The 57244-nt window shown below is 66.4% G+C and carries 48 protein-coding genes (2 of these 48 running past the window's edge); 25 read left to right on the top strand and 23 right to left on the bottom strand.

Going from position 1 to position 57244, the window contains the following annotated elements; translation table 11 throughout:
* A protein-coding gene (uvrD, locus tag AC1ZV1_RS29660) for a DNA helicase II (protein WP_484294867.1) crosses the window boundary here: on the bottom strand, positions 1-1304 show its 5' portion. The gene continues 877 nt to the left of window position 1, outside the view; the window shows 1304 of its 2181 coding nt (coding positions 1-1304); the start codon lies at positions 1302-1304; its stop codon lies beyond the left edge, outside the window.
* 177 nt (positions 1305-1481) lie between these two features.
* Here uvrD and AC1ZV1_RS29655 point away from each other — a divergent pair, with 177 nt between their 5' ends.
* Positions 1482-4325 carry an EAL domain-containing protein gene (locus AC1ZV1_RS29655; RefSeq protein ID WP_484294866.1) on the top strand — a complete coding sequence of 948 codons (2844 nt, stop codon included), beginning with the start codon at positions 1482-1484 and terminating at the stop codon, positions 4323-4325.
* Between the two features lie 37 nt (positions 4326-4362).
* Here the strand turns inward: AC1ZV1_RS29655 and AC1ZV1_RS29650 are convergent, their stop codons facing one another.
* Positions 4363-4674, bottom strand: a complete 312-nt coding sequence (locus AC1ZV1_RS29650) for a c-type cytochrome (RefSeq protein ID WP_484294865.1) — start codon at positions 4672-4674, stop codon at positions 4363-4365.
* Between the two features lie 200 nt (positions 4675-4874).
* On the opposite strand from AC1ZV1_RS29650, the gene AC1ZV1_RS29645 reads away from it, so the two are divergent.
* The 6 genes from AC1ZV1_RS29645 (at position 4875) to AC1ZV1_RS29620 (ending at position 10509) form a co-directional block, all read left to right on the top strand.
* Entirely contained in the window at positions 4875-5672 is a 798-nt protein-coding gene (locus AC1ZV1_RS29645; protein WP_484294864.1) for an AAA family ATPase, read from the top strand.
* A complete protein-coding gene (locus tag AC1ZV1_RS29640) occupies positions 5656-6249 on the top strand; it encodes a cytochrome c oxidase subunit 3 (protein ID WP_484294863.1) in 594 nt (197 codons plus the stop codon). Before AC1ZV1_RS29645 ends, AC1ZV1_RS29640 begins: the two co-directional genes overlap by 17 nt.
* Positions 6246-6494 carry a cytochrome C oxidase subunit IV family protein gene (locus AC1ZV1_RS29635; RefSeq protein WP_484294862.1) on the top strand — a complete coding sequence of 83 codons (249 nt, stop codon included), beginning with the start codon at positions 6246-6248 and terminating at the stop codon, positions 6492-6494. The genes AC1ZV1_RS29640 and AC1ZV1_RS29635 overlap by 4 nt, the downstream gene beginning before the upstream one ends.
* A 113-nt stretch (positions 6495-6607) precedes the next feature.
* On the top strand, positions 6608-7048 hold the full coding sequence (locus AC1ZV1_RS29630; RefSeq protein ID WP_413350404.1) for a c-type cytochrome: 441 nt from the start codon (positions 6608-6610) through the stop codon (positions 7046-7048).
* Positions 7048-8475, top strand: coding sequence for a cbb3-type cytochrome c oxidase subunit I (locus tag AC1ZV1_RS29625; RefSeq protein WP_484297671.1), 1428 nt, complete (start codon positions 7048-7050; stop codon positions 8473-8475). The genes AC1ZV1_RS29630 and AC1ZV1_RS29625 overlap by 1 nt, the downstream gene beginning before the upstream one ends.
* Before the next feature lie 186 nt (positions 8476-8661).
* Positions 8662-10509, top strand: a complete 1848-nt coding sequence (locus AC1ZV1_RS29620; protein ID WP_484294861.1) for a nitric oxide reductase activation protein NorD — start codon at positions 8662-8664, stop codon at positions 10507-10509.
* 145 nt (positions 10510-10654) lie between these two features.
* On the opposite strand, the gene AC1ZV1_RS29615 is transcribed toward AC1ZV1_RS29620, so the two are convergent.
* From AC1ZV1_RS29615 to nirK, 6 genes are all read right to left on the bottom strand, one after another.
* Positions 10655-10837 carry a protein DnrP gene (locus AC1ZV1_RS29615; RefSeq protein ID WP_484294860.1) on the bottom strand — a complete coding sequence of 61 codons (183 nt, stop codon included), beginning with the start codon at positions 10835-10837 and terminating at the stop codon, positions 10655-10657.
* Between the two features lie 3 nt (positions 10838-10840).
* Positions 10841-11524, bottom strand: a complete 684-nt coding sequence (locus AC1ZV1_RS29610; protein ID WP_484294859.1) for a Crp/Fnr family transcriptional regulator — start codon at positions 11522-11524, stop codon at positions 10841-10843.
* 108 nt (positions 11525-11632) lie between these two features.
* Positions 11633-12304 (bottom strand): iron-sulfur cluster repair protein YtfE, encoded by a 672-nt coding sequence (ytfE, locus tag AC1ZV1_RS29605; RefSeq protein WP_484294858.1) that lies wholly within the window; start codon positions 12302-12304, stop codon positions 11633-11635.
* Between the two features lie 111 nt (positions 12305-12415).
* Positions 12416-13144 (bottom strand): Crp/Fnr family transcriptional regulator, encoded by a 729-nt coding sequence (locus AC1ZV1_RS29600; protein WP_484294857.1) that lies wholly within the window; start codon positions 13142-13144, stop codon positions 12416-12418.
* A gap of 66 nt (positions 13145-13210) precedes the next feature.
* Complete coding sequence (locus AC1ZV1_RS29595) at positions 13211-14023, bottom strand: SUMF1/EgtB/PvdO family nonheme iron enzyme (protein WP_484294856.1); 813 nt, start codon at positions 14021-14023, stop codon at positions 13211-13213.
* A 73-nt stretch (positions 14024-14096) separates the two neighbouring features.
* Positions 14097-15119, bottom strand: a complete 1023-nt coding sequence (nirK, locus tag AC1ZV1_RS29590) for a copper-containing nitrite reductase (RefSeq protein ID WP_484297670.1) — start codon at positions 15117-15119, stop codon at positions 14097-14099.
* A gap of 372 nt (positions 15120-15491) precedes the next feature.
* Here nirK and AC1ZV1_RS29585 point away from each other — a divergent pair, with 372 nt between their 5' ends.
* Together AC1ZV1_RS29585 and AC1ZV1_RS29580 are read left to right on the top strand one after the other, a co-directional pair.
* Positions 15492-17669 (top strand): PA5441 family protein, encoded by a 2178-nt coding sequence (locus AC1ZV1_RS29585; RefSeq protein ID WP_484294855.1) that lies wholly within the window; start codon positions 15492-15494, stop codon positions 17667-17669.
* A gap of 5 nt (positions 17670-17674) precedes the next feature.
* The gene (locus AC1ZV1_RS29580; RefSeq protein WP_484294854.1) at positions 17675-18382 is read left to right on the top strand and encodes a DUF3142 domain-containing protein; all 708 of its coding nucleotides are present in this window, start codon (positions 17675-17677) and stop codon (positions 18380-18382) included.
* Between the two features lie 19 nt (positions 18383-18401).
* Here AC1ZV1_RS29580 and trhP read toward each other — a convergent pair whose 3' ends face one another.
* The gene (gene trhP, locus AC1ZV1_RS29575) at positions 18402-19805 is read right to left on the bottom strand and encodes a prephenate-dependent tRNA uridine(34) hydroxylase TrhP (RefSeq protein ID WP_484294853.1); all 1404 of its coding nucleotides are present in this window, start codon (positions 19803-19805) and stop codon (positions 18402-18404) included.
* A 107-nt stretch (positions 19806-19912) separates the two neighbouring features.
* Entirely contained in the window at positions 19913-21388 is a 1476-nt protein-coding gene (zwf, locus tag AC1ZV1_RS29570; RefSeq protein ID WP_484294852.1) for a glucose-6-phosphate dehydrogenase, read from the bottom strand.
* Between the two features lie 91 nt (positions 21389-21479).
* On the opposite strand from zwf, the gene hexR reads away from it, so the two are divergent.
* Together hexR and AC1ZV1_RS29560 are read left to right on the top strand one after the other, a co-directional pair.
* Positions 21480-22364: a transcriptional regulator HexR gene (hexR, locus tag AC1ZV1_RS29565; RefSeq protein WP_259758179.1), complete on the top strand. Its 885-nt coding sequence runs from the start codon at positions 21480-21482 to the stop codon at positions 22362-22364.
* Between the two features lie 127 nt (positions 22365-22491).
* On the top strand, positions 22492-22707 hold the full coding sequence (locus AC1ZV1_RS29560) for a PA3496 family putative envelope integrity protein (protein WP_484294851.1): 216 nt from the start codon (positions 22492-22494) through the stop codon (positions 22705-22707).
* Here AC1ZV1_RS29560 and AC1ZV1_RS29555 read toward each other — a convergent pair.
* Entirely contained in the window at positions 22661-23596 is a 936-nt protein-coding gene (locus tag AC1ZV1_RS29555) for a LysR family transcriptional regulator (RefSeq protein WP_484294850.1), read from the bottom strand. The genes AC1ZV1_RS29560 and AC1ZV1_RS29555 overlap by 47 nt on opposite strands.
* Before the next feature lie 228 nt (positions 23597-23824).
* Between AC1ZV1_RS29555 and AC1ZV1_RS29550 the strand changes: the two genes are divergently transcribed.
* The 3 genes from AC1ZV1_RS29550 (at position 23825) to AC1ZV1_RS29540 (ending at position 27871) form a co-directional block, all read left to right on the top strand.
* Positions 23825-25240 (top strand): acetyl-CoA carboxylase biotin carboxylase subunit, encoded by a 1416-nt coding sequence (locus AC1ZV1_RS29550; protein ID WP_484294849.1) that lies wholly within the window; start codon positions 23825-23827, stop codon positions 25238-25240.
* Positions 25241-25251: 11 nt separating this feature from the next.
* Complete coding sequence (gene oadA / locus AC1ZV1_RS29545) at positions 25252-27066, top strand: sodium-extruding oxaloacetate decarboxylase subunit alpha (protein WP_484294848.1); 1815 nt, start codon at positions 25252-25254, stop codon at positions 27064-27066.
* Positions 27067-27295: 229 nt separating this feature from the next.
* The gene (locus AC1ZV1_RS29540; RefSeq protein ID WP_484294847.1) at positions 27296-27871 is read left to right on the top strand and encodes a c-type cytochrome; all 576 of its coding nucleotides are present in this window, start codon (positions 27296-27298) and stop codon (positions 27869-27871) included.
* 72 nt (positions 27872-27943) lie between these two features.
* Here the strand turns inward: AC1ZV1_RS29540 and AC1ZV1_RS29535 are convergent, their stop codons facing one another.
* Complete coding sequence (locus tag AC1ZV1_RS29535; RefSeq protein WP_484294846.1) at positions 27944-30916, bottom strand: autotransporter outer membrane beta-barrel domain-containing protein; 2973 nt, start codon at positions 30914-30916, stop codon at positions 27944-27946.
* Positions 30917-31079: 163 nt separating this feature from the next.
* On the opposite strand from AC1ZV1_RS29535, the gene AC1ZV1_RS29530 reads away from it, so the two are divergent.
* A complete protein-coding gene (locus tag AC1ZV1_RS29530; RefSeq protein WP_017521529.1) occupies positions 31080-31421 on the top strand; it encodes a zinc ribbon domain-containing protein YjdM in 342 nt (113 codons plus the stop codon).
* Between the two features lie 189 nt (positions 31422-31610).
* On the opposite strand, the gene AC1ZV1_RS29525 is transcribed toward AC1ZV1_RS29530, so the two are convergent.
* The 3 genes from AC1ZV1_RS29525 to AC1ZV1_RS29515 form a co-directional block, all read right to left on the bottom strand.
* Entirely contained in the window at positions 31611-32450 is an 840-nt protein-coding gene (locus AC1ZV1_RS29525; RefSeq protein ID WP_484294845.1) for an acyl-CoA thioesterase, read from the bottom strand.
* 78 nt (positions 32451-32528) lie between these two features.
* The gene (locus tag AC1ZV1_RS29520; protein ID WP_484294844.1) at positions 32529-33557 is read right to left on the bottom strand and encodes a DUF5924 family protein; all 1029 of its coding nucleotides are present in this window, start codon (positions 33555-33557) and stop codon (positions 32529-32531) included.
* Between the two features lie 113 nt (positions 33558-33670).
* Positions 33671-34579, bottom strand: a complete 909-nt coding sequence (locus AC1ZV1_RS29515; protein WP_413349444.1) for a LysR substrate-binding domain-containing protein — start codon at positions 34577-34579, stop codon at positions 33671-33673.
* A 204-nt stretch (positions 34580-34783) separates the two neighbouring features.
* Here AC1ZV1_RS29515 and AC1ZV1_RS29510 point away from each other — a divergent pair, with 204 nt between their 5' ends.
* The 6 genes from AC1ZV1_RS29510 (at position 34784) to AC1ZV1_RS29485 (ending at position 42782) form a co-directional block, all read left to right on the top strand.
* Positions 34784-35581 (top strand): carbon-nitrogen hydrolase family protein, encoded by a 798-nt coding sequence (locus AC1ZV1_RS29510; protein ID WP_484294843.1) that lies wholly within the window; start codon positions 34784-34786, stop codon positions 35579-35581.
* 182 nt (positions 35582-35763) lie between these two features.
* Positions 35764-37257 carry an aldehyde dehydrogenase gene (locus AC1ZV1_RS29505; protein WP_484294842.1) on the top strand — a complete coding sequence of 498 codons (1494 nt, stop codon included), beginning with the start codon at positions 35764-35766 and terminating at the stop codon, positions 37255-37257.
* Positions 37258-37429: 172 nt separating this feature from the next.
* Positions 37430-38812, top strand: a complete 1383-nt coding sequence (locus AC1ZV1_RS29500) for an aspartate aminotransferase family protein (RefSeq protein ID WP_484294841.1) — start codon at positions 37430-37432, stop codon at positions 38810-38812.
* 356 nt (positions 38813-39168) lie between these two features.
* Positions 39169-40215 carry an ABC transporter substrate-binding protein gene (locus tag AC1ZV1_RS29495; protein ID WP_484294840.1) on the top strand — a complete coding sequence of 349 codons (1047 nt, stop codon included), beginning with the start codon at positions 39169-39171 and terminating at the stop codon, positions 40213-40215.
* 66 nt (positions 40216-40281) lie between these two features.
* Positions 40282-41673, top strand: a complete 1392-nt coding sequence (locus tag AC1ZV1_RS29490; protein ID WP_045214047.1) for a purine-cytosine permease family protein — start codon at positions 40282-40284, stop codon at positions 41671-41673.
* Positions 41670-42782, top strand: a complete 1113-nt coding sequence (locus AC1ZV1_RS29485) for a class II histone deacetylase (RefSeq protein WP_484294839.1) — start codon at positions 41670-41672, stop codon at positions 42780-42782. The genes AC1ZV1_RS29490 and AC1ZV1_RS29485 overlap by 4 nt, the downstream gene beginning before the upstream one ends.
* Before the next feature lie 296 nt (positions 42783-43078).
* Here the strand turns inward: AC1ZV1_RS29485 and fdhA are convergent, their stop codons facing one another.
* From fdhA to glyA, 7 genes are all read right to left on the bottom strand, one after another.
* On the bottom strand, positions 43079-44278 hold the full coding sequence (gene fdhA / locus AC1ZV1_RS29480; protein ID WP_017521542.1) for a formaldehyde dehydrogenase, glutathione-independent: 1200 nt from the start codon (positions 44276-44278) through the stop codon (positions 43079-43081).
* 381 nt (positions 44279-44659) lie between these two features.
* The gene (locus AC1ZV1_RS29475) at positions 44660-45517 is read right to left on the bottom strand and encodes a formyltetrahydrofolate deformylase (RefSeq protein ID WP_015479628.1); all 858 of its coding nucleotides are present in this window, start codon (positions 45515-45517) and stop codon (positions 44660-44662) included.
* A 55-nt stretch (positions 45518-45572) separates the two neighbouring features.
* Positions 45573-46208 carry a sarcosine oxidase subunit gamma gene (locus AC1ZV1_RS29470; protein WP_484294838.1) on the bottom strand — a complete coding sequence of 212 codons (636 nt, stop codon included), beginning with the start codon at positions 46206-46208 and terminating at the stop codon, positions 45573-45575.
* Positions 46209-46384: 176 nt separating this feature from the next.
* Entirely contained in the window at positions 46385-49405 is a 3021-nt protein-coding gene (locus AC1ZV1_RS29465) for a sarcosine oxidase subunit alpha (RefSeq protein ID WP_484294837.1), read from the bottom strand.
* Entirely contained in the window at positions 49405-49734 is a 330-nt protein-coding gene (locus AC1ZV1_RS29460; RefSeq protein WP_484294836.1) for a sarcosine oxidase subunit delta, read from the bottom strand. Before AC1ZV1_RS29460 ends, AC1ZV1_RS29465 begins: the two co-directional genes overlap by 1 nt.
* 13 nt (positions 49735-49747) lie before the next feature.
* The gene (locus tag AC1ZV1_RS29455) at positions 49748-50998 is read right to left on the bottom strand and encodes a sarcosine oxidase subunit beta (protein ID WP_401091535.1); all 1251 of its coding nucleotides are present in this window, start codon (positions 50996-50998) and stop codon (positions 49748-49750) included.
* A 114-nt stretch (positions 50999-51112) separates the two neighbouring features.
* Positions 51113-52366, bottom strand: a complete 1254-nt coding sequence (gene glyA, locus AC1ZV1_RS29450; protein ID WP_484294835.1) for a serine hydroxymethyltransferase — start codon at positions 52364-52366, stop codon at positions 51113-51115.
* Positions 52367-52605: 239 nt separating this feature from the next.
* Here glyA and AC1ZV1_RS29445 point away from each other — a divergent pair, with 239 nt between their 5' ends.
* The 3 genes from AC1ZV1_RS29445 (at position 52606) to AC1ZV1_RS29435 (ending at position 55026) form a co-directional block, all read left to right on the top strand.
* Positions 52606-53133 (top strand): hypothetical protein, encoded by a 528-nt coding sequence (locus AC1ZV1_RS29445; RefSeq protein WP_484294834.1) that lies wholly within the window; start codon positions 52606-52608, stop codon positions 53131-53133.
* 65 nt (positions 53134-53198) lie between these two features.
* Entirely contained in the window at positions 53199-53876 is a 678-nt protein-coding gene (locus tag AC1ZV1_RS29440) for a hypothetical protein (RefSeq protein ID WP_484294833.1), read from the top strand.
* Positions 53877-53982: 106 nt separating this feature from the next.
* Complete coding sequence (locus AC1ZV1_RS29435) at positions 53983-55026, top strand: threonine aldolase family protein (protein ID WP_484294832.1); 1044 nt, start codon at positions 53983-53985, stop codon at positions 55024-55026.
* A 242-nt stretch (positions 55027-55268) separates the two neighbouring features.
* Here the strand turns inward: AC1ZV1_RS29435 and AC1ZV1_RS29430 are convergent, their stop codons facing one another.
* Entirely contained in the window at positions 55269-55586 is a 318-nt protein-coding gene (locus AC1ZV1_RS29430; RefSeq protein WP_484294831.1) for a heavy metal-binding domain-containing protein, read from the bottom strand.
* 912 nt (positions 55587-56498) lie between these two features.
* On the opposite strand from AC1ZV1_RS29430, the gene fusA reads away from it, so the two are divergent.
* Positions 56499-57244 carry the start of an elongation factor G gene (fusA, locus tag AC1ZV1_RS29425; protein WP_484294830.1) on the top strand. Its footprint extends 1303 nt past the window's final position, so only the first 746 of its 2049 coding nucleotides appear in the window; the start codon lies at positions 56499-56501; its stop codon lies beyond the right edge, outside the window.

Here is a 57244-nt window from a genome sequence, read left to right as displayed (position 1 = left end):
AGGCGCGCGGCGTTGCGGATCGCTTCGACGGTCTTCTCGCCGATGCCGCGCGGCGGCACGTTGATCACCCGTTCCAGCGCGGCGTCGTCGTCGCGCAGACGGATCAGGCGCAGGTAGGCCAGGGCGTTCTTGATCTCGGCGCGCTCGAAGAAGCGCTGGCCGCCGTAGATGCGGTAGGGGATCTTCTCGCGCAGCAACGCCTCTTCCAGCACGCGGGACTGGGCGTTGGAGCGGTACAGAATGGCGATTTCGCTGCGCTTCAAGCCGTCCTTGCGCAGGGCGTCTTCGATGGTCTCGACGATATAGCGCGCCTCGTCGTGCTCGTTGAAGCCGGAATACAGGGTGATCGGGTCGCCGTCGACGCCGTCGGTCCACAGTTCCTTCCCCAGGCGCCCGCTGTTGTTGGCGATCAGCGCGTTGGCGGCTTTCAGGATGGTGCCGGTGGAGCGGTAGTTCTGCTCCAGGCGGATGTCCTCGGTGCCGGCGAAGTCATCGCCGAACTGCTGGATATTCTCGATCTTCGCGCCACGCCAACCGTAGATCGACTGGTCGTCGTCGCCCACCACCATCAGGCTCTCGCCGCCTTTGCCGAGGAAGCGCAGCCAGGCGTACTGCACGGCGTTGGTGTCCTGGAACTCGTCCACCAGGATGTGGCGGAAGCGCCGCTGGTAGTGCTCCAGCAGGCTCGGACGGTCGCGCCAGAGGTCCAGCGAGCGCAGCAGCAGCTCGGCGAAGTCGACCACGCCGGCGCGGGCGCAGGCCTCTTCATAGGCCTGGTAGACGCTGACCATGGTCGCCAGGTACAGGTCGCCGCCGGTCTGGATGTTCTGCGGGCGGTTGCCCTCGTCCTTCTGGCCGTTGATGAACCACTGCGCCTGGCGCGGCGGCCAGCGCTGCTCGTCGAGGCCCAGTTCGCGCACCACGCGTTTGACCAGGCGCAGCTGGTCGTCGCTGTCGAGGATCTGGAAGTTTTCCGGCAGTCCGGCTTCCTGCCAGTGCGCGCGCAGCAGGCGGTGCGCCAGGCCGTGGAAGGTGCCGACCCACATGCCGGCCGGGTTGATCCCCAGCAACTGCTCGATCCGCGCGCGCATCTCGGCCGCGGCCTTGTTGGTGAAGGTCACGGCCAGGATGCTGTGCGGCGAGGCGTTCTCGACCTGGATCAGCCAGGCGATACGGTGCACCAGCACGCGGGTCTTGCCGGACCCGGCGCCAGCGAGCACACGCTGGCGCCCCAGCGGCGCGGCCACGGCCTGGCGCTGCGGGTCATTGAGGGAGTTGAGCAGGTAGGAGATGTCATCGTTCATGGGACGGCATTCTACCGACGGGCGGTTTTCCCCGGCAAACCGGGCCGCCGTCCGGCGTCTTCCCGACGAAAGTTGGGAGGGCAGCCGGCCAATTGCCATCTGTGATGCTTGGGTGGGGCAACCTCCTCGGGTATGCTCCGCCGACGCCTAGGCCAGAAACCTACAAGAAAAACGCCTATGACCGCTTATGTAGAGCCTTCGGCGATCCCGGTGAGCCATGCCGAGATCCGCCAGCAGTACGCTCACGAAATTGCCGTCGAACGCACGCGCCTCCTCTATCAGGGCTCGCGGGTGCCGACCCTGCTCATGCTGCTCGATGGGCTGGCCTGTACCGGGTTGCTATGGGACTACGTGCAGCCGGGGCTGCTCGCCGGCTGGCTGATCTGGCTGGTGCTGCTGGCCGTGCTCCGCCTGATCCAGGTCTCCGCCTTCAATGCCGCTTCCGCCGAGCGCCAGGCCAGCCCGCACTGGCAGCGTACCTTCCTGTTCGGCGCTGGCGCCTCGGGCCTGACCCTGGCCTTTGCCGCCATTGCTCTGGTGCCGCCGGATGCCTTCCTCCAGCAATCCCTGGTGTTTGGCCTGATCGCCGCGGCGATTCTGTCCGCCAGCGTTGCCTACGCGGTGAGCCTGCCGGCTTTCCTCACCTTCGCCTTGCCCTGCCTGTTCCCGTCGATTACCTATCTATTGATCAGCGATAACCCGCTGCAGCAAGGCTGGGGCGTGCTTGGGGTGATCCTGCTGGCGGCTTTGCTGGTGGTGGCCTGGCAGATTCACCGGGTGGTCCATGTCGGCCTGCTGCGGCGTTTCCAGGCCCAGGCGCTGGTCGCGCACCTGGAGCGTGCCAAGGCGCAGACCGAGGCGCTGAACCAGGATCTGGAGCGTGAAGTCGAGCAGCGCCGCCGCGCCGAGCGCGAACTCTGCCGTGCGCGCGACGCCCTGCAGGAACGAGTGGAGGCGGGCAGTGCCAAGCTCAGCCATACCGAAGCGCGGCTGGCCCTGGCGCTGGAGGCCAGCGAACTGGGCCTGTGGGATTGGAACCTGCTGACCGACGAAGTGCACCACTCGCACCTGGAAGAAATCTTCGGGATTACCCAGGATGCCGTGAAGAGCGTGCGCAATGACCTGCGCCCGCGCCTGCACCCCGACGACCTGCCATTGCTGCGTCGCGCGCTGGTCGAGCACCTCAAGGGCCGCACCGATGGTTACCGCATCGAATACCGCGTTCGCCATGCCGATGGCCACTGGGTCTGGGTGGAGGACCGCGGCCGGGTGATGGAGCGCGACGGTCGTGGGCAGGTGACGCGGATGGTCGGCACCCGCGCGGATATCTCCACGCGCAAACTGCGCGAGGAAGAGCAGCGTCTGGCGGCCACGGTATTCGAGGCCGCCAGCGAGGGCATCATCATCCTCGACCCGGACTACCGCCTGATCGCCATCAACGAAGCCTTCACCTCGCTCACCGGCTACCGCCGCGACGAGTTGCTCGGGCACAACGTCGCACGACTGATGGGGTCGGCGGAAAGCCTGCGCCGCTATCAGTCGATCCGTACCGAGCTCGAGCGCCAGGGCACCTGGCAGGGCGAGTTGATCGAGACGCGCAAGAATGGCGAGCTCTACCCCCAGTGGCTGCAACTGAACGTGGTGCGCGACGGCCGCGGGCAGGTCGCCCACGTGGTCGGCTTCTTCGCCGACCTCACCGCCCGCCGCGACGCCGAGGAGCGCCTGCGCTACCTGTCGCACTACGACGAACTCACCGGGCTGGCCAATCGCACGCTGTTCAAGGAGCGCCTGCACGAGGCCAGCCAGCGCGCGCGCCAGGAAGGCCGCACGGCGGCGCTGCTGCTGATTGATCTGGACCGCTTCAAGCTGCTCAACGACAGCCTTGGCCATGAAGTCGCCGACCAGCTGCTGCGGCAGATGTCGCGACGCATGACCCAGACCGTGCCCGAGGCCGATACCATCGCCCGCCTGTCTGGCGACGAGTTCGCCGTGCTGATCGACTCCTACGCCAGCCTCGCCGCGCTGGCCCGGCTGTCCAGCCGCCTGCTGGCCAAGCTGCGCACGCCGATGACCGTGGGCGGCCATGAGCTGGTGGTCAGCGCCTCGGTGGGCATCAGCCTGCTGCCGGACAACGCCTGGGAAATCTCCGCGCTGATGAGCCAGGCGAACATGGCCATGCAGCATGCCAAGCACCTGGGCGGCAACACCTTCCAGTTCTTCACCGACAACCTGCAGGCCTGCACTCTGGAGCGCCTGCAGCTGGAAACACGACTGCGCAAGGCCATCGACGAGGGCCAGCTCGATGTGCATTACCAGCCCAAGCTGAACCTCGCCAACGAGCGCCTGGACAGCGCCGAGGCGCTGGTGCGCTGGTGCCATCCGGACATGGGCATGGTGCCGCCCGGCGACTTCATCGGCCTGGCCGAAGAGACCGGGCTGATCGGCGCCATCGGCGAATTCGTCCTGCGCCGCGCCTGCCAGCAGGCTCGCGCCTGGCAGCGGCAGGGACGCGAGCTGCGGGTCTCGGTCAACCTCTCGGTACACCAGTTGCGCACCGGCAACCTGGTCGACCTGGTGCGCGCCGTGCTGGAGGAGACCGGTCTGCCGTCACACCTGCTGGAGCTGGAACTGACCGAAAGCCAACTGCTGGACAACGTCGAGAGCGTCACCGCGACCTTCCGCCAGCTGCGCGAGATGGGCGTGAAGCTGGCGATCGACGACTTCGGCACCGGCTATTCCTCGCTCAGCTACCTGAAGCGCTTCCCGGTGGACTACGTGAAGATCGACCAGACGTTCATTCGCGACCTGTCCGAGCGCGGCGAAGACGCAGCCATCACCCGCGCGATCATCGCCATGGCGCACAGCCTGGAGTTGAAGGTGGTAGCCGAAGGCGTCGAGCACGCCGAGCAATTGCGCTTCCTGCGTGCCCACGGTTGCGATGAGATCCAGGGCTACCTGATCAGCCAGCCGGTGCCGGCGGATGCCTGCCTGGCGCTGCTGGAGAGGAGCGACCGACTCTGAGCGTGCCGGTCGCGTCGAGTGGAGTGGTTCGCGGGGATTACTTCAGGGTGACGATCCACTCGGCGAGCGTCTTGGCCTCGTCCGGGCTGACGGCGTTCGCCGGCATCGGGATCGGACCCCAGACACCCTTGCTGCCGGTCGTGATGCTGTTGCTGATGTGCGTAACGCCGTCGCCCTGCGCCCCGTATTTTGCCGCGACTTCCTTGAAGGCCGGGCCGACCACCGTCTTGTTGACGGCGTGACAGGCCACGCAGGCCTTGGCCTTGAACAGCTCCTCGCCGCTGCTGGCCATCGCGGTGCCTTGTACCAGCAAGCCGCCGAACAGCAGGGCAACCAGGGCTTTGTTCATGAACGTCTCTCCTCACAGGCTGGGCGCTTCGAGGCGCCGGTCGTTTTCGCCGGCTTCCCGCCCGGCTTCTGGGGCGATTCTAGGAGCGGCCCGAGTGGCCTTGGCTTGATGGCAATCAAGAACTCCTCTCGGCGCGCTTGAGGGAGGAGGCCTGGCTGATTAGCGTGCCCGGCGACACTGACTGCAGAGGCCTCCTCGCCATGAACGCCCCCGCCCAGCCCCTCGAGCCGCTCTTCTACCAGCCCTCCGGTAACGAGGTCGCGTTGTTCACCCAGGCCTCCGCGCAGGGCATGCCGGTACTGGTCAAGGGCCCGACCGGTTGCGGCAAGACCCGCTTCGTCCAGCACATGGCGCAACGCCTGAACCTGCCGCTGTACACCGTGGCCTGTCACGACGACCTGTCGGCGGCGGACCTGGTCGGTCGCCACCTGATCGGCAGCGATGGCACCTGGTGGCAAGACGGTCCGCTGACCCGCGCGGTACGCGAGGGCGGCATCTGCTACCTGGACGAGGTGGTGGAAGCGCGCCAGGACACCGTCGTGGTGCTGCACCCACTGGCGGACGATCGGCGCGAACTGTTCATCGAGCGCACCGGCGAATCCCTGGTGGCGCCGCCGGGCTTCATGCTGGTGGTGTCCTACAACCCCGGCTACCAGAACCTGCTCAAGGGCATGAAGCCCAGCACCCGCCAGCGCTTCGTCGCCCTGCGTTTCGACTACCCGACGGCGGACGTCGAAGCCGGCATCATCGCCCGCGAGGCCGGTGCTTCTTCCGAGCTGGCGCAGCGCCTGGCGCAACTGGGCGTGGCCCTGCGCCGCCTGGGGCGCCAGGAGCTGGAGGAAGTCTGCTCGACGCGCCTGCTGGTGCTTACCGCGCGCCTGCTGCAGGCCGGCATGGCGCCGCGCGATGCGTGCCGCGCCGGGCTCGCCGAACCGCTGTCGGACGACGAGGCGACGGTTGCCGCGCTGATGGACCTGGTCGATGTCCATTTCGCCTGAGGCGACGCTCGATGCCCGGCGCCTGCCGGGCGACCTGGCGATGTGGTTCTTCATCCTCGCCGAGCTGACCGTCTTTGCCATCCTCATCATCGTCTTCGCCGTGGCCCAGCATCTGGACGGGGAAGGCTTCCGTGCCGGCCGTGCGCAGCTCGATCTGTCCACCGCCCTGGCGCTGACCCTGACCCTGCTCACCGCCGGCTTCTGCGCGGCGCTGGCGGTGGAGTTGGTGCGCCATGGCCGGCAGCGCCGCGCGGCCGCGCTGCTGGGCGTGGCGGTGCTGCTCGGGCTGGCGCACGTCTTGCTGAAGTCCGGCGAGTACCACCACCTCGCCGTGCGCGGGCTGGACCTGGAATACAGCACCTTCTTCACCCTGTTCTGGCTGATCACCGGCTTCCACTTTCTTCATGTGCTGCTGGGGTTGGTGATCCTCGCCTGGATGACGCTGCGCTGCCTGCGCGGCGCCTACCGCAGCGATAGCCTGGGCGGGCTGGAGTCCGGTGCGTTGTACTGGCACATGGTCGACCTGGTCTGGGTGGTGCTGTTCCCGCTGGTCTACGTGCTGGCGCCCGGCGCATGAAGGCGCTGTTGCTCGCCTGGCTGGCGATGCTGCCGATGTCGGTGGCGTCGGTGTGGCTGGGGCACCGCGCACCCGACCTACTGCTGCCGGTGGCGCTGATCCTCCTGCTCGGACTGGGCAAGGCCTGGCTCATCGCGCTGCGCTTCATGGAGCTCAATCACGGTCCGCGGCTATGGCAGTCGCTGCTGCTTGGCTGGCCGCTGGTGGTCACTGGCGTGATTCTGGTTCTGCACGCAAACCACTGATTTGCCTTTTAAAAAATACCTGACTGAAAGCATTGGTCTTTCTTGATTGTCATCAAGCGAGAGGCACCAGGTCGCTTTTTACAATGCCCCCGACCGTGACCTAGGAGGGCCCCATGTCAGAGACATTCACAAAGGGAATGGCAAGGAACATCTACCTGGGAGGAGGCGTTTTCTTCTTCCTGGTGTTCCTCGCCCTGACCTATCACACCGAAACCACCTTCCCCAAGCGCACCAACCAGAGTGAGCTCACCGAGTCGGTGGTGCGCGGCAAGCTGGTGTGGGAGCAGAACAACTGCGTGGGGTGCCACTCGATCCTCGGCGAAGGCGCCTATTTCGCGCCGGAGCTGGGCAATGTCGCCATCCGCCGTGGCGGTGATGCGGCCTTCGGCTCCTTCCTCGCGGCCTGGATGAAGATGCAGCCGCTGGGCGTCCCCGGCCGCCGGCAGATGCCGCAGTTCCACCTGAGCGACCAGGAGGTCACCGACCTCGCGGCGTTCCTGCTGTGGACATCGAAGATCGACACCAACCAATGGCCGCCGAACAAGGAGGGTTGATCATGAACCCGGGCAATCCCTATCTGAAATTTGCTTCGCAGGCGGTGGCCAAGCCGTACTTCGTGTTCGCCCTGATGCTCTTCGTCGGGCAGATCGTCTTCGGGCTGATCATGGGCGTGCAGTACGTGGTCGGTGACTTCCTGTTCCCGGCGATCCCCTTCAACGTCGCGCGGATGGTGCACACCAACCTGCTGATCGTCTGGCTGTTGTTCGCCTTCATGGGCGCGGCCTACTACCTGATCCCCGAAGAGGCCGACCGCGAGCTGTACAGCCCGAAACTGGCCATCGTGCTGTTCTGGGTATTCGCCATTGCCGGCGTGCTGACCATCCTGGGCTACCTGCTGGTGCCTTACGCGGGCCTGGCGAAGCTGACCCACAACGAGCTGCTGCCGACCATGGGCCGGGAATTCCTCGAGCAGCCGACGATCACCAAGATGGGCATCGTGGTGGTGGCGCTGGGCTTCCTCTTCAACATCGGCATGACCCTGCTCAAGGGCCGCAAGACCGCCGTCAGCGTGGTGATGATGACCGGCCTGGTCGGTCTCGCGGTGTTCTTCCTGTTCTCCTTCTACAACCCGGAAAACCTCGCTCGCGACAAGTACTACTGGTGGTGGGTCGTGCACCTGTGGGTGGAAGGCGTGTGGGAGCTGATCATGGGCGCGATGCTGGCCTTCGTGCTGATCAAGATCACCGGCGTCGACCGTGAGGTCGTGGAGAAGTGGCTGTACGTGATCATCGCCATGGCCCTGATCACCGGCATCATCGGTACGGGTCACCACTTCTTCTGGATCGGCGCACCGCAGGTCTGGCTGTGGCTGGGCTCGATCTTCTCGGCGCTGGAACCGCTGCCGTTCTTCGCCATGGTGCTGTTCGCCTTCAACATGGTGAACCGTCGCCGCCGCGAACACCCGAACAAGGCCGCCGCGCTCTGGGCACTGGGGACCACCGTGACGGCCTTCCTCGGTGCCGGCGTGTGGGGCTTCCTGCACACCCTGGCGCCGGTGAACTACTACACCCACGGTTCGCAGCTCACCGCGGCCCACGGCCACCTGGCCTTCTACGGTGCCTACGCGATGATCGTCATGACCATGATCAGCTACGCCATGCCGCGCCTGCGGGGTATCGGCGAAGCGCCGGACGCCCGGGCGCAGAGCCTGGAGATCTGGGGTTTCTGGCTGATGACCCTCTCCATGCTGCTGATCACCCTGATGCTCACCGCTGCCGGCATCGTCCAGGTCTGGCTGCAACGTATGCCGGCCGATGGCGCCGCCATGCCGTTCATGGCCACGGTCGACCAGTTGAAGATCTTCTTCTGGCTGCGCCTGTACTCCGGTGTCGGCTTCTTCATCGGGCTGATCTGCTACCTGCTGAGCTTCCGCCAGCGCGGCCGCGTGGCCGTTACCTCCGGCGCGGCCCAGGTGAGCTGACCGATACCGTCCAACCGGGCCCGTCCGCTTTGTGGCGGGCCTTTTTGACGTTTACTGAGCCTGTCGGATGACTGCGAGATGACCGGCTGTGCTTTTAGCTCCCTCTCCCTTCAGGGAGAGGGGACTGGGTCGGTGTTCTGTTGGAACGCCGAGCCCTGTTCCTTCTCTCTGCGCTCCGGAGGCGCCATGACCATCCACCTCGAAATCGAAGAAGGCTTCGGCCGCGCCTGGCACCGCTTCATCACCCGCCGCGCCAGCCCGGAGTTCGAAGAGGCGGCGGTGACCCTGGATGACATGCGCCGCAGCCTGCTGCTGCTGTTCCGCGGCACCGGCGGCGAAGCCGGGGTCGGTGTGGAGGCGGCCAGCGCCCGCGAACTGCTGGTGCGCCGCAGCCTGCTGCAGCAAGTGGCCGGCACCTGCCAGCAATTGCCGGTGGCCTGGTTCGACGGTGATTTCCTGCGCCTGCCCGCACAGTTGGCCGTGTTCCCCGACGCCGACCTCAACCGTGAGCTCTATCGCTGGCTGGCGCTGCTGGCCGCGCACAGCCAGCCGATGCGCCACTGGGCGCTGGATAACCAGGCCTGGACCCGCGCCGTGCTGCAGCGCTACCCGTTGCTGCGCCCGCGCTACCGCCGGCTGGTGGAAGCGTTGCTCAGTCTGCGTCCTGATGCGGGTGACCTGCCGCCCGCCGAAGCGGAGCTGGAGCTAGCGCTGCAACGGGCACTGCGTGATCCGGGCAGCGTCGAGCGCCTGCCGCGCAGTGAAAAGGCGCCCTGGCCGGTGCCGCTGTGGCTCTACCCGCCGCAGCGGCTCGCTGCGCCGCAGCATACCGACCTGATCGACGGCGACGAGCAGGGTCGCTCCGCCCACCGCGAGGCCAAGAGCCTGGCACGCAAGTGTGCCGAGCGGGTCGAGCAGGACCCCGGCCGCGGCGGCCTGCTGCTGTTCCGCCTGGAGAACCTGTTCAGCTGGTCCGAGCACATCGAACTGGACCGCGCCGGCGATGACAGCGAGGACCTGGATGCGGCCAAGGTCGCCGATGACCTCAATCACCTGAGTCTGTCGCGGCAACGACAGAAGAAGGGCGGCGGGCTGAAGCTCGACCTCGATCTGCCGGCTGCCGACTTCGATGACGTGCCGCTGGGCGAGGGCATTCGCCTGCCGGAGTGGGACTACCGTCGCCAGCAACTGATCGATGATCACGTCTGCCTGCAGCCGATGCTGCTCCGCGACGCCGTACCGGCGCCGTTGCCCGATGCCCTGGCGCCGATAGCGCGTCGCCTGCGCCGGCAGTTCGAGAGCCTGCGCCAGCAGCCGCAGTGGCTGCGCCGGCAACCCCAGGGCACGGAACTGGATCTGGAAGCCTGGCTGGATTTCAGCGTCGAACGCCGCCTGGGTGCCTGCAGCGAACCGGGCCTGTTCCTGGAGCGCCGGCAGACCCGCCGCGACCTGGCCTGCCTGCTGCTGGCGGACCTGTCGATGTCCACCGATGCGCACATCGACAACGACCACCGGGTGATCGACCTGATCAGCGACAGCCTGCTGCTGTTCGGCGAGGCGTTGCAGGCCGTGGGCGATCGTTTCGCGCTGTATGGCTTCTCCTCGCTGCGCCGCCAGCAGGTGCGCCTGACCCAGCTGAAGACCTTCGACGAGCGCCATAACGACACGGTGCGCGGGCGCATCCGCGCGTTGCGTCCGGGCTACTACACGCGCATGGGCGCGGCGATCCGGCGGGCCACGCAGTTGTTGCTGGAGCGCAAGGAGCGCCAGCGGGTGCTGCTGATCCTCACCGATGGCAAGCCCAATGACCTGGATCTGTATGAGGGACGCTACGGCGTCGAGGACACCCGCCAGGCCGTGCTGGAAGCCCGGCGAGCCGGGCTGGTGCCGTTCTGCATCACCATCGACCGCGAGGCGGCGGACTACCTGCCGCACCTGTTCGGCAGCCAGGGCTACCTGCTGATCAATGACCCGGCGCAACTGCCGGTGCAGTTGCCGCAGCTGTATCGGCAGCTCACTCGTCGCCAGGGGTAATACCGGTAGGAGCGCGCCAGGCGCGCGATCGCGGCCGTGGCCCGCTCCTACAGGATTGAAACCACTTGTCAGCCAAAGGGATCAGGCACGTAGGATGGGTGGAGCTTGCGATACCCATCCTACGAAGATCAGTCGGGTGCAGGGCTCAACGTGGCAACCAGACCATCATCACTGCGCAGAACACCGCGAGGATGACGCAGTACCCGGCAAAGCGCCGCAGTCGGCGCTCCTTCGCCCGCTCCTGGTCCACCGGCAGGGGCATCCCGCACTGCGGGCAATCCGCAGCGTCCTCGGGACTTTCGTGCTGGCAGTACAGGCACTGGCGCATGGCTTACTCGAACTGTTCCAGGCGCCCGACATCGAGCACCTGCACGGTGCGGCCGTTGAGGTCGATGATCTTCTCGTCGATCAGCCGCCGCAGCACTCGGGAGAAGGTCTCCGGCTGGATCGACAGGTGCCCGGCCACCAGTTGCTTGGCCATCGGCAGCTCGAAGCGATGGTCGTCGCCGCCCTGACGGTTGAGCTGGGTGATCAGGTAGCGCACCACGCGGTGGGTGGAGTTCTTCAGCGACAACGTCTCGATCTCGTTGATCCGCCGGTGCAGGCGCACGCAGAGGGTGGCGAGCAGCGAGAAGGGCAGCTGCGGGTTGCTGTGCAGCAGCTCCATGTAGGTGCGGTTGGCGAAGCGATAGACCTGCGTGGGCTCCAACGCCTGGGCCGAGGCCACATAGTCGGAGGTGTCCATCAGCATCATGGCTTCGGCGAAGGTCTGCCGGCTGCCGACGACTTCCAGCACCTTCTCCTGGCCCTCCGGCGTCAGGCGGTAGATCTTCACCGCGCCGGAAATCACGAAATAAAAGGCGTGGGCCGGCTCGCCCTGGAGGAACAGCTTGTCGCCCTTTTCCAGGTTGAGCAGCGTACTGGTGGCAAGCAGCTGCTCCAGCTGTGCTTCGTTGAGCACGTTGAACAGGTGGTGGCCGCACAGAATCTGGTGGTGGACGCGATGCGCGAGCATGGCGGAGCGCTCCTGGGCGGGGACAATCCCGCCAGTATGCGCGATGCCGTTCGGCAGCGAGGTGAGACAAGCTGTCACTGGTCGCCCTCCTGGCTCCCGGTCCGGCACTCAGGCCGGGTGATTGGCACCCAGGAACAGCAGGTTGTTCTCCAGGTGAATGTGCTGCATCAGGTCGCGGCGCAGTTCTTCCAGGCCGCTGTAGAGGCGGCGCCAGCTGTTGCAGCCATCCGCCGGGACGGTGAGGTCGTCGGTCAGGTCGGCCAGCACGGCGAGGGATTGCGAGTGTTCGTCGTGCTCATGACGCATCACGCCGATCGGTCCCTGCACGTGGGTCAGCGGAATGCCCTGGCGCAGCCAGGGGAACAGCACGCTTTCTTCCTTGCACATGTGCCACTCCAGTTCTTCCTGGATTTTCTTCAGGTGCGCGGTCAGCCCGGCGGGGCATTGCGGGTGCGCGGCGTGGGTCTTCTCCACGCGCTCGGCCAGTGGGATCAGTGCGGGCAGTTGTTCGCGGTGAACCCGGTGGTAGCGATCGAGGATGTGGTCGATCAGTTGGTCGTTGCTGGTCAGGCGCCAGTCGGTCTGGTCGTTGGTGGTCGGCAGCGCCTGCAGTTCGGCGGCGATGCGCTGGGCGTCCAGGCCCTGCTCGCTGGCGGCCTCGCGCAGGCTACGCTGGCCGGCGCAGCAGAAGTCGAGCTGGTAGTCGTGGAACAGCGCTGAGCTGCCGGGCAGGCTGAAGGCCAGGTCGCTCAGGGTACGTTCGGTGAGGGTGTCGGTCATGGCGGGCCTCGGGTGGAGTGGGGCACGGCGGCCGCAGTCGTCGTGGCAGTCAATCTTGGGACGGTGGCGGCCAGTCTAGGGAAGGCTGTGCGCCGCGCTCCTTGATTGCAGTCAAGCGGGCTCGAGCGTCGCTTCCCGCTCGTCGCCGCCGGCGACTCGCATCAGTTGCTGCGGGTTGCACACCAGCAGTTTCTGCCGTCCCCCGATCACGAGGCCGCGGTCTTCCCAGGCGCTGAGGATGCGCGAGACGGTGTGCAGGGTGGTGCCGGTCATCTCGGCAATGTCCTGGCGGGTGACCGGGAAATCGATGCGGATGCCTTCCGCCTCCGGTCGCCCGGACTGCTGCACCAGGCGCAGCACGGCATGGGCGACGCGGCGCTCGACTTCCTCGGTGGCCAGCTCGCAGAAGCGCACGTGTGCTTCCTGCAGGCGCACGCCGATGGCCTGCACGGTGTTCAGAGCGAAGCCGGGATGGCGGGCGAGCAGCGGTTCCCACTGCGAGGTGGGCCAGGACAGCACCAGGCTTTCCTGGCTGGCGGTGGCGGTCGCGGGGTAGTCGCAGCGGCCAAGGGCTCGGACGAAGCCGAACAGGTCGCCCGGGTTGACCACGCGAACCAGCACGCGCTGGCCGTCGCCGGTGAGCTGGGTGGCTTTCAGGCGGCCGTGCACCAGCAGGTAGAAACTGCTCGCCGGCGCACCCTGCTCGAACACGGCCACGCCGCTGTTCAGGCGCAGGATGCTGGCCTGGCGGAGGATATCGTCCTGTTCCTCGCGGCTGCTGTTGGCAAAGGGCGGCAAGCGGCCCAGCCAGGCGCGGTTGAGGGAGAGATTGGCGGTCACGTCAATGATTCCCGTAGGTTCCGCCGCAGCATAACGGTTATGTGCCGCGGCGAAACTTGAGGGGAATCAAGGGATGTCCCTGACCAGACGGAAGCCGAGGTTGTCCGGCGGCTGCCCGGCGCTGCAGCCGCCGCCGCGGGCATCGCGGACGAAATCGTTGATCGCTGCGCGGTGGCGTCCTTCGGCGATGCGGATCGAGCAGTACTCCGCGCGTTGAGTCTGCCTGCCCTGGGCGTCGAGATTGACCCGTTGGTGGCAGCTCTGGGTCCATTCCCAGACATTGCCGCCGAGGTCGGCCACGCCGTATTCGTTCAGCCCGTGGTGGCCGCGCGCCTGGGGCTGTGCCGAGGCGCTGGTGCGGGTTTCCGCTTCCAGGCGGTAGCGCGCCAGCCAGCGGCGGGCGGGGTTGCTGCCATCGTCGTCGTCGATGCGCAGGGCATCGTCGGCCCAGCGCGAGCCGGCGAAGAAGGCCCACTCGCGGTCGGTCGGTAGCCGCCATCGCTGGCCAGTGCGTCTGGACAGCCAGTCGGCGTAGAGCTGAGCGTCCAGCAGGCTGGCGCCGGTCACCGGCAGGTCCTCGCGCGGAGCGCTGTTGTCCAGTGCCAGGCAATCGCCCTCGGCGACGCAACGGGCATATTCGCCCTGGCTGACCTGGAATTTCATGACGGCGAAGGCCGGCGCGAGGTGCTCACGCCGGGAGGGTGGATCCACCGCCTGCTTTTCCAGCCAGTAGTCGCCGGCCGGGCGGAAGTCGAAGTCCCGCGGCTTGAGGGTCACGGTTTGCGGCGCGAGTTCCGGTTCGTAGTGTGGCCGCAGCAGGAGGAAGGTCCCGCCCAGCAGCAGCGCGACGGGGACGCCGATCAGGAAGGTCTTGCGCATGGTCTGCCCAGTCAGTCGGTCGCCGGTAGCGTGTATCGGGAAAGGGCCGGCCCCGCTGGGCCGGCCGTGGGCCTTACTTGATGGCAGCCGGTGGCTGGACCTGGCTCATCAGGTCGGAGTTCCACTTGCCCTCGACCTGGATGTGCGCCGCGGCGCCCAGCAGGACAGCCTCGATGAGGTTGTGGTTGAGGTAGGTGTACAGGCCCGGTTGCAGGAAGGTGTACAGCGCCGCACCCGCCGCCCCGCCCGGGATGAACCAGGTTTCCAGGTCCTCCTCCGGCGGGTTCTTGAACTTGCCGGTGGCCCAGACATGGTCGCCGTGGCCGCCGATCAGGTGCGGACGGGTATCGCGGTTGGCCTGGGAGTGGATCAGCAGCACGGTCTCGCCGACGCTGGCGGTGAGGGCGTTCTTGCCGGTCAGGGCGCCGACCTTGCCGTTGAACACGATGTGGCTGGGAATCAGCCCCTTCATGACTTCCTGCATGTCGTTGTAGCTTTCCATCGGCGTGCCATAGCGCTTGAACTTGCCGTCCTTGTCGCGCGGGACGTAGTAGTCCTGTTCGCCGATGTAATACGCCTTGTCGTACTTCAGTGCCTTGCCTTCGCGGTCCTTCAGGCCGTCACGCGGCAGCACCATGATTGCGCCGTTCATGCCTGAGACCACGTGCCACGGGATCATCGCGCCGCCCGGGGCGCAGTGGTAGACGAACACGCCGGGGCGGGTCGCACGGAAGCGCAGCTTCACTTCCTCGCCGGGCTGGATGAGGGTCAGCGCACCGCCACCCAGGGCGCCGGTGGAGGCATGGAAGTCGATGTTGTGGGTCAGGGTGTTGGTCGCCGGGTTGACCAGGGTGAGTTCCAGGTAGTCGTCCTGGTGCACCACCATCATCGGCCCGGGTACGGAGCCGTTGAAGGTCATGGCGTGGATCTCGGTGCCGTCGTCGTCGATGACCAGCGTCTTCTCCTGAATCACCATGCGGAACTGGACGACCTTGGGCTTGCCCCTGGCGCGCTGTTCGTGAGCATGGACGAAGGGTGGCGTGACCAGCTCGACCTGGACGTGTTCCAGCTTCGAGAGGTCCGCGGCCGGACCCATGTTCTTCGGCGCTGCTTCCCCGTCAGCCACTGCCTTGCCGCTGGCCAGCATGGTCCCGGTAACGCCCAGGACCACGGCGCCGGCCAGCAGAGTGCGGCGGGAAAGCGAAATCTCTTCCTGATCAAGCATGGGTAACTCTCCGTAATCGACGAACTGTCGTTAGGTGAAGAAATACCCGGTCGGCAGATTCCTTCTTTGAGCCGGAACAAAGAAGAAACCAGCTGGACAATGTGTCGCAGGCTCCGTTATGCGGTAGATCGCGTTTACAGTCTTGTCCCCATGCAGACGGGCAAGACCGGTCGTGGCGAGGTAAGATTCTTCCTGCTCTGATTTCCGGCCCGGTGAGCGGGCTCCAACGGACAAGGATCATTCATGCGTCTGTACGGACTGACCCTGCTGGCCCTGATCACTGGCTGCCTAGGCGTGCAGGAAGCGCGCGCGAGCAGCGACGACTCCTGCTACCCGAGCTGGAACCTCAAGCGCGACTCGCTGGACGTGTGCAACAGCCTGCCGTTCCTGAGCCCGGGCAACGACAGCCGGGTCAACCTGCAGCTGCTGCTGGCCGACGCCGGCCGGGCGAGCATCCCCAACCGTGCGCTGACCGACGACGAGCAACAGCTGGGCTACGGCCAGGTGCCGTTCCCGCTGGCGCGCTGGCTCGACGGCGCCGCACCCGGTGATTCGAGCGACAGCGCCAGTGCTGCCAGCACTGCGCCGCTGGCCGATCTTGCCGCGCGCATCGGCTTGCCGGCGGATGCCGTGCAGTCCTCCGCCGACAGCTTCGCCAGCGGCGAAGGCAGCCGCTGCCGCAGCAACAACGCGGTCACCGCCCAGGACTTCCTCAGCCAACTGTTGCTGGCCGACAGCCTTACCGCTGGCGAGCGCCAGGGCCTGGCCCGTGCGCGCCTGACCCTGCTGGGCGCCTGCCAGTGGGACGAGACCCAGCTCAGCGTGCTGCTGCCCAATGACCTGCAGAGTGCCCCGGCCAAGGCCTATCGCACCTACCTCAAGGGCGCTGCGGACTTCTACAGCGGTCGCTTCGCCGAGGCGCTGAAATCCTTCCGCGCCCTGCAGGACAGCGACCAGGCCTGGCTGAAGGAAGCCTCGCGCTACATGGTTGCCCGCGGCCTGCTCAACCAGGCGCAGCAGAACGCCTTCGATGAAATGGGCTACCCGGACCTGCGCAAGGTCGACAAGAAGATCCTCGCCCAGGCCGAAACCGCGCTGGGCGATTACCTCAAGGCGTATCCCCAGGGCCAGTACAGCGCTTCGGCCAAGGGGCTGACACGCCGCGTCTATTGGCTGATGAGCGACGAAGCCCGGTTGGCCGGCGAGTATGCCGAGCTGTTCGGCCGCGACGATGCCGACGATCTTGCCCAACTGGTGCAGGAAGTGGACAACAAGCTGCTGGTCACCGCCCATCCGGCGGACGTGCGCGACGCGCGCCTGCTGGCCGTGCTCGACCTGATGCAGATGCGCCACCACGACGCCAACGAGCCCCGTGCCCTGGACGCCGCCGGCCTGGCAGCGCAGAAGGACCTCTTCGCGAAGTACCCCGGCCTGCACGACTACCTGACGGCGGCCTACCTGCTGTACGTCGAGGAAAACCCCACCGAGGCGCTGAAGTCCCTGCCCGATGACGTGCCGGCCAAGCTCGACTACCTGGCTTTCAGCCAGCAGACCCTGCGTGGCTTCGCCCTGGAGGCCGGCAACGACTGGATCGGCGCCGAGAAGCTCTGGCTGCGCCTGTTGCCGCTCGCCGAGCAGCCGCTGCAGCGCGAGCAGCTGGAGCTGGCGCTGGCCTTCAACTACGAACGCAGCGACCGCCTGGTGAAGGTCTTCGCCGAAGGCTCGCCGGTACACACGCCGATCATCCGCGAGATCCTCCTGCGCCACGTCGCCGGTCCCGACCTGCTCCGCCAGCAGGCGAAATCCACCAGCATCTCGGTGGAGGAGCGCGACACCGCGCTGTTCGCCCTGCTCTACAAGGACCTGCTGCACGGCCAGTACCAGGCCTACATCGACGACCTCGCCTTGCTGCCCACCGACGGCAGCGGCAAGCCGCTGGGCGCGAGCATCGGCTACCTCTACGGCAGCATGCCGCTGTCGCTGTTCCAGTGGCCGGGCGGCAAGAACGACACCGGCTACGAATGCCCGGCCATCGTCGACGTCGCCCGCGATCTGCTGCAGGACCCGCAGCCGCCCAAGGCGCTGAACTGCCTGGGCGAGTTCATCCTGCGCAACGGCCTGGATGGCTTCCCGCTGGACACCCAGCCCAGCGAACGTGAGCTCGGCGGCGGCGAGTCGCTGTTCCCCGGCACGCCCTACTCGCGGATGGACGGCTACCTCAAGGTCATCGCCGACAAGCAGGCCGTGGAAGAAGACCGCGCCTACGCGCTGTTCCGCGCCATCAACTGCTATGCGCCCAGCGGTTTCAACGGCTGTGGCAGCCAGGACATCTCCCCGGCGCAGCGCAAGCAGTGGTTCCGTACCCTCAAGGGCCAGTACTCCGCCACGCCCTGGGCAAAGTCCCTGAAGTACTACTGGTAAGCCCCGTGCGGCGCGCCGTGGCACTGGTGCTGGCGCTGCTCGCGGGCAACGCCTCGGCAGCCGGGGTGGACGCGGCCGAGCACGATGCCTTCTGGCTCTGGAGCGGCGTCGCCGCGCAGCCGGTACTGGCCCAGGCGCGCACCCTGTACGTGCTGCAAGGGCAGGTCAGCGCGCCGCGCCACAGGGATGGCCGCGCCCGCCTGATCGCCCAGGGCATCGCCATCCCGCGGCTGAAGCAGGGCGAGGTCTGGGTGGTCTACCGTGCCCACACCCTGCGCTGGAACGAGGACATCTACCGCACCCTGCTGTCCCAGCTGCGCCGCTGGCGCGCCGCCGGCAATCCGGTGGTGGGCGTGCAGATCGACTTCGACGCGCGCACGCGCTACCTGAACGAGTACGTCGACTTTCTCCAGGACCTGCGCACGCGCCTGCCCGACGGTTGCAGGCTGAGCATCACCGGGCTGATGGACTGGGGCAGCAACGCCGCGCCGGAGACCATCAACCGTCTGGCCGGCGTGGTGGACGAAGTGGTGGTACAGACCTACCAGGGTCGCCACACCATCCCCAACTATCAGGCCTACCTGCCACGCGTGGCGCGGCTGCAGCTACCGTTCCGCATCGGACTGGCGCAGTACGGCGAATGGCAGGCCCCCGGCTATCTGGCGAAGAGCCGGTGGTTCAGGGGATATGTGGTATTCCTGCAGAATCCATGATCCCGGTGCGGGGCGCGAATCAGCGTCCGCCACACCCACCCTCGCTGCAATTGCCCCCGCAACGGCCGGCAACGGAAGGCTCTCGTGCATCGCGGGTGGAGCCACCCTTCAGGTTGCGCATCAGCAGGGCGTACTGCAGGTCCAGTTCCTCGGGCAGGGGCAGATAAACCACATGCCCATCGCCGGGTGCGACGCCGATGGATTCGCCGCGGTTGTTCTCCAGCGCGTGCAGGCGGAAGGTGCGGTTGCCGGCCGGGGTCATCAGCTCGACGCTGTCGCCGACCTCGAAGCGGTTCTTCACCCGCACCTCGGCCAGGCCGTTGCGGCGCTCGCCGGTGAACTCGCCGACGAACTGCTGGCGCTCGGACAGCGAGTGGCCGTACTGGTAGTTCTGGTACTCGTCGTGCACGTGGCGGCGCAGGAAGCCCTCGGTGTAGCCGCGGTGGGCGAGGGACTCCAGGGTGTCCATCAGGCCGAGGTCGAACGCGCGTCCGGCGACGGCATCGTCGATGGCCTTGCGGTAGGCCTGGGCGGTACGCGCGACATAGTAGTGAGACTTGGTTCTGCCTTCGATCTTCAGCGAATGCACGCCCATCTGCGTCAAACGCTGCACGTGCTGGATGGCACGCAGGTCCTTGGAGTTCATGATGTAGGTGCCGTGCTCATCCTCGAAGGCCTCCATCAGTTCGCCGGGGCGGTTGCCTTCTTCGAGCAGGACGATTTCCTTCGTCGGCGCGCCGATGCCCAGCGTCGGCTCGACGGTGGGCATTGCGTGGCCCAGTTCGTCCTCGCGGGCGGCGTGGGCCTGGTACTCCCAGCGGCAGGCGTTGGTGCAGGTGCCCTGGTTGGGGTCGCGGCGGTTGATGTAGCCCGATAGCAGGCAGCGCCCGGAGTAGGCCATGCACAGCGCGCCGTGGACGAAGACTTCCAGTTCCATGCCGGGGACTCGCTCGCGGATCTCGCCGATCTCCTCCAGCGACAGCTCGCGGGACAGGATCACCCGCTTGAGCCCCTGCTGGCGCCAGAACTCCACGCTGGCCCAGTTCACGGCGTTGGCCTGCACCGAGAGGTGGATATCAACGTCCGGGAAGTGCTGACGAACCAGCATGATCAGGCCGGGATCGGACATGATCAGCGCATCCGGACCCAGGGCAATGACCGACTCGACATCCTGCAGGAAGGTCTTCAGCTTGGCGTTGTGCGGGGCGATGTTGACCACCACGTACAGGCGCTTGCCCTGGGCGTGGGCCTCGTTGATGCCGGTGGCGAGGTTGGCGTGGTCGAACTCGTTGTTGCGCACCCGCAGGCTGTAGCGCGGCTGGCCGGCGTAGACGGCGTCGGCGCCATAGGCGAAAGCATGGCGCAGGCTCTTCAGCGAGCCGGCGGGGCAGAGCAGTTCGGGGGAAAACGACGTGGGGGACATGGCGGCGTAGCGGGTCGTGGGAAAAAGGCCGCCACTCTAGGAAATCCGGGGCTTGCGCGTGCTGAGCGAGGTCAACGGAGTGCTGCTTTTCGTAGGTCAGACCTGAATCACTCCAACCAGCGCCGCCCCTGCAACTCCAGCAGCGTCTGCGCCTGTTCCGGTCCATTGCTGCCGGCGGGATAGGGGCGCGGGCTCAGGTAGTGCTCGTGCCAGCCCTTGATGATCGGGTCGACCCAGCGCCAGGCTGCCTCCACCTCGTCGCGGCGCATGAACAGCGTCGAATCGCCCTCGATCACGTCCAGTAGCAGCCGCTCATAGGCGTCCCAGCGACGCTTGTTGCTGCTGAACGCCTGGGCGAGATTGAGGTCCAGCTCCACCGGCTCCAGTTGCATGCCCTTGCCCGGCGCCTTGGCCATCAGCTGCACGCTGATGCGCTCCTCCGGCTGCAGTCTTATCCGCAGGCGATTCGCCGTGCCAGCGCCGCTGCCGATCAGGCTGTTGGGGACCGGTTTGAACTGGATGACGATCTCCGAGCACTTCTTCGCCATGCGCTTGCCGGTGCGCAGGTAGAACGGCACGCCCGCCCAGCGCCAGTTGTCGATCTCCGCCTGAACGGCGACGAAGGTCTCTGTATCGCTGTCGTTGTCGACGTTTTTCTCGAACCAGTAGGCCGGTACCTCCTGCCCCCCGATGTGCCCGGCGGTGTACTGGCCGCGCACGGTCTTGTCCTGCACGTCCTGCCCGGAAATCGTCTTGAGTGCCTGGAGGATCTTCACCTTCTCGTTGCGCACCGCCTCGGCGTCGAAGCGCACCGGCGCCTCCATGGTCACCAGGCAGAGCAGTTGCAGCAGGTGGTTCTGCACCATGTCGCGCATGGCCCCCGCATGGTCGTAGTAGCTGCCGCGGTTTTCCACGCCGAGGGTTTCGCTGACGGTGATCTGCACATGGTCGATGTGCCCGTTGCGCCACACCGGCTCAAACAGGGTGTTGGCGAAGCGCAGGGCCATCAGGTTCTGCACCGTTTCCTTGCCCAGGTAGTGGTCGATGCGGAACACCCGCGACTCGTCGAACACCTCGCCGATCGCCTGGTTGATCGCCACCGCCGACTCCAGCGAATGACCCAGCGGCTTCTCCAGCACGATGCGCGCCAGCGGTCCTGCCAGGCCGGCGATCTTCAGGTTCTGTGCAATCGGCGCGAACAGGCTCGGCGCGGTGGCCAGGTAGTGCACCAGCACGCGGCCTTCGCTGCGCTTGAGGGCCTTGGCCACGCGGCCGAAGTCGGCGCTCTGCGAGGCGTCCATCGCCACGTATTCCAGGCGCTGGGCGAAACTGCGCCAGGCCTCGGCGGAAAAGTCGCTGCGTGCCACCTGGGCGCGGCAGTTGCGTTCGGCCAGGGCGAGGTAGGCGGCGTTGTCGCGCTGGCTGCGGGCGAGGGCGAAGATCCGCGTGTCGGCCGGCAGACGATTCTCCCGGTGCAGGTGGTAGAGCGCCGGCAGCAGCTTGTGCAGCGCCAGGTCACCGCTACCGCCGAACACAAGAATGTCGCAGGAGCTGGGAAGACTAAGGCTGGCGGGCGTGTTCAAGGACTTATTCCCTGGGCGTGGCGGATAGTTTTGTAGTATAACTACAACAAGACTACAGAAATCTCAGACAACTATCACCGAGCCTATCCCTGTGAACCTTTTGCAGCACATTGCCCAGTCGCGTCATCTGCTCCGCAAGTCGGAGCTCAAGGTTGCCGATCACGTGATGCAGGACCCTGCATCGGTCATGCACAGCTCCATGGCGGACCTCGCTCATGGCGTCGGCGTCAGCGAGCCGACCATCGTGCGCTTCTGCCGTGCGATCGGCTGCACCGGCTTCCAGGACCTCAAGCTCAAGCTGGCGCAGAGCCTCGCCGCCGGCGCCAGTTTCGGCCAGTTCTCGATCAACGAGAGCGACTCGGTGGCGGACTTCAGCCTGAAGATCTTCGACACCACCCTGCACTCGCTGATGGAAGTGCGCGAGCACCTCGACACCCACGCCCTGGAGCGCGCCATCGCGGCCATCGCTCATGCCCAGAGGGTCGAGTTCTACGGCTTCGGTGCGTCCGGTGCGGTGGCGGCGGATGCCCAGCACAAGTTCTTCCGCCTGCTGCTCTCGGCGGCGGCCTACTCCGATCCGCACATGCAGGCCATGTCGGCGGTGACCCTGAAGCCTTCGGACGTGGCGATCTGCATCTCCCAGTCCGGCCGCTCCAAGGACCTGCTGGTGACCGCCAACCTGGTGCGCGAAGCCGGCGCGACGCTGATCACCCTGTGCCCGAGCCAGACCCCGCTGGCGGACCTGGCCACAGTGAACCTGGCGGTGGATGTGCACGAAGACACCGACATCTACACCCCGCTGACCTCGCGTATCGCCCACCTGGTGGTGATCGACGTGCTGGCGATGGGCGTGGCCATGGCCCGTGGCCCGGACCTGGTGAATCACCTCAAGAGCGTGAAGCGCAGCCTGCGCAGCCTGCGTCTGTCGCCGAAGGTGGTGAAGAACCATGAGGAGCGCCCGGAAGAGGCGTCCTGATCCTGTCGTCCTGACGGTGCCGCCGACCGCTCGTCGGCGTCACCGGCGCTTCACCACCACGTCGTCAAACGGTCATCCGTCGTCAGCATGCTGGCGTCTCCAGCCCTTAGGCCTTGGGAGATGCGAGATGCCCCGCCATATCGACGACACCCAGCTCCAGGTGGACAGCAAGACCCGCCGCAAGCTCGAAGACCAGCGACGCATGCAATTCCGTCGCGCCATCGAGGACCGCATGGAGGCCCAGCGCCTCGCTCTCGAAACCTCCGATTACCCCGACCTGATTGCCGCCGCCTACCTCACTTCGGCGAAGACGGGCCGGCGAAGCGTTCGGCCAGCTGGCTGATCAGCGCCCGCTCTTCACGGATGAAGGCGACGAACGCCTGGGCCACCGGGCTCAGGCGCTTGCCGCGGGCATGTACCAGACACCAACTGCGGTAGAGCGGCAGCTCTTCCACCGGCAGCTCGTGCAGCAGTCCGGACTGCAGTTCGCGGCTCACCGCATGGCGTGGCAGCAATGCCAGCCCCAACCCGGCCAGTACTCCTTCGCGTGATCCCTCCAGCGAGGCGAACTCCAGCGTCTGCGGGAAATGCGCGCGCTTCTGCTGGAAGTGCTCCTCGCAGGCCTTGCGCGTGCCCGAGCCGGGCTCGCGGATCAGCAGCGGGTAAGGCTCCAGGTCCTTCAGCGAGAGCTTCGCGGCATTGCACAGCGGGTGGTCCGGCGGTGCCACGGCCACAATGGGATTGTTCAGGAAGGGCAGGAATTCCAGCGCCATGTCCTGGGGCACCAGGGACATGATCACCAGGTCGTCACGGTTGTCCGACAGGCGCTTGATCACCTGGGCGCGATTGACCACCGTGAGGTTCAGGCTGACGTCCGGATGCTGCGCGTGGAAGGCAGCGAACAGGTGCGGGGTGATGTACTTGGCGCTGGATTCCACCGCCAGGCGCAACTGGCCCTGCAGCGAGCCCTTGAGGTCGGAGAGGTTCATGTCCAGCACTTCCAGGCGCTGGAAGATGTCGGTGGTCGCGCGCAGCAGGGCGTCGGCGGCATCGGTCTGGTAGAGCTTCTTGCCGATGTACTCGAACAGCGGCTGGCCAACCAGTTCTTCCAGCTGGCGGATCTGCAGGCTGACCGCCGGCTGGGTCAGGGCCATTTCCTCGGCGGCGCGGCTGTAGGAACGGCTTTCGCACACCGCACGAAAAACCTGCAGCTGGCGAAGGGTCATACGCATCAATGACTTACGCATAGAACTCGGCCTGATCGCGACATTTCGGATCGACTATAAAGCATTCTTTATGGCTACCCCAATAATTATTGATTTTGGTTAATCTTCCCTCCCGCGCTAGGGTAAAAACACGCCGGAACCCGCTCCGGTCGAGAACAGCCAGCCGCCGTGATCGGCGCTGCCGATGGGTTTTTACGCCGGGGCCCACCAGGCCCGGGCCGAGGGAAAGCCGCAGTGATCAAGAAAATCCTGATCGCCAACCGTGGGGAGATCGCTGTCCGGATCGTGCGCGCCTGCGCCGAGATGGGCATCCGTTCGGTGGCCGTCTATTCCGATGCCGACCGTCACGCCCTGCACGTCAAGCGCGCCGACGAAGCCCACAGCCTGGGCGCCGATCCGCTGGCGGGTTACCTCAACCCCCGCGCCCTGGTGAACCTGGCGGTGGAAACCGGTTGCGACGCGCTGCACCCGGGCTACGGCTTCCTCTCCGAGAACGCCGAGCTGGCCGATATCTGCGCCGAGCGCGGGATCAAGTTCATCGGCCCGTCGGCGGAAGTCATCCGCCGCATGGGCGACAAGACCGAAGCGCGCCGCAGCATGATCGCCGCCGGCGTGCCCTGCACTCCCGGCACCGAAGGCAACGTCGCTGACCTCGCCGAGGCCGTTTCCGAAGCCGAGCGCATCGGCTACCCGGTGATGCTCAAGGCCACCTCCGGCGGTGGCGGCCGCGGTATCCGCCGCTGCAACAGCCGCGAGGAGCTGGAGCAGAACTTCCCCCGCGTGATCTCCGAAGCCACCAAGGCCTTCGGCAGCGCGGAAGTCTTCCTCGAGAAGTGCATCGTCAACCCGAAGCACATCGAGGCCCAGGTGCTGGCCGACTCCTTCGGCAACACCGTGCACCTGTTCGAGCGCGACTGCTCGATCCAGCGCCGCAACCAGAAGCTCATCGAGATCGCCCCCAGCCCTCAGCTCACCCCCGAGCAGCGCGCCTACATCGGCGACCTGTCGGTGCGCGCAGCCAAGGCCGTGGGCTACGAGAACGCCGGTACCGTGGAGTTCCTGCTTGCCGATGGCGAGGTGTACTTCATGGAGATGAACACCCGCGTGCAGGTGGAACACACCATCACCGAGGAGATCACCGGCATCGACATCGTCCGCGAGCAGATCCGCGTGGCCTCGGGCCTGCCGCTCTCGGTCAAGCAGGAAGACATCATCCACCGCGGCTTCGCATTGCAGTTCCGGATCAACGCCGAAGACCCGAAGAACAACTTCCTGCCGTCCTTCGGCAAGATCACCCGCTACTACGCGCCCGGCGGCCCCGGCGTGCGCACCGACACGGCGATCTACACCGGCTACACCATTCCGCCGTACTACGACTCGATGTGTCTGAAGCTGGTGGTCTGGGCGCTGACCTGGGAAGAGGCGCTGGACCGCGGCCTGCGGGCGCTGGACGACATGCGCGTGCAGGGCGTGAAGACCACCGCCGCCTACTACCAGGAAATCCTCAAGAACCCGGAATTCCGTAACGGCCAGTTCAACACCAGCTTCGTCGAAAGCCACCCGGAACTGACCCAGTACTCCATCAAGCGCACCCCGTCGCACCTGGCCATCGCCATCGCTACCGCCATTGCCGCCCACGCTGGCCTGTGAGGAATTCGTCCATGACCGTTTCCAAGAAAGTCACCGTCACCGATACCATCCTGCGCGATGCCCACCAGTCGCTGCTGGCGACCCGGATGCGCACCGAAGACATGCTGCCGATCTGCGACAAGCTCGACCAGGTCGGTTACTGGTCGCTGGAAGTCTGGGGCGGCGCCACCTTCGACGCCTGCGTGCGCTTCCTCAAGGAAGACCCGTGGGAGCGCCTGCGCAAGCTCAAGGCCGCGCTGCCCAACACCCGCCTGCAGATGCTCCTGCGCGGGCAGAACCTGCTCGGCTACCGCCACTACAGCGACGACGTGGTCCGTGCCTTCGTCGCCAAGGCGGCGGTCAATGGCATCGACGTGTTCCGCATCTTCGACGCGATGAACGACGTGCGTAACCTGCGCGTCTCCATCGAGGCCGTGAAGGCCGCCGGCAAGCACGCGCAGGGCACCATCGCCTACACCACCAGCCCGGTGCACACCATCGACGCCTTCGTGGCCCAGGGCAAAGCCATGGCCGACATGGGCGTGGACTCCATCGCCATCAAGGACATGGCCGGCCTGCTGACCCCCTACGCCACCGGCGAGCTGGTCAAGGCGCTGAAGGACGCGCTGCCGCTGGACGTGGTCGTGCACTCCCATGACACCGCCGGCGTTGCCAGCATGTGCCAGCTCAAGGCTGTTGAAAACGGCGCCGACCGCATCGACACGGCGATCTCCAGCATGGCCTGGGGCACCAGCCATCCGGGTACCGAATCCATGGTCGCCGCCCTGCGCGACACCCCGTTCGACACTGGCCTGGACCTGGAGCTGATCCAGGAAATCGGCATGTACTTCCACGCCGTGCGCAAGAAGTACCACCAGTTCGAGAGCGAGTTCACCGGCGTGGATACCCGCGTGCAGGTCAACCAGGTGCCGGGCGGGATGATTTCCAACCTGGCCAACCAGCTCAAGGAACAGGGCGCGCTGAACCGCATGCCCGAAGTGCTCGCGGAAATCCCGCGGGTTCGCGAAGACCTCGGCTTCCCGCCCCTGGTCACTCCGACCTCGCAGATCGTCGGCACCCAGGCGTTCTTCAACGTCCTGGCCGGCGAGCGCTACAAGACCATCACCAACGAGGTGAAGCTCTACCTGCAGGGCCGCTACGGCAAGGCGCCGGGCAAGATCGACGAGACGCTGCGTCGCCAGGCCATCGGTAACGAGGAAGTGATCGACGTGCGTCCGGCCGACCTGCTCAAGCCGGAGCTGAACAAGCTGCGCGAAGAGATCGGCAGCCTGGCCAAGTCCGAAGAGGATGTACTGACCTTCGCCATGTTCCCGGACATCGGCCGCAAGTTCCTCGAGGAACGTGCCGCCGGCACCCTGAAACCCGAAGAGCTGCTGCCGATCCCCAACGGCAAGGGTGTCGCTGCCGCTGGCGGTGAAGGCGTACCGACCGAGTTCGTGGTCGACGTGCACGGCGAAAGCTACCGCGTGGACATCACCGGCGTCGGCGTGAAGACCGACGGCAAGCGCCACTTCTACCTCTCGGTCGATGGCATGCCGGAAGAGGTCGTATTCGAGCCGCTCAACGAATTCATCGGCGGCGGCGGCAACAAGCGCAAGCAGGCGAGCGAGCCGGGCCATGTCACCACCACCATGCCGGGCAACATCGTCGATGTGCTGGTGAAGGAAGGCGACAGCGTGAAGGCCGGCCAGGCCGTGCTGATCACCGAAGCGATGAAGATGGAGACCGAAGTGCAGGCGGGTATCGCCGGCACCGTGAAGGCCATCCACGTAGCCAAGGGCGACCGGGTCAATCCCGGCGAGATCCTGGTTGAAATTGAAGGCTGACCAAGGACAGACGGGTCTTTAAGGTTCAGTCCCACGGGGGAGCACGATGCTCCCCCTTTTTTTGTCCGGACGATTTTCAAGGCTTCGCGCCATTGCTTGATCTGCGTCGGAAATTTCCTTCAGAAAGCCTCTATGTTCCACGCTGGGAAAACTGACTGACCAGGGTGTGGCGATGGGGAGAGTCGTTCTATTGTGGGTGTTGCTGTGCGCGACAGCGCAGGCATCGGAGATGATGGATCGGCTCGCTGTCCTGGAGAAGGACCCGGTCAAGCGCGAGCAGGCCTATGCCGCGGCCGAGGATCGCATCCTGCTGTGCAGCAAGTGCCACGGCAAGGACGGCAACAGCAAGCGCGACTACATCCCCAACCTGGCCGGGCAGAACCCGCAGTATCTCTTCGATGCGTTCGAGAAGTACGTCGACGGCCAGCGCACCGACTTCGTGATGAACCAGGCGGCCAAGCTGCTGACGCTGCAGGATCGCCTCAACATCGCCTACTACTTCAGCCAGCAGAAGGTCGTGGTCAGGCCGGCCGCCAATGCGCCGGACAAGGCGCTCGTGGAGCAGGGCGCCCAGCGCTTCGCCACTGTCTGCACCACCTGCCACGGCGAGAAGGCCATGGGGCATGACGGCTTCCCGCGCATCGCCGGGCAACCCAGGGAATACCTGACCCACGCCCTGCAGCGCTACCGCGACAAGGACCCGAGCCGGGCTGACTCGCCTATGCTGGCGGTGGCTGCACTGCTCAGCGAGGACGATATTGCGGCGCTGACGGCCTATATCAGTCAGCTCAACGAGCCGAACTGACGAAACGAGCACCGACCGCATGAATGAAAAAGCCCGGCATCGGCCGGGCTTTTTCGTCTTGCCGCGTTCGCGTCAGAACGCCATCTGCCACTGGGCGATCAGTGCGTGGTTCTGCGCGTTGCTGCCCATCTGACCGCTGTAGCCGATGCCGACGGTATGGCGCGCCGAGACACCCACATCGACGCCGACGTCCAGCAGCAGGCTGTTGCGGTCCAGTGCGGTGCCCTGGACGCTGAAGGCGTCGCCACCGGCGAGGAAGGACTGGCGGGTCTTGCTGTCGATATCGCCGAAGGTGTGGCGCCAGCCGAGGCCCAGGCGCGGGGTGAAGCTCATGCCGTTGCTCAGGGTATCCAGGCGGGCGATGCGCAGGCCGAGGGTACTGCTCAGGTTGTCCTGGTCCTGGGAGTCGACGTGCAGTGCGGCGGCGCCGCCTTTCTCGTCGTAGGCATCGCGCTCGTAACGCTGGTAGTCCAGGCGCGCGTAGGGTTCGGCGCTCACGCGACCGCTGCCCATGGCGTAGCCGGTCTCGGCGAAGGCCTGCCAGCTGTCGGCGTCGTAGTCGCCCTTGGGACGATCACTGAAACCGTCGAACTCGACCCGGCGCTTGCTCTCGCCGTCGTGGCTGCTGTAGGCCGCGCCCAGGCGCACGGCCAGCGGGCCGCTCTGGTGCAGCGCGTAGGCGCCCAGGTGCCAGCTGTCGATGTCGCCGGAGACGCCACCACTGCCGTCCAGGTCGGTGTGCGAGTAGCCGCCGAGCACGCCCAGGCGCCAGTCCGGGGTCACCGCCCAGTCGGCGCCGAGCAGGGTGCCACCGGTGTTCTGTTGCAGGTCGCCGCTCTTGTCGTGTTCGTCGAGCTTGCCGTGGCTGCCGATGCCCTGGACCCACAGGCGGCCGGCAGCGTTCGGGTCGTTCAGGTTGCGCGCTTCGCTGGGCACGCCGGTGGCGGCGAGCATCGGCGTGTCGCTGCGTTCGGTGGCGGCCAGCAGGTTGCTGCTGCCCAGTTGGCGTACCGCGTTGAGCATGGCGCTGCCGACCTGTTGGCTGCCGGCGAGGGTCGCGGCGGCGAGGCTGGCGTTGCTGGCGCCGGCGAGTTGTTCCAGGGCCGCGGTGGCATTGGCGGAATCACTGGTGACCAGGGCGTTGTACAGTGCGCCGCCGTTCTGGCTCTGCAGGGCGGAGGCGGCGTTGCGGCCGTTGCCGCTGCTGGCCAGGTCGCCGAACTGCACGTCGTTGCGGGTCAATTGCAGGTCGACGCTGTTGGCGCTGTAGCTCAGGGTCGGGGTGAGGAAGGCGAAGTTGCTCGTCACGTCGGCGAACTGGCCACTGACACCGCCGGCAGAGCTGATCACCTGCACGCTGCTCTGCCACGGCCAGTTGCCGCTGCCGGCCTGCACGGCAAGGTGTGAACCGTCGATGCGGGTGCTGCCGTCCACCTGTACGGTGGCGTGGGCGCCGCTGGGCTCCACGCCGAAGGACAGGGTCGAGCCGCTCTGCAGGTTCAGGTTGCCGGTCACGTGGGCGGCGCCGGTTGCCGGCGAGGCGACCAGGGTACCGGCGACGTTCAGGCCGCCGACGCTGCCGCTGCCCGAGTAGGTGGCGCCCTGGTCGATCTGCAGGGTGCCCAGCAGGCTGCCGGTGTTGGTCAGGCTGGCGCCGCTGAAGACTTCGCCGCCTTCGCTGAAATCGTCGGTGCTGGAGAGCGTCCAGCTGCCCTGCTTCACGTCCAGCCATTCGAAGTTGGCGCTGTTGCCGAAGCGTCCGCCGGCGGCGTCGTCGAAAGTCACGGTGTCGCGGCCGCTGCCGCCGTCCACCAGGCCTTCGAAGCGGCTGCCGGAGAGCAGCACCAGGCTGTCGTTGCCGCCGCCCATTTCCAGGGCCACGCCGTTGCCGCCGTGGATCAGGCCGTCGTTGATCACGGTGTCGTCGAGGTTGCCGGACAGCGTCACGCCGGAAAGCTTCTCGCCAGTGATGGTGCCGTGGTTCTCCAGGTAGGTCTTGCCGAAGCCGCTGTTGCCGTTGCCGTCGTCGACCAGGATGCCGCGGTCCACGCTGCGGATCACCGCGCCGGCGTAGTTGATGATGGTGCCGCCGCCCATGGCGATACCTTCGCTGCCGTTGGGCGAGCCGTCCTTTTCGCCGGCGGCGCCGAGGCCTTCGATGATGCCGTGATTTTCGATGTGGCCGGTGTAGTCGATGTCCACGCCATCACCGTCGCCGTTTGGCACCAGGCCGTTGTAGGCGCCACTGATGCGCCCGTAGTTGATCACCGTGCCATCGCCGTCGGAGCCGAAGCCTGAGCCATTGCGGCCGATGATCACGCCATCGGCGTAGTTGATCAGGGTCGCGCCGACGTCGGTGGTGATGCCATGGCGGCCGCCACTGATGAGACCGTGGTTTTCCACGTAGCCGCCCGAGGCGCCCTGGAAGTCGATGCCGTCGTTCTTGGTGTCGGCGGTGATCATGTCCGAGCTGCTGATCTCGCCGTAGTTGACGATGGTCGCGTTGCCGCCGGGGCGAACGCCGTCGTTGCCATCGCTGTGGATGACGCCGGTGGCGCGGTTGATGAGGGTGGTGGTCGCGGCGCTTTGCAGCTTGTCCAGGTCCAGCGCCTGGCCGGTGGCCGAGTAGATGGTCCCGGCGTTGTCGATCAGCAGGCTGCCGGCGCTGAACGGGTTGTTCATGCGGATGGCGTCGTCGTAGCCGAGGATGCGCCCGCCTTCGCGGTTGATGATCTGGTAGATGCGCGTGGTGCTGTCGCTGCCGGAGGTGTCTATCACCCGGCCAGTGGTGGATTGCATCAGGCCGCTGTTGTCGATGATTACGCCGGTGCCGGTGGCTGCGCCCTTGAGGTCGATGCTCTTGCCGCTGGTGACCAGGCTGCCGGTGCGGGTGACGGTCAGGGTGTCCTGGTTGGCCAGGGTGCGGCTGGCGGTCTGTGCGTCGTTGATGATCGGCGAGACCGACACGGCCTGGGCAGATTCGGTGGCCAGTGTCGCCAGTACCACGGCGATGCTCAGGGCGAGCGGGGTGGGCTTGTGCAGCATGGTACGGGCGTCCTTTCTTATCGAATTGGCCGCCTGTTATAGCGATGGATTCTTACGCTTTTGTAACGCTGCTGGCCTTGTGCCTTGCCTGCGCGCCCAGCGGGAAAGCGAGAAACCTTATATACTCTGCGGTCTTTTTACCGTTTCCACTGTGAGAACCGCCGTGAGCCAGCTGCCGCCCTGCCCCAAATGCAACTCCGAATACACCTACGAAGACGGCGCTCAGCTGGTCTGCCCCGAGTGCGCCCACGAGTGGTCCGCTGACGGCTCGGGCGAGTCCGACGGCGATGCTCGCGTGATCAAGGACTCGGTCGGCAACCTGCTGCAGGACGGCGATACCGTCACCGTGATCAAGGACCTCAAGGTCAAGGGCTCGTCCCTGGTGGTGAAGGTCGGTACCAAGGTGAAGAACATCCGCCTGGTGGATGGTGACCACGACATCGACTGCAAGATCGACGGCATCGGCGCGATGAAGCTGAAGTCAGAGTTCGTGAAGAAGGTCTGAGCCTTCTCGCTGCCCATAAAAAGCCCGGCCATGTGCCGGGCTTTTTCATGCGCCTCTTTTCGCCGCAGGGAAGGGGCGAGAGTGAGCACCTACGTAGGATGGGTGGAGCTTGCGATACCCATCGCTCGCTGTTGCAGGAATTGACGGGTATCGCTTCGCTCCACGCCATCCTACGAAGCGCGAAGCGGCTTATTCCTTGTAGTAAACGATCTGGTTGCTGGTCGCCAGCAGCGCGCCGGATTCGCTCCACAGCTGCGCGCTCTGGTCGAAGAAGCCGTTGCGGAATGCCTGGGCGCGGGCGTCGCCGAGCAGGTAGCCCGCGCCGATGTCGGCCATCTGCGCAGTGTCGGTGTGGAAGTAGGTGGTGATCGACACGGTGCCGGCCGGCACCGGAGTGGCGCGGCGCAGCCAGATGCGCGGGTAGAAGATGTCGCTCATCGCCGCCAGGGACAGGAAGTCCAGCGGACGGTCCTGGGCGTCGCGCAGCCAGAGCTGGCTGCGGCTGGTCTCGCCGCTGCCGTCCCACGTGCTGGGAAAGGCACCGGAGACCGGGCGCATCTCGTACTGCTTGGGCCAGGCCACGCCCTTGGCGGCGGGGCTCATCGGCTCGAAGTCGCTGGGCGGAGCGAAGTCCGGCGCGGGGATGTCGGTCAGGCTCCAGGTCTCGCGGCGCAGCGCGGCGACCAGGGTGGCGGTGGTGGTGACCTGCTGTTCGCCGGCCTCATCGGCCTGGGTCAGTTGCAGCAGCCAGTGCTGGGTGGAACGGTTGGTGCGCACCGGCACGGCTTCGACCTGGAAGGCGCCGGCCACGACCGCCGCAGCGTAGTTCACCGTCAGTGAAACCGGGCTGCCGAGCAACTGCGGATGGCGCAGCGCGCCCTGCAGCAGGACCGCGGCGGTGACGCCGCCGAAGGGGCCGACCATGTTCCAGTAGTCCTGGCTGGTGTGGCCTTCGTAGAGGTTGGGCTGGCCGGCCACGGGTTGCAGGGCCACGGCGCGGTCGAACGGGTGCAGGGCGGTATCGGTCATGACTCTCTCGGCGCTTTTTGTTCTGGGGAGAGGGTCTTGTAGGGGAAAGCGCCGAGGTGGGTCAAGCGAACCGAAGGGTCAGGGTGTGACCTCGAACCGGAGCGTACCGATGACTTGCCCGGCTTCCGTGAGCACCTGCACCTGCCAGTCGCCGCTGGGGTCGGTGGGGAAGTTCTGCTTGTGCGTCCAGGCACGGTAGCCGGCCTCGCGGCCGCCCTTGATGTCCAGGGCGATGCGGTCGACTTCCTGGCCGTTCAGGCGCCAGGCGTGGTAGATGCGCTCGTTCAGCCCGCGCGGAGCGTTGATCGCGGTGTAGGCGTAGAGCCCCTGGTTCTTGATCTGCGCGACGCTGACCGTGTCCAGGCTGTCGCCGGGGGTGCGCTGGGCATTGTCGAAGCTCTCGGTCACCGCCATCTCGGTCATCCACAGGGTCGACGGCGGCACCCAGGCGCGGGCGAACCAGCCGACTGCGCCGATGGACAGGGTCAGGCCGACGAGGGCGAACCAGCGCCACCACTTGTGGATCTTCACCGTCACCGCCAGGCTCGGGAAGGACAGCAGCACGGCGATGCCCAGCGCCGCCTGGTAGCTCTGCGGGGTGCTCAGGTGGAGGATGATCGGCAGCGCGGTGAGCAGCACCGCGAACAGCGTCAGGGTGTGGTAGCCGAGGAAGGTCCAGCGCCGCACCGACAGCCACTTGTAGTAGATCGGGTCGGTGATTGCCATCAGCCCGGCCATTGTCAGCACGCCGGTGAACAGGGCCTGGCCGCTGTTCCAGGTGGTAGTGACGAAGAAGAACGGCAGGCAGAAGAACAGGCTTTCCTGGTGGATCAGCTGGGTCGCGTAGCGCAGCAGGCCCGGCGGCACTTCCCAGCCGAAACGACTCTTGAAGCGCTTGGTCAGCAGGTTCTCCAGCATCAGCCAGATCCAGCTGACCAGCATGACGATGGCCATGGCGCGGGCGAAGCCGGCGCGGTGGCGGTCCACCATGATGAAGCTGAAGACCCCCGAGCAGAAGCCGAACAGGGCAATCACACGCGGGTAGCGCTGCAGCAGGCCGAGGACAAGGGTGATCAGGCGCTGCACGCGCTCTTTCCAGATGAGCATGGGGCGGGGAGGCATTACGGATTGGGGGCGAGATTGTAACCCCGGATGTCGCTGCGGGGCACGGGGAGTGACGGGAGGGGCGCGCCGCGCTTGCACGCGCCGGGTGAAAAGCCTCAGTGCTTCCCGCTCAACTCCTCCCGCGCATAGTCGACGAACAGCTGCGCCGGCTTGGTCAGCTGGGCGCGCTTGAGCCAGGCGGCGACCAGGCCGGAGGTGCTGACCTCTTCGGCGACGTCCACCGTCACGACTTTCTTGCCGTCGTAGGTGCATTCGGAATGCGGGCGGGTGACCAGCAGGGAGAAACCGAAGCCCTGGCCGACCATGCCGCGCACCATCTCGATCGATGGCGAACTGAAGGCGATGTGTGGGTTCAGTCCCAGCTCCTCGAAGATGCGCACGAAGTAGGTGCGACTGGGCTGTACGTCCAGCAGGATCATCGGCTCCAGCACCAGGTCGCGCAGGGACACCTTGTCCTGCTTGGCGAAGCGATGGTTCTCCGGCAACAGCGCGTAGGGGCGCTGGGCGGGCATCAGCGGGTCGGTGGCGATGGTCGCGTCGAGGTCGTGCTCGTAGAGCAGCGCCAGGTCGAAGCGGCCGGCGGTTAGGCCCTGCACCAGCTCCTGCTGCTCGCCGTCGCTGATGCGGATTTCCACGCCGGGATAGCGCTCGCGGAAGCCCGAGATCAGGCGCGGCAGGTAGAGCGGGGCGACCGTCTCGAAGCAGCCGATGTCGATCTGCCCGGCCACCACGTCGTTGTCCGCGAGGGCGTTCTGCTCGAACTCGTGGGCCATGCGCAGCAGTTCCTGCGCCTTGCGGTAGAAGCGCGCGCCACTGGGGGTGAGCGACACGCCCTGGGCGTGATGGCGGATGAACAACTGCACGCCGAAGCTCTCTTCCAGCCCCTTGATCGCCGTGGAAATGGACGGCTGCGCGATGTACAGCTTGCGTGACGCCTCGGCCACGCTGCCGCATTCCACGGTGGTCACGAAATACTTCAATTGCCGCAAGGTATAGGAAGCCACTGCACGCCTCGTTGATGCTTTTTTATACAAGATACCGCGTTGTGCTGGCCGGCGGGGGCGGGCCATGGCGAAGATTTTCCTCGCCGGGAACCACATTTTTCATGGCCTTGGCCGCCTGCTGCGTCCCTCCGGGCGCGGGCATACTCCAGCACAGTCACTGCACGCACCCTGCACATCCCGTACACGCAGCCTGGAGTAACGCTCATGCGCATGGCCCTTTGGCAGACCTGCGGCCTCCCCGGCGATGTCGCCGGCAACCTCGACCAACTGGAGCGCCAGGCCGGCGCTGCGGCCGCCGCCGGCGCGCAACTGCTGCTCTGCCCGGAGCTGTGGCTGGGCGGCTACAACGTGCCGCAGCGCATGAACGAGCTGGCCGAGGCGGCGGACGGGCCGTCGGCCGGGCGCATCGGCGAGCTGGCGCAGCGCTTCGGGCTGGCCATTGCCTATGGCTACGCCGAGCGCCATCCGCAGGGCGGCAAGCCGTACAACGCGGTGCAGGTGATCGGCCCGACCGGCAGCGCCCTGGGCCATTACCGCAAGGCGCACCTGTTCGGTGCCATGGAGCGCGAGGTGTTCAGCGCCGGCGATGTGCTGGAAGCCCCGTTCGACTACGCCGGCTGGCGCATCGGCCTGCTGGTGTGCTTCGACGTGGAATACCCCGAAGCGGTGCGCACCCACGCGCTGAACGGCGCCGGGCTGATCCTCATCCCCACCGCGCTGACCCCCGAATACGGTGCGGTGCCGGGCGTGATTGTCCCGGCACGGGCGGTGGAGAACCAGCTGTTCGTCGCCTACTGCAACCACTGTGGTGTAGAGGACGGGCTGGCCTTCCTCGGCGCCTCCTGCATCGTCGCCCCCGATGGCGAACGCCTGGCTGCCGCCGGGCCCGCGGAGAGTCTGCTGGTCGTCGATCTGGACCCGCAGCAGCGCGTCCGCCAGGCCGCGACTTTCCCCTACCTGCCGTGCCGTCGCCCCGAGCTGTACGGTGTGCTGACCCGCTGAATACGGGCCCTGCAGCGGTGCGCCGGTGTGCACCGCGACGGCGCGCCGCGCTCCGGACAGGTGCATCGCTGCCCAGCTTTTTCATATAGGCCGAAGACAAATTTAATAATTTTCCTTGGCAAGGCCTTGGGCGACCATCCCATCCACATTCCAACAACAACGATCCTTTTCGGAGTGCCCTGGTGTACGAGCTCAACGATTGGCGGCAGCGTGCTGCCCGGCAGACCTTCATCGACAGCGCGCTGATCGGCGGCCGCCGCGTGGCCGCGCAGGACGGCGCGACCTTCGCGGCCATCGACCCGGCGACCAATCGCCTGCTGGCCAATGTCGCCGCCTGTGGCGCGGCCGAGATCGACGCCGCCGTGCGCATCGCCCGCCAGGCCTTCGAGACCGGCCCCTGGGCGCGCATGGCGCCGCGTGAGCGCAAGGCCGTGCTGCAGAAGCTCGCCGAGCTGATGATGGCCCACCGCGACGAGCTGGCCCTGCTCGACACCCTGAACATGGGCAAGCCGGTGATGGACGCCTGGAACATCGACGTCCCCGGCGCCGCCGGCGTGTTCTCCTGGTACGCCGAAAGCCTCGACAAGCTCTACGACCAGGTCGCCCCGACCGCGCAGAACGCCCTGGCCACCATCACCCGCACGCCGCTGGGCGTGATCGGCGCCGTGGTGCCGTGGAACTTCCCCCTCGACATGGCCGCCTGGAAGCTGGCGCCCGCGCTGGCCGCCGGCAACTCCGTGGTGCTCAAGCCCGCCGAGCAGTCGCCGTTCTCCGCCCTGCGCCTGGCCGAGCTGGCGCTGGAAGCCGGCATTCCCGAAGGCGTGCTGAACGTCGTCCCGGGCCTGGGCGAAGCCGCTGGCAAGGCGCTGGGCCTGCACCCGGACGTGGATGCCCTGGTGTTCACCGGTTCGACCCAGGTCGGCAAGTACTTCATGCAGTATTCCGCGCAGTCCAACCTCAAGCAGGTCTGGCTGGAGTGCGGCGGCAAGAGCCCGAACCTGGTGTTCGCCGACTGCCGTGATCTCGACCTCGCCGCCGAGAAGGCCGCCTTCGGCATCTTCTTCAACCAGGGCGAAGTCTGCTCGGCCAACTCGCGCCTGCTGGTCGAGCGTTCGATCCACGACGAGTTCGTCGAACGCCTGATCGCCAAGGCCCGCGACTGGACCCCGGGCGATCCGCTGGACCCGGCCAGCCGCGCCGGCTCCATCGTCGACAGCAAGCAGACCGCCGGCATCATGGCCTGCATTGACCGCGCCCAGGGCGACGGCGCGCAGCTCGCCTGCGGCGGCCGCCAGCTGAGCTTCAATGGCTCGGACAACTTCATCGAACCGACCATCTTCACCGGCGTGCGCCCGGAGCAGTCCCTGGCCCGCGACGAAGTGTTCGGCCCGGTGCTTGCAGTCATCCCCTTCGACAGCGAAGAGGAAGCCGTGCGCCTGGCCAACGACAGCATCTACGGCCTCGCCGCTTCCCTGTGGAGCGACGACCTGCACCGTGCCCACCGCGTGGCCCGCAAGCTGAACGCCGGCACCGTGTCGGTGAATACCGTCGACGCGCTCGACCCGGCGATTCCGTTCGGTGGCGGCAAGCAGTCGGGCTTCGGCCGCGACCTGTCGCTGCATTCCTTCGACAAGTACACGCAGCTCAAGACCACCTGGTTCCAGCTGCGCGACTGAATGAAAGACAGGCCGCCGGGGTCGCGCCCGGCGCCTGAGCAACACCCGAATTCCTAACCGAACCGTTCGAGACGGCCGGTGAGACTGCCTAGGTAAGTCCGTCGCCCTCGATCCCCTGAAGACCCCTCAGGCCGGCTGCCGGAGCACCGCCGAGGGATAGAGGAGAAAGTCGATGACCGACCAGAAGAGAGCGCCACGTGATACCCGCGAATACCAGAAAGCGGACGCGGCCCACCACATCCATGCCTTCCTCGACCAGAAGGCGCTGAACGCCGAAGGCCCGCGCGTCATGGTGCGCGGCGAAGGCCTGCACCTCTGGGACAATGACGGCAACCGCTACCTGGACGGCATGTCCGGCCTGTGGTGTACCAACCTGGGCTACGGCCGCAAGGACCTGACCGCCGCCGCCGCCGCCCAGCTGGACGAGCTGCCGTACTACAACATGTTCTTCCACACCACCCACCCGGCGGTGATCGAACTTTCCGAGACCCTCTTCAGCCTGCTGCCCGACCACTACAGCCACGCGATCTACACCAACTCCGGCTCCGAGGCCAACGAGGTGCTGATCCGCACCGTGCGCCGCTTCTGGCAGATCGAAGGCAAGCCGCAGAAGAAGATCATGATCGGCCGCTGGAACGGCTACCACGGCTCCACCCTGGCGGCCACCGCGCTGGGCGGCATGAAGTTCATGCACGAGATGGGCGGCCTGATCCCGGACATCGCGCACATCGACGAACCCTACTTCTTTGCCGCCGGCGGCGACCTGACCCCGGCCGAGTTCGGCCGTCGCTGCGCGCTGCAGCTGGAAGAGAAGATCCTCGAACTGGGCGCCGACAACGTCGCCGGCTTCATCGCCGAACCCTTCCAGGGCGCTGGCGGCATGATCTTCCCGCCGGAAAGCTACTGGCCGGAAATCCAGCGCATCTGCCGTCAGTACGACGTGCTGCTGTGCGCGGACGAAGTGATCGGCGGTTTCGGCCGTACCGGCGAGTGGTTCGCCCACCAGCACTTCGGCTTCCAGCCTGACACCCTGTCCATCGCCAAGGGGCTGACCTCCGGCTATATCCCCATGGGCGGCCTGGTGCTGAGCAAGCGCATCGCCCAGGCGCTGGTGGAAGAGGGCGGTGTGTTCGCCCACGGCCTGACCTACTCCGGCCACCCGGTGGCGGCAGCGGTGGCGGTGGCCAACCTGCGCGCGCTGCGTGACGAGGGCTGGGTGAATGCGGTGAAGAACGACACCGGTCCGTACCTGCAGCAGTGCCTGCGCGAAGTCTTCGGCAACCACCCGCTGGTGGGCGACATCCAGGGCACCGGCTTCGTCGCCGCGCTGCAGTTCGTCCAGGACAAGGCCACCCGCAAGCGCTTCGACAATGAAAACGACATCGCCTGGCGCTGCCGCACCATCGGCTTCGAGGAGGGCGTGATCATCCGTTCCACCCTCGGCCGGATGATCATGGCCCCGGCGCTGGTCGCCGGACGTGCCGAGATCGACGAACTGGTCGACAAGACCCGCCGCGCGGTCGACCGCACGGCCCAGGAAATCGGCGTGCTGTAACGGCACGCGCTTCCGCTTTTTTGTGGGAGCGACTTTGCCCGCGAAACATCGGCGCTAGCGCGTTCCCTCTCCCCCGCCCTCTCCCTGAAGGTAGAGGGAGTTGTCCGTGCCGGCTGACACCGTAATTTCAGCCGGCGCCGATCCAGTTCCCTCTCCCTTCAGGGAGAGGGTTAGGGAGAGGGGCTCTTCCCGAGGCACTGTTCGCAAGCAAGCTCGCTCCTACGAAAAGCTGAAATACCCAACAACAACGCCGCGAGCGCAAAGACGCCCGCGCGATGGAACCCTTTTGTCCGGCTTCTGGCCGGGAGTACTGCCCAGCAACACAACAACGCCAATCCGGCTGTGGGAGTCGTTCCATGAAAGTGTCCTTGCTCACGCGTGTATCTCTAACCTGTGCTCTCGCCGCTGCTGTCGGCAGCGTTAACGCACAGCCCCAAAGCATCACCGTCATCTCCTTCGGCGGCGCCACCAAGGCGGCCCAGGAGCAGGCCTACTTCAAGCCCTTCGAGGCCAGCGGCGCGGGCAAGATCGTCGCCGGTGAGTACAACGGCGAGATGGCCAAGGTGAAGGCCATGGTCGATGTCGGCAAGGTCACCTGGGACGTGGTCGAGGTGGAGAGCCCCGAGCTGCTGCGCGGTTGCGAGGAAGGCCTGTTCGAACGCATCGACCCGGCGGCCATCGGCGAGGAGAAGAACTTCGTCCCCGGCACCCTCAGCGAGTGCGGCGTGGCCACCTACGTCTGGTCCATGGTCATGGCCTACAACGGCGCCAAGGTCGCCAAGGCCCCGCAATCCTGGGCCGACTTCTGGAACACCGCCGAATATCCGGGCAAGCGCGGCCTGCGCAAGGGCGCCAAATACACCCTGGAGATCGCCCTGCTGGCTGATGGCGTGAAGCCCGAAGACCTCTACAAGGTGCTCGGCACCAAGGAAGGCGTCGACCGCGCCTTCGCCAAGCTCGACCAGCTCAAGGGCAACATCCAGTGGTGGGAAGCCGGCGCACAACCGCCGCAGTGGCTGGCCGCCGGTGACGTGGTGATGAGCGCCGCCTACAACGGCCGCATCGCCGCCGCGCAGAAGGAAGGCGTGAAGCTGGGCATCGTCTGGCCGGGCAGCCTGTACGACCCGGAATACTGGGCCGTGGTGAAGGGCACCCCGAACAAGGCCCTGGCCGAGAAGTTCATCGCCTTCGCCAGCCAGCCGCAAACCCAGAAGACCTTCTCCGAGAACATCCCCTACGGCCCGGTGCACAAAGGCACGCTGGACCTGCTGCCGGCGGACGTGCGCGACGCGCTGCCCACCGCGCCGGCCAACCTCGAAGGCGCCCGCTCGGTGGATGCGGCCTTCTGGGTCGACCATGGCGAAGAGCTCGAACAGCGCTTCAACGCCTGGGCCGCCCGCTGATCCTTTCCTGATCCAAGCCCGGCGCTCGCGCCGGGCCTGCCTTGCCAACGACGCGTGAGAAACACAATGACAACGACGCAAAACCAGGCGACGACGCTGGAGCTGAGCACTATCCAGCCCATCGCCGCACACGAACGACACGGCCGCGCCCGCGACCTCTTCACCATCTGGTTCGGCAGCAACATCATGCTGCTGACCGTGGTTACCGGCGCCCTGGCGGTGACCGTGTTCAAGCTGCCGTTCTTCGCCGCCGTGCTGGCGCTGGTGCTCGGCAACCTGGTGGGTGGCGTGTTCATGGCTCTGCACTCGGCCCAGGGCCCGCAGCTGGGTGTACCGCAGATGGTGCAGACCCGCGGCCAGTTCGGCTCCTTCGGCTCGCTGCTGGTGGTCGCTCTGGTGGTCATCATGTACCTGGGCTTCTTCGCCTCGAACCTGGTGCTCGGCGGCCAGGCGCTGCACGCGCGCTTCGAGGTCATCGGCACCAACACCGGCATCCTGCTGGTGGGCGCGATCAGCGTGATCGCCACGGTGTTCGGCTACCGCCTGATCCACGGCTACACCCGCGTGATGTCCTGGCTGTCCGGCGCGGTGCTGCTGGTCAGCTTCGTCTGGCTGGTGTTCGTCCACGGCCTGCCGGCGGACCTGCTGCAGCGCAATGAGAACAACATCCCCGGCTTCCTCGGCGCGCTGTCGATCGCCGCGCTCTGGCAGCTGGCCTATGCGCCCTACGTCTCCGACTACTCGCGCTACATGCCGCAGGGCACCGGCGCGCGCACGGCGTTCTGGTCGAGCTACTGGGGCTGCTGCCTGGGCTCGATCCTGCCGATGCTGCTGGGTGTGCTGGTCGGCCTGTCGGTGGGCGAGGGCGACGTCATCGCCGGCCTGATCGAGATGACCGGCGGCTTCAGCGCCATCATGGTCGCGGTGTTCTCCATCGGCATCGCCGCTACCAACTCGATGAACCTGTACTGCGGCACCCTCTCGGCCATCACCGTCGGCCAGACCCTGCTGCCGTCCTGGTCGGCCCAGGCCGGCTGGCGCGCGGTGATTGCCCTGGCACTGTTCAGCGGCTCGCTGGCCATCGCCCTGCTCGGCCAGGACAACTTCATGGCCAACTACACCAACTTCATCCTGCTGCTGCTCTACGTGCTGGTGCCCTGGAGCGCGATCAACCTGGTCGACTACTACCTGGTTGCCCACGGCGAGTACGACGTGCTGTCGTTCTTCCGGCGTGACGGCGGCATTTACGGCACCTTCAACTGGACCGCGGTGAACTGCTACATCCTCGGCATCCTGGTGCAGGTTCCGTTCATGTCCACCGCGCTCTACACCGGTGCTGCCGCACAGGCCATGAACGGTGCGGACATCTCCTGGGTCGTCGGCCTGGGCGTGGTCTCGCCGGTCTACTGGCTGTTCAGCCGCAAGCGCCAGCGTGCCCTGAAGGCGGCCCGCGCATGAGCCGTCGTACCGGGTTCTTCTTCGACGAGCGCTGCTTCTGGCACGCGACCGGGCTGCACGCTTTGATCCTACCCGTCGGTGGCTGGTTGCAGCCGCCGGTGGGCGGCGGTCACGCCGAGTCGCCGGAGAGCAAGCGCCGGCTGAAAAGCCTGATGGACGTCTCCGGGCTGAGCAGCCAGTTGCAGCTGTCCAGCGCGCCGCCGGCCAGCGAGGAAGACTTGCTGCGGGTGCACCCGGCCAGCTACCTGGAGCGCTTCAAGGCCTACAGCGACGTCGGCCATGGCGACATGGGCGAAGAGACCATGGTCAGCCATGGCACCTACGACATCGCCCGGCAGTCCGCCGGCCTGACCATTGCCGCGGTGGACGCGGTGCTGCGCGGTGAGCTGGACAACGCCTACGCGCTGTCCCGTCCGCCGGGCCACCACTGCCTGCCGGATCGCGGCATGGGCTTCTGCTACCTGGCGAACATCGCCGTGGCGGTGGAGACGGCCAAGGCGCGCCATGGCATCCAGCGCGTGGCGGTGCTGGACTGGGACGTGCACCACGGCAACGGCACCGAGGCGATCTTCTATGGCCGCGATGACGTGCTGACCCTGTCGATCCACCAGGCCGACTGCTATCCCACCGGCACCGGTGCGGTGGACGACATCGGCGAAGGTGCGGGCACGGGCTACAACCTCAACGTGCCGCTCTATCCGGGCAGCGGCGACGACGCCTATCGCGTGGCCATGGAGACGATCATCGTGCCGGCGCTGGAGCGCTTCCAGCCGGAGCTGATCGTGGTGGCCAGCGGTTTCGACGCCAACGGTGTGGACCCGCTGGCGCGCATGCTCGCCCACAGCGAGACTTTCCGCTTCATGACCGCCGCCGTGCGCGACGCTGCCGAGCGCCTGTGCCAGGGCCGCTTGGTGATGGTGCACGAAGGCGGCTACGCGGAAGCCTACGTGCCGTTCTGCGGCCACGCGGTGATCGAAGAAATGGCCGGCGTGCGCACCGAAGTGGTCGATCCCTTCCTGCCGATGCTCGAAGGCCAGCAGCCCGACGCGGACTTCCGCGCCTTCCAGCGCCAGGCGCTGCAGCGGATGGCGGCGAAGCTGCTGGGCTGAAGCCCGCCAAGTCGCGGTGGTTTCCGCACTACGGCCTGTTTGCATTTGTAGGATTGCCAGGAAGGCGACTTCAACTGTCCCACGCCCAGGTCCTGACGGCTCTGGTGTAGGAGCGAGCTTGCTCGCGAACCCGCCCAACGCTGGTGCAACCGGGGAATCCGTTCTCGAGCAAGCACTGGGCGTCCCCCGCGCTCCTACAGGTGAAACTGTGCCAACGCGAAGGCAAAAAAAGGGAGCCTTGCGGCTCCCTGGAGAGACGGCCGCGCAGGGGAGCGCGGCCGGGAACAACGGAGCCGTCAGGCGGCGCGGAACAGGTTGTGCGGGTCGATGACGAATTTCTTCGGCACCCCGGCATCGAACTCGCCGTAGCCTTTCGGCGCGTCGTCCAGGGTGATGACTTCCACCCCGACGACGTCGGCGATCTTGATGCGGTCCCACATGATCGCCTGCATCAGCTGGCGGTTGTACTTCATCACCGGGGTCTGGCCGGTGTGGAAGCTGTGCGACTTGGCCCAGCCCAGGCCGAAGCGGATGCTCAGCGAGCCCTGCTTGGCGGCCGCGTCCACCGCGCCCGGGTCCTCGGTGACGTAGAGGCCCGGAATGCCGATCTTGCCGGCCACCCGCACCACACCCATCAGCGAGTTCAGCACGGTGGCCGGTGCCTCGTGCTGCGAGCCCGAGTGACCGTGGCCACGGGCTTCGAAGCCCACCGCGTCGACCGCGCAGTCCACTTCCGGCTCGCCCAGCAGATCGGCGATCTGCTCGTGCAGCGGGGTGTCCTTGGACAGGTCGGCGATTTCGAAGCCCTGCGCCTTGGCGTGGGCCAGGCGGGTCGGGTTGACGTCACCGACGATCACCACGGCGGCGCCCAGCAGGCGGGCCGAAGCGGCAGCGGCAAGGCCAACCGGACCGGCACCGGCGATGTAGACGGTACTGCCCGGACCGACGCCGGCCGTCACTGCACCGTGGTAGCCGGTGGGGAGGATGTCGGAAAGACAGGTCAGGTCGCGGATCTTCTCCATCGCCGCGTCGCGGTTGGGCAGGCGCAGCAGGTTGAAGTCGGCGTAGGGAACCATCACGTACTCGGCCTGGCCGCCGACCCAGCCGCCCATGTCGACGTAGCCGTAGGCGCCGCCGGCACGGGCCGGGTTGACCGTCAGGCAGACGCCGGTGTGCTGCTCCTTGCAGGTGCGGCAGTGGCCACAGGCGACGTTGAACGGCACCGAGACCAGGTCGCCGATCTTCATGGTTTCCACGCCACGGCCGATCTCCACCACTTCGCCGGTGATCTCGTGGCCCAGCACCAGGCCTTCGGGCGCGGTGGTACGGCCGCGCACCATGTGCTGGTCGGAGCCGCAGATGTTGGTGGACACCACGCGCAGGATCACCCCGTGGTCGATCTGCTTGCCCTGCGGGTCCTGCATCTTCGGATAGGGGATGTTCTGAACTTCGACCTTGCCCGGGCCGAGATAAACCACACCACGATTGCCAGACATACGCATTCCTCATTGTGTTTGTGGGTACAAAGGCGGGCCTTGCGGCGCGCGGTTTTGCACTGGGATGTCGTGTGTTGCGCGACAGGGCCGGTACATACTGCTGGCAGCCGGCGGGTCTGTCGGTGTTGCTCGGTGGTCGGGAGCGGGCTTCAAGACCCTCTCCCCAACCCTCTCCCTGAAGGGAGAGGGGGCTTGTTCGGTGTGGCCGGATGGCACAGAGCCCAGCCTCGCTCGGATATCCCCTCTCCCTTCAGGGAGAGGGCCAGGGAGAGGGCGCTCTACATCGCGCGCCACACTCCGAGGTGACACGTAGGGCGGATGAGCCCCATCCATCCGCCGTTGCAGGCGTCATGGCATCCGCCCTACAGGTACGGGCTGTGCTTACAGCACCACCGTCCGGTTGGCATTCAGGAACACGCGTTTCTCGATGTGATAGCCCACGGCTTTCGCGAGGGTCAGGCACTCCACGTCGCGGCCCTTGGCGATCAGGTCCTCGGGGTAGTGGGCGTGGTCCACGGGCTCGACGCCCTGGGCGATGATCGGGCCCTCGTCGAGGTCGTTGTTGATGTAGTGAGCCGTGGCGCCGACCAGCTTCACGCCCTTCTGGTAGGCCTGGTGGTAGGGCTTGGCGCCCTTGAAGCCGGGCAGCAGCGAGTGGTGGATGTTGATCGCCCAGCCGTCCAGGCGGCGGCACAGTTCGGGGGACAGCACCTGCATGTAGCGGGCGAGAATCACCAGCTCGGCGCCGGTTTCCTCGATCACCTGCCAGACCTTCGCCTCCTGCGCGCCCTTGTCGTTGGGGTCGAGGGCGAAGTGGTGGTAGGGGATGCCGTGCCAGCGCGCCAGCGGTTCCAGATCCGGGTGATTGGAGACCACCGCCACCACGTCCATCGGCAGCTGGCCGATGCGCTGGCGGTAGAGCAGGTCGTTCAGGCAATGGTCGGCCTTGGAGACCATGATCACCACCTTGCTGCGGTAGCCCGGCGGAGTCAGTTCGACGTTCATCTGGAAGGGCGATACGCGATCGGCGAGGCCGGCGCGGAAGGCTGCCTCGTCGAAGCCGTCGCCGGCGCGGAATTCGATGCGGATGAAGAAGCGCTGCGCCAGGCGATCGTCGAAGGAGTGGTGCTCGGTGACGTAGCAGCGCTGTTCGAACAGGTAGCGCGTGACCACGTCCACCGTGCCCAGCAGGCTCGGGCTGTCGGCGGTGAGAATCCAGGTATCGGGGGTGCGGCTCATGGTCTGACTCCGAAGGATTTCCCCTCGCCAAGGCAGCGAGGGGAGTCGACGCCTGTTACGCCGCTATCTGCAGGCCGTACTCGGCGCAGGCGTCCTGCAGCCACAGCCAGATGTAGTCGGAGAAGCTGCGGCGCACCACCAGCTCCCAGGTATGCTCGCCGGTATGGCGGATCACCAGCTGGGACTTGGCGAAGTTCGTACCCACCGCTTTGCCCACCGGGAAGTTGCTCGGGTGCACGTCGTAGCCGGTGGACTTCATCAGCACTTCGCGGACCTTGGCGCCTTCGAGCTCCAGCAGGGTCTGGCCACCGCTGACGTTGATCACCGAGTAGTGCAGGTCCTCGCCGAGGGCTTCGCGCAGGCGCTGCTCGACGGCGAATTCCTCGCCACCGGGGACGATCAGCAGCCACTCGTCCGGGCCGAGCCACTGCAGCGAGGTTTCGCCCTTGGCCACCAGGCCCAGGGCCACCGGCAGCTCCAGGCCCAGGGCCTTGTGCACACCACCGGCGAAGGCCGGGTCGTGGGCATCGCCACGCAGGGTCAGGTGGCCGAGGAATTTCTTCTCGCGCAGGGTCACGCCGGCGTTGGCCACCTTGCGCGCGGCGAGCTTGTCCAGCTCGGCGTGGTGCAGGGGGGATTCGGCCGGGATGCCATCTGCGGGGCGTTGCTGGTAGAGGTTGGCTTTGCTCATTCGTATTCACCTTGGGGCGTCGTGCGCCCTGGAAGCCTGTCTGCCCTCTCCCTAACCCTCTCCCTGAAGGGAGAGGGGATGTCCGTGTGTGTTGATACACGGTGCCATCCGGGAGCTTCAGTCACTCCCTCTCCCTTCAGGGAGAGGGCGGGGGAGAGGGGCGAACCCCCCTCCGATCAATCCACGTTCTGCCGTTCGCCTTTCGGGTCGTAAAACACCGAGCTGCAGATTTCCGCTTCGATCACGCGGCCGTCCGCCAACGGGGCGTAGACCTTCTCGCCCAGGCGCTTGAGGCCGCCCTTCACCACCGCCAGCGCGAAGCTGTAGCCCAGGCTGCTGCTCATGTAGCTGGAGGTGACGTGGCCGACCATGGTCGCCGGGACGGTGTGCTGCGGGCTGAACAGCAGCTGCGCGCCTTCGGGCAGCAGGTCCATCGGATTGGTGGGCTTGAGGCCTACCAGTTGCTTGCGGTCCTCTCGCTGGCAGTCGGCGCGGTTCATGCCGCGCCAGCCGATCCAGGAGAACGGCTTGGTGCGACCCACCGCCCAACCCATGTTCAGGTCGTCCGGGGTGACCGAGGCATCGGTGTCCTGGCCGACGATGATGAAGCCCTTTTCGGCGCGCAGGACGTGCATGGTCTCGGTGCCATAGGGCGTCAGGTTGTACTTCGCGCCGGCGGCGATGATGGCCTCCAGCACACCCATGGCGTAGTTGGCCTGGATGTTCACCTCGTAGGACAGCTCGCCGGTGAAGGAGATGCGGAACACCCGTGCCGGTACGCCGGCGACCTTGCCTTCCTTCCAGGTCATGAAGGGGAAGGCGTCCTTGTCCAGGTCGATGTCGGTGACCTCGGCCAGCAGCTTGCGGCTGTTGGGGCCGGACAGGGTGAGGGTGGCCCAGTGGTCGGTGACCGAGGTGAAGTACACCTTCAGCTCCGGCCATTCGGTCTGGTGGTACAGCTCCAGCCACTCCAGCACGCGCGCCGCGCCGCCGGTGGTGGTGGTCATGACGAAGTGGTTGTCGGCCAGGCAGGCGGTCACGCCGTCGTCGAAGACCATGCCGTCTTCCTTGCACATCAGGCCGTAGCGGGCCTTGCCCACGTCCAGCTTGGTCCAGGCGTTGGTGTAGACGCGGTTGAGGAACTCGCGGGCGTCCGGGCCCTGGATGTCGATCTTGCCCAGGGTCGAGGCGTCCAGCAGGCCGACCGACTCGCGCACGGCGCGGCATTCGCGGGCCACGGCGGCGTGCATGTCTTCGCCGCGCTTGGGGAAGTACCACGGGCGCTTCCACTGGCCGACGTCCTCGAACTCGGCGCCGTTCTTCACGTGCCAGGCGTGCAGGGCGGTGAAGCGCACCGGTTCGAACAGGTGGCCGCAGTGACGGCCGGCGACGGCGCCGAAGGTCACCGGGGTGTAGTTCGGGCGGAACATGGTGGTGCCGGTGTCGGCGATGCTCTTGCCCTGGGCGCGGGCGGCGATGGCCAGGCCGTTGATGTTGCCCAGCTTGCCCTGGTCGGTGCCGAAGCCCAGCGCGGTGTAGCGCTTGACGTGCTCGATGGACTCGAAGCCCTCGCGGCAGGCCAGTTCGATGGCGGCGGCGGTGACGTCGTTCTGGGTGTCGACGAACTGCTTGGGCGCCCGCGCCGTGGTTTTCTCGTGGGGCACCTGGAACAGCGCCAGGGTGGCGTCCTCGGCGCGCTCGGCGACCACCGGCAGCTCGCCGGCGACGGACTTGAAGCCGCCGTCGACAGCCGCCTGGCTGCCGGCCTGGTAGCCGTCGGCCAGGGCATCGGCGAGGCGGAACACGCCGTTCACCGCGCCGGCGCAAATGCGCTTCTGGAAGGCCAGACCCGGAACGAAGGCGAGGATGTCCTCGCGCCATTCCGGCTTGCCGCCCAGGTGCGAAGCCAGGTGCACCACCGGGCTGTAGCCGCCGGAGCTGGCGATGAGGTCGCAGTCCAGCCACTCGCCGGGCGCGGTCACCTTCAGGCGGAAGGTGTCGATGGGAGCGATTTTCGCGCCGCTCACGCGCTTGCTGCCGCGTGCCTCGATCACCGCGCTGCCGGTGATGACGCGCATACCGCGCTTGCGCGCTTCCTCGACCCATTCGCCGCGCGGATTGGGGCGGGCGTCGGCGATGGCGACCACCTGCAGACCGGCTTCCTGCCAGTCCAGGGCGACGCGGTAGGCGTAGTCGTTGTTGGTGGACAGCACCAGTTTCTTGCCCGGTGCCACGCCGTAGCGGCGCACGTAGGTGGAGACAGCGCCGGCAAGCATGTTGCCCGGCACGTCGTTGTTCGCGTAGACCAGCGGGCGCTCGTGGGCGCCGGCGGCGAGCACCACGCGGTTGGCCCGGACGCGGTGCACACGCATGCGCACCTGGCCCAGTGGGGCGGTCTCGCCGAGGTGGTCGGTGCGGCGCTCGTGGATGGTGAGGAAGTTGTGGTCGTGGTAGCCGTTGACCGTGGAGCGCGGCAGCAGGATCACGTCCGGGTTGCCTTGCAGTTCGGCGATGGCCGTGGCCACCCACTCCTCGGCCGGCTTGCCGTCGAGGGTCTCGCGGGTGTCGAGCAGGCTGCCGCCGAACTCTTCCTGTTCGTCGGCGAGGATCACCCGCGCACCGCTGCGCGAGGCGGCCAGTGCGGCGGCGAGGCCGGCGGGGCCGGCGCCGACGATCAGCACGTCGGCGTGGTGGTTCATCCAGTCGTAGCTGTCCGGGTCGACTTCGGTGGGCGCACGGCCCAGGCCCGCGGCCTTGCGGATGTACTTCTCGTAGGTCAGCCACATGGACTGCGGGTACATGAAGGTCTTGTAGTAGAAGCCGGGCGGCATCATCTTCCCGCCGACCTTGCCGAAGATCCCCATGAGGTCGTTCTGCACGTTCGGCCAGCCGTTGGTGGCGGTCGCCACCAGGCCGTTGTACAGGGCCTGCTGGCTGGCGCGCACGTTCGGCACCTGGGTGGATTCGCGCGAGCCGATCTGCAGGATGGCGTTGGGCTCTTCGGCGCCGGCGGCAACGATGCCGCGCGGGCGCGAGTACTTGAAGCTGCGGCCGAGGATATCGACGCCGTTGGCCAGCAGGGCGGCGGCCAGGGTGTCACCGGCGAAGCCCTGGTAGCTCTGGCCGTTGAAGCTGAAGGTGAGCGGCTTGTTGCGGTCGATGCGACCGCCACGGGACAGGCGATTGATCTGGCTCATTAGGCCTTCTCCACGGCGGGCTGGACGGCGGATTTCTTCTCGGCATCGGCAGCAGTGACGCTGGGTTTTTCGCCGATCTTGTAGGTTTCCAGAATCTCGTAGGTCACGGTGTGGCGGGTGACGTTGAAGTACTGGCGGCAGCCGGCGGCGTGCACCCACAGCTCGTGGTGGATGCCGCGCGGGTTGTCGCGGAAGAACATGTACTCGCCCCACTCGGCGTCGGTGCAGGCGGCCGGATCGAGCGGGCGCGGGATGTGCGCCTGGCCCTTGGCGTGGAATTCCTCTTCGGAACGCAGCTCGCCGCAATGAGGGCAGAAGATATTCAGCATGGTCGTGGCCCTCTTAGTGCGCGACGGCGGCGGCGCCGTGTTCGTCGATCAGCGCGCCGGTGTGGAAGCGTTCGATGGAGAAGGGCGCGGCCAGCGGATGCGGCTCGCCCTTGGCGAGAGTGGCGGCGAAGACGTTGCCCGAGCCGGGGGTGGCCTTGAAGCCGCCGGTGCCCCAGCCGCAGTTGAAGAACAGGTTCTTCACCGGGGTCTTGCCGATGATCGGGCAAGCGTCCGGGGTGGTGTCGACGATGCCGCCCCACTGGCGGTTCATGCGCACCCGCGAGAGCACCGGGAACATCTCGACGATGGCCTGCAGGGTGTGCTCGATCACCGGGTAGGAGCCGCGCTGGCCGTAGCCGTTGTAGCCGTCGATGCCGGCGCCGATGACCAGGTCGCCCTTGTCCGACTGGCTGATGTAGCCGTGCACGGCGTTGGACATGATCACGCTGTCGATGATCGGTTTCAGCGGCTCGGACACCAGCGCCTGCAGCGGGTGCGACTCGATCGGCAGGCGGAAGCCGGCGAGCTTCGCCATGTGCCCGGAGTTGCCGGCGGTGACCACGCCGACGCGCTTGGCGCCGATGAAGCCGCGGTTGGTCTCGACGCCAATGACCACGCCGTCCTGCTTGCGGAAGCCGATCACTTCGGTCTGCTGGATCAGGTCCACGCCCAGGGCGTCGGCGGCGCGGGCGAAGCCCCAGGCCACGGCATCGTGACGGGCCACGCCACCACGGCGCTGCACGGTGGAACCCATGACGGGGTAGCGGGCGCTTTTGGTGCAGTTCAGGTAGGGAATCTCTTCGGCCACCTGCTGGGCGTTGAGCAGTTCGCCGTCCACGCCGTTGAGGCGGTTGGCGCTGACGCGGCGTTCGCCGTCGCGCATGTCCTGCAGGGTGTGGCAGAGGTTGTAGACCCCGCGTTGGGAGAACATGACGTTGTAGTTCAGGTCCTGGGACAGGCCTTCCCACAGTTTCATGGCGTGTTCGTAGAGCAGCGCCGACTCGTCCCACAGGTAGTTGGAACGCACGATGGTGGTGTTGCGCGCGGTGTTGCCGCCACCCAGCCAGCCCTTCTCGACCACCGCGACGTTGGTGATGCCGTGCTCCTTGGCCAGGTAGTAGGCCGTGGCCAGGCCGTGCCCGCCGCCGCCGACGATGATCACGTCGTAGACCTGTTTGGGCGTGGGCGTGCGCCACATGCGCTGCCAGTTCTCGTGGTGGCTCAGGGAATGCTTGAACAGGCCGAAGCCGGAGTAGCGTTGCATGGGGTGCTCCTGATTGTTCTTGTCGCCGTGGCTGCTCTTGGTAGGAGCGAGCTTGCTCGCGAATGAGTTGTCGGGATCGCGAGCAAGCTCGCTCCTACAGACGGCTGAAATTTCTCAACGGTAGACCGGGAAGTCCGCACACAGGCCGGCGACCTGGGTGGCCACCTTGGCCTCGACGTCGGCGTCGCCCAGGTGGTCCAGCACGTCGCTGATCCAGCCGGCCAGCTCGCGGCACTGTTCTTCCTTCAGTCCGCGGGTGGTCACCGCCGGGGTGCCGATGCGGATGCCGGAGGTGACGAATGGGCTCTGCGGGTCGTTCGGCACGGCGTTCTTGTTCACGGTGATGCCGACACGGCCCAGGGCGGCGTCCGCTTCCTTGCCGGTCAGGCCCTGCTTCACCAGGCTGATCAGCATCAGGTGGTTGTCGGTGCCACCGGAAACCACGTCGTAGCCGCGCGAGAGGAACACCTGGGCCATGGCCTGGGCGTTCCTGATCACCTGGGCCTGGTAGTCCTTGAAGCCGGGCTCCAGCGCTTCCTTGAAACACACCGCCTTGGCGGCGATCACGTGCATCAGCGGGCCGCCCTGGGCGCCGGGGAAGACGGCGGAGTTGAGCTTTTTCTCGATCTCTTCGTTCTTGCGAGCGAGGATCAGACCGCCGCGCGGGCCGCGCAGGGTCTTGTGGGTCGTGGTGGTGACCACATCGGCGTAGGGCAGCGGGTTCGGGTACAGGCCCGCGGCGACCAGGCCGGCGACGTGGGCCATGTCGACGAACAGCAGTGCCCCGACCTTGTCGGCGATGGCGCGGAAGCGCGGGAAGTCGAGGGTCTTGGAGTAGGCGGAGAAGCCGGCGACGATCATTTTCGGCTGGTGCTCCACGGCCAGACGCTCGACCTCGTCGTAGTCGATCAGCCCGGTGTCGGTGTTCAGGCCGTATTGCACGGCGTTGTACAGCTTGCCGGAGGAGGAGACCTTGGCGCCGTGGGTCAGGTGGCCGCCGTGGGCCAGGCTCATGCCCAGGAGGGTGTCACCCGCATTCAGCAGCGCCAGGTAGACGGCGGCGTTGGCCGAGGAGCCCGAGTGCGGCTGCACGTTGGCGTAGTCGGCGCCGAACAGCTGCTTGGCGCGATCGATGGCCAGTTGCTCGACCTTGTCCACATGCTCGCAACCACCGTAGTAACGCTTGCCCGGATAGCCTTCGGCGTACTTGTTGGTCAGCCCGCTGCCGTGGGCCTGCATGACGCGCTTGCTGGTGTAGTTCTCCGAAGCGATCAGCTCGAGGTGGTCCTCCTGGCGCGCTTCCTCGGCATCCATCGCCGCGAGCAGTTCGTCGTCATAGCCCTGGATCTGGTCGTGCTTGCTGAACATCGCTGGTCTCCCTGCGGCGCGGTGGAGCGCCATGGCTGGTGCGGGACGCAACTGGCCCCCTTGGCAGCGATGGTATGACTGGCCCTGTCGGTCCAGATGCCTGCGCACGTCGCGGGAAGGTGCGTTTGCGACATGCCGTGAAAGGTGTAAAAGCGACCACGTGCGTGGAATTGCACGTGACGGCTGGTCAGAATGCGACATGCTCGCGCCAGGACGGCGCGGCCCGCGGAGCGGTATTGATGAAGCGTTTCTTTTTCTTGGGTTCGCTGGGGCTGAGCCTGCTGGTGCCGGGCATGTCGGCCTGGGGCATGTCGCGCCTGTTCGACGGCGACGCGCGGGTCTGGGTGCAAGGCCGGACGCTGTGCTTCGGCGGCGCGGCGTTCAAGTCGCCCGGCCTGTTCTTCAACCGCACGCTAAAGGTGGATGAACGGCAGGTGGCGGTGTATTCCATCGAAGTGGCGCGCGAGCCCTACGAGCCGTTCTGGTCGTCGGCCAGCCTCGAACCGGCACAGGGCGTGCCGCTGCGAGGCGACACCTGCTTCGCCTATGGCCGGGCGATTCCCGGTTTCAGCGAGAAAGTCCCGGCGCGCGCCCTGGAGCCGGGCCTGTACAACGTGACCGTCGGCGGTCACGACAGCGCAGGGGACGGCGCTCGGGCGACCTTCATGAAGACCTTCTGCCTGGCGTCGCGCGGCGACGGGCTGGCGGTCGTGGAGGCAGGCTACGACGAGAAAGCCGGCCGCTGGCTCTGCAAACCCGTGCCATGAAGCTGCCGATAGGAACCGCCTGGCCAAGGGACTAAACTGCGCGTCTCACGAAATGCGAGGACGCCATGAACCGCTCCCTGACTCTGCTTTCCGCCCTGCTGCTCACCGCGACGCTGCAGGGCTGTGGTGACGACAGCAAACCCGTCAAGGCCACCGCTCCCGAGGCCGCCAGCAACGCCGCCGCTACCCCGGCGGGCGACAGCTGCACCGGCCATGTGCTGGAGAAGGCGCTGCCGCCGACCAAGGCCATCTACGGCTATCCCTACCTGTCCCGCGAGTGCGGCTATGACGATGCCACCATCGTCTACGGCAAGGCCGATGGCAGCCAGCATCTGGTCGTGACCCTGACCGACACCGGTCTGCCGGCGCCGGGCGCCGACCAGCAGGGCGAGGCCGCCAAGCAGTACCTGGCCGCCCAGGCCAAGCTGCGCGACACCACCGCCAAGAACGTCTCGCTGCTCAACCAGGCGCGCCAGGCCGCCCTGCAGAACGGCACCGCCGCGCAATTCGGCGGCGAGCAATACCTGCCGGTGATCGACAGCACCCGCATGGGCGACCCGCTGGCCATCAGCGTGCCGAGCCCGGACGACAGGGCCGGCGAGTCCAGCCTGACCGGCCTGATCAAGGGCCGCTACGTGCTCAACATGACTTCGCCGGACAAGCCCAACGGCGGTACCGCCCAGTCCCTGCGCGAGCTGTTCGTACCCATCTCCGAGCAGATGGCACTGACCAAACTGCCCTGATCCATCCCGCGGCTTCCCGTGAGCGGGAGGCCTGCGCCCTCCGGTGGCGAGCGACTATCCGTTGCTACGCTGCTGTCTGACGTACAACGTTTTCCGAGGCCGCACCATGACCGACAACACCCAACAGTTCGCCAGCGACAACTATTCCGGCATCTGCCCCGAAGCCTGGGCGGCCATGGCCGAAGCCAACCGCGGCCACGAACGCGCCTACGGCGACGACCAGTGGACCGCCCGCGCTTCCGACTACTTCCGCGAGCTGTTCGAGACCGACTGCGAAGTCTTCTTCGCCTTCAACGGCACCGCGGCCAATTCCCTGGCCCTGGCGGCACTGTGCCAGAGCTATCACAGCGTGATCTGCGCCGAGACCGCCCACGTCGAGACCGACGAGTGCGGCGCGCCGGAGTTCTTCTCGAACGGCTCCAAGCTGCTCCTGGCGCGCACCGACGCGCAGGGCAAGCTGACGCCCGAGGCGATCCGTGAGATTGCCCTCAAGCGCCAGGACATCCACTACCCGAAGGCGCGCGTGGTCACCATCACCCAGGCCACCGAGGTCGGCACCGTCTACCGCCCGGACGAGCTGCAGGCGCTCAGCGCAACCTGCCGTGAGCTGGGCCTGCACCTGCACATGGACGGCGCGCGCTTCTCCAATGCCTGTGCCTTCCTCGGCGCGACGCCGGCCGAGCTGACCTGGAAGGCCGGCGTCGAGGTGCTCTGCTTCGGCGGCACCAAGAACGGCATGGCGGTGGGCGAGGCCATCCTGTTCTTCAATCGCGAACTGGCCGAAGGCTTCGACTACCGCTGCAAGCAGGCCGGCCAGCTGGCCTCGAAGATGCGCTTCCTTGCCGCGCCCTGGGTCGGCGTGCTGCAGGACGATGCCTGGCTGCACTACGCTAGCCACGCCAACCGCTGTGCACAGCTGCTGGCCGAGCGCGTCGCCGACGTGCCGGGCGTGCAATTGATGTTCCCGGTGGAAGCCAACGGCGTCTTCCTGCAGATGTCCGAGCCCGCCCTGGAAGCCCTGCGCCAGCTGGGTTGGCGCTTCTACACCTTCATCGGCGCCGGCGGTGCGCGCTTCATGTGCTCGTGGGATACCGAAATCGCACGTGTCGAGCAGCTGGCGGCGGATATCCGTAAGGTCATGGGCGCCTGAGTTGTCCCCAGGGGCTGGGGACGGTTGCTCGCGCAACCTGTCCCCAACCTGTGGATGAATGCCTGCAGGCCACGGGGGACGTTGCCTGCAATCCTCCGCTCAACTTTTGATCAAGACGGCTCTTCGTAGGAGCGAGCTTGCTCGCGAACCGCATTCCGCCGGATCCCACGGTATGAAGCGAATCTACGGTTGTTCGCGAGCAAGAACTAGGCGTCCCCCTCGCTCCTACAGGTTCAGCGCCGCTATATGCGCACCGCCGTCCCGCTCACGCTGACCATCAGCATGCTGCCGTTCTGTCCCACCACCTCGTAGTCCAGGTCGATGCCAACCACGGCATTGGCACCCAGTTCCTGCGCGCGCTCCTGCAGTTCCTCGAAGGCGATCTCCCGCGCCCTGCCGAGCTCCTTCTCATATGCGCCGGAGCGGCCGCCGATGATGTCGCGCAGGCCGGCGAACAGGTCGCGGAACACATTCGCGCCGAGGATCGCCTCGCCGACCACGATGCCGCGGTATTCCTGGATGGTCTTGCCTTCGAGGGTCGGCGTGGTGGTCAGGATCATGGGACTGGCTCCTCTGCTGGGGGAAATCCAGCATAGCCTCGCCCCCCACGGGCAGCCGCTCCGGCTGTGTTTCAGCGTTTGGCGAAAATCCGGGGGCAACCGTGTGATAAAGCTGTGGATAAGCTGGTGGAAAATGAGCGCGGCGTGGCACTTTCATGAACAGCGCCAAATCGTCCTTAATTTTCAACAAATCCCCGTCATTCGTGGCTTTCAGGCGTGGATGTGGGTGCTGTGGAGATCTCCACAGCCGCTGTGGAGGCATGCTTGTCCAACCTGTGGAAAAACTGTTGGGAGGTGTCTGCGAAGCTGATGCTGCGGGGTCTCCCAGAAGCTGGCTGTTTTCTGATCAATCCCCCATTTTCAATCACTTGCACGCCTGTGCATCGATTGCGCCGACATTTCTGTGCACGATCTTTCCACCGCTATCCCCGGTTTGTGTTGACCCTCTTGTGTGCCTCCTGTGGAAAACATCGCCACAACCAGGCCTGGCGGGGCTTCCAGAGGTTTGCTCAAAGATTGATCAGCGATCGGTGCAAATAACTGATCCGCTTTCACTTTTCCCCAATACCGGGAGCTGGGTGAAACGTTCCACAAAGCCTGTGGGGCGAATCTCGCAGAAGGTGTGGACAACCTGTACCCAGATCGCTGGAGGCCGCGCCGGACGCGCCCCTGCTTCGTCAGTACGTTTTTTGATCACATGGCGAAAGTCCCGCTGTTGCTGGCTTTCAGCGAATTTTCTGACGGGTTTTCCACATCGGCTGTGCAGCGTTCTGCCAGGAAGGTGTGGGCGAGTTGTGGATGGATCGCTGCAAGGCACGCTGTTGCTGGTCTGCGTCGAGCTGATCAATATTTGTCCAGGGGTGCAGAGCCTGCTGCCTATACTTCATTCACCCTGGGGGCGGGAGATTCAGCATGTCCAGTTACTCGGTGGAACAGATCCGCACCGTCGCCCTGGTCGGCCACGGTGACAGCGGCAAGACCCTGCTTGCCGAAGCGTTGCTGCAGCACAGCGGCGCCATTCCCAGCATGGGCTCGCTGGAGCGCGGCGACACCCTGTGCGACTCCGACCCGCTGGAGCGCGAGTACCATCACTCACTGGCTGCCGCCCTGGTGCACTTCGAGCACGAAGGCGCGCACGTCCGCCTGATCGACACCCCCGGTTATCCCGATTTCATCGGCCATGCGCTGCCGGCACTGGCGGCCGTGGAAACTGCGCTGGTGGTGGTCAACGCGCAGAACGGCATCGAGCTGAGCACCCGCCGCATGATGGACTGGGCCGGGGAGCGCGGGCTGTGCCGGATGCTGGTGGTGAACAGGATCGATGCCGAACGCGTCGATCTGCCAGCCTTGCTGGCGGGTTTGCGCGCGTCGTTCGGCAAGGAAGTACTGCCGATCAATCTGCCTGCCGGGGGCGGCACGCGGGTTGTGGATTGTTTCTTCAGTCCCGACGGCGAGGCTGACTTCTCCTCCGTGGCCGAGGCGCACCAGGCGCTGGTGGACCAGGTGGTGGAGGTGGACGAGGCGCTGATGGCGCATTACCTGGAGGAGGGCGAGGTGGCGCCCGAGGCGCTGCATGAACCCTTCGAGCGCGCCCTGCGCGAAGGTCACCTGATTCCGCTGTGCTTCGTCTCCGCCCGTACCGGCGCCGGCGTGCCTGA

It is taken from the genome of Pseudomonas sp. BB438 (assembly GCF_057180225.1).
Note: the sequence above shows the minus strand (reverse complement) of the source record. Positions and strands in the feature narration are given on the sequence as shown.

Coding starts and splice junctions, on each gene's coding strand:
- AC1ZV1_RS29655 (WP_484294866.1), top strand. CDS start 1,482: ATGACCGCTTATGTAGAGCCTTCGGCGATCCCGGTGAGCCATGCCGAG.
- AC1ZV1_RS29650 (WP_484294865.1), bottom strand. CDS start 4,674: ATGAACAAAGCCCTGGTTGCCCTGCTGTTCGGCGGCTTGCTGGTACAA.
- AC1ZV1_RS29645 (WP_484294864.1), top strand. CDS start 4,875: ATGAACGCCCCCGCCCAGCCCCTCGAGCCGCTCTTCTACCAGCCCTCC.
- AC1ZV1_RS29640 (WP_484294863.1), top strand. CDS start 5,656: ATGTCCATTTCGCCTGAGGCGACGCTCGATGCCCGGCGCCTGCCGGGC.
- AC1ZV1_RS29635 (WP_484294862.1), top strand. CDS start 6,246: ATGAAGGCGCTGTTGCTCGCCTGGCTGGCGATGCTGCCGATGTCGGTG.
- AC1ZV1_RS29630 (WP_413350404.1), top strand. CDS start 6,608: ATGTCAGAGACATTCACAAAGGGAATGGCAAGGAACATCTACCTGGGA.
- AC1ZV1_RS29620 (WP_484294861.1), top strand. CDS start 8,662: ATGACCATCCACCTCGAAATCGAAGAAGGCTTCGGCCGCGCCTGGCAC.
- AC1ZV1_RS29615 (WP_484294860.1), bottom strand. CDS start 10,837: ATGCGCCAGTGCCTGTACTGCCAGCACGAAAGTCCCGAGGACGCTGCG.
- AC1ZV1_RS29610 (WP_484294859.1), bottom strand. CDS start 11,524: ATGCTCGCGCATCGCGTCCACCACCAGATTCTGTGCGGCCACCACCTG.
- ytfE (WP_484294858.1), bottom strand. CDS start 12,304: ATGACCGACACCCTCACCGAACGTACCCTGAGCGACCTGGCCTTCAGC.
- AC1ZV1_RS29595 (WP_484294856.1), bottom strand. CDS start 14,023: ATGCGCAAGACCTTCCTGATCGGCGTCCCCGTCGCGCTGCTGCTGGGC.
- nirK (WP_484297670.1), bottom strand. CDS start 15,119: ATGGGTCCGGCCGCGGACCTCTCGAAGCTGGAACACGTCCAGGTCGAG.
- AC1ZV1_RS29585 (WP_484294855.1), top strand. CDS start 15,492: ATGCGTCTGTACGGACTGACCCTGCTGGCCCTGATCACTGGCTGCCTA.
- trhP (WP_484294853.1), bottom strand. CDS start 19,805: ATGTCCCCCACGTCGTTTTCCCCCGAACTGCTCTGCCCCGCCGGCTCG.
- AC1ZV1_RS29560 (WP_484294851.1), top strand. CDS start 22,492: ATGCCCCGCCATATCGACGACACCCAGCTCCAGGTGGACAGCAAGACC.
- AC1ZV1_RS29555 (WP_484294850.1), bottom strand. CDS start 23,596: ATGCGTATGACCCTTCGCCAGCTGCAGGTTTTTCGTGCGGTGTGCGAA.
- oadA (WP_484294848.1), top strand. CDS start 25,252: ATGACCGTTTCCAAGAAAGTCACCGTCACCGATACCATCCTGCGCGAT.
- AC1ZV1_RS29540 (WP_484294847.1), top strand. CDS start 27,296: ATGATGGATCGGCTCGCTGTCCTGGAGAAGGACCCGGTCAAGCGCGAG.
- AC1ZV1_RS29535 (WP_484294846.1), bottom strand. CDS start 30,916: ATGCTGCACAAGCCCACCCCGCTCGCCCTGAGCATCGCCGTGGTACTG.
- AC1ZV1_RS29525 (WP_484294845.1), bottom strand. CDS start 32,450: ATGACCGATACCGCCCTGCACCCGTTCGACCGCGCCGTGGCCCTGCAA.
- AC1ZV1_RS29520 (WP_484294844.1), bottom strand. CDS start 33,557: ATGCTCATCTGGAAAGAGCGCGTGCAGCGCCTGATCACCCTTGTCCTC.
- AC1ZV1_RS29510 (WP_484294843.1), top strand. CDS start 34,784: ATGCGCATGGCCCTTTGGCAGACCTGCGGCCTCCCCGGCGATGTCGCC.
- AC1ZV1_RS29500 (WP_484294841.1), top strand. CDS start 37,430: ATGACCGACCAGAAGAGAGCGCCACGTGATACCCGCGAATACCAGAAA.
- AC1ZV1_RS29495 (WP_484294840.1), top strand. CDS start 39,169: ATGAAAGTGTCCTTGCTCACGCGTGTATCTCTAACCTGTGCTCTCGCC.
- AC1ZV1_RS29490 (WP_045214047.1), top strand. CDS start 40,282: ATGACAACGACGCAAAACCAGGCGACGACGCTGGAGCTGAGCACTATC.
- AC1ZV1_RS29485 (WP_484294839.1), top strand. CDS start 41,670: ATGAGCCGTCGTACCGGGTTCTTCTTCGACGAGCGCTGCTTCTGGCAC.
- fdhA (WP_017521542.1), bottom strand. CDS start 44,278: ATGTCTGGCAATCGTGGTGTGGTTTATCTCGGCCCGGGCAAGGTCGAA.
- AC1ZV1_RS29475 (WP_015479628.1), bottom strand. CDS start 45,517: ATGAGCCGCACCCCCGATACCTGGATTCTCACCGCCGACAGCCCGAGC.
- AC1ZV1_RS29470 (WP_484294838.1), bottom strand. CDS start 46,208: ATGAGCAAAGCCAACCTCTACCAGCAACGCCCCGCAGATGGCATCCCG.
- AC1ZV1_RS29465 (WP_484294837.1), bottom strand. CDS start 49,405: ATGAGCCAGATCAATCGCCTGTCCCGTGGCGGTCGCATCGACCGCAAC.
- AC1ZV1_RS29460 (WP_484294836.1), bottom strand. CDS start 49,734: ATGCTGAATATCTTCTGCCCTCATTGCGGCGAGCTGCGTTCCGAAGAG.
- AC1ZV1_RS29455 (WP_401091535.1), bottom strand. CDS start 50,998: ATGCAACGCTACTCCGGCTTCGGCCTGTTCAAGCATTCCCTGAGCCAC.
- glyA (WP_484294835.1), bottom strand. CDS start 52,366: ATGTTCAGCAAGCACGACCAGATCCAGGGCTATGACGACGAACTGCTC.
- AC1ZV1_RS29445 (WP_484294834.1), top strand. CDS start 52,606: ATGAAGCGTTTCTTTTTCTTGGGTTCGCTGGGGCTGAGCCTGCTGGTG.
- AC1ZV1_RS29440 (WP_484294833.1), top strand. CDS start 53,199: ATGAACCGCTCCCTGACTCTGCTTTCCGCCCTGCTGCTCACCGCGACG.
- AC1ZV1_RS29435 (WP_484294832.1), top strand. CDS start 53,983: ATGACCGACAACACCCAACAGTTCGCCAGCGACAACTATTCCGGCATC.
- AC1ZV1_RS29430 (WP_484294831.1), bottom strand. CDS start 55,586: ATGATCCTGACCACCACGCCGACCCTCGAAGGCAAGACCATCCAGGAA.